The organism is Marinactinospora endophytica, assembly GCF_054780875.1.
Window position 1 is genome coordinate 743,498 of record NZ_BAAGVM010000001.1, and the last position, 57,671, is coordinate 801,168.

At 71.8% G+C, this 57,671-nt stretch carries 40 protein-coding genes and 1 pseudogene (1 of these 41 cut by a window edge); 28 read left to right on the forward strand and 13 right to left on the reverse strand.

Annotation, left to right across the window (positions count from 1 at the left end):
- Positions 1-50 precede the first annotated feature (50 nt).
- The 19 genes from pyrG (at position 51) to map (ending at position 31,544) form a co-directional block, all read left to right on the forward strand.
- On the forward strand, positions 51-1,694 hold the full coding sequence (gene pyrG / locus ACYVHU_RS03300) for a CTP synthase (RefSeq protein ID WP_078759866.1): 1,644 nt from the start codon (positions 51-53) through the stop codon (positions 1,692-1,694).
- Positions 1,691-2,335 carry an NUDIX domain-containing protein gene (locus ACYVHU_RS03305; RefSeq protein WP_235000652.1) on the forward strand — a complete coding sequence of 215 codons (645 nt, stop codon included), beginning with the start codon at positions 1,691-1,693 and terminating at the stop codon, positions 2,333-2,335. The genes pyrG and ACYVHU_RS03305 overlap by 4 nt, the downstream gene beginning before the upstream one ends.
- Positions 2,336-2,501: 166 nt before the next feature.
- Positions 2,502-3,485: a site-specific tyrosine recombinase XerD gene (locus ACYVHU_RS03310; protein WP_498947433.1), complete on the forward strand. Its 984-nt coding sequence runs from the start codon at positions 2,502-2,504 to the stop codon at positions 3,483-3,485.
- 204 nt (positions 3,486-3,689) lie between these two features.
- Positions 3,690-4,655 (forward strand): ParA family protein, encoded by a 966-nt coding sequence (locus tag ACYVHU_RS03315; RefSeq protein ID WP_078759864.1) that lies wholly within the window; start codon positions 3,690-3,692, stop codon positions 4,653-4,655.
- Positions 4,628-5,053 (forward strand): hypothetical protein, encoded by a 426-nt coding sequence (locus ACYVHU_RS03320; RefSeq protein WP_078759863.1) that lies wholly within the window; start codon positions 4,628-4,630, stop codon positions 5,051-5,053. Before ACYVHU_RS03315 ends, ACYVHU_RS03320 begins: the two co-directional genes overlap by 28 nt.
- Before the next feature lie 79 nt (positions 5,054-5,132).
- Positions 5,133-5,963: a segregation and condensation protein A gene (locus tag ACYVHU_RS03325; RefSeq protein ID WP_078759862.1), complete on the forward strand. Its 831-nt coding sequence runs from the start codon at positions 5,133-5,135 to the stop codon at positions 5,961-5,963.
- Positions 5,960-6,562, forward strand: a complete 603-nt coding sequence (gene scpB / locus ACYVHU_RS03330) for an SMC-Scp complex subunit ScpB (RefSeq protein ID WP_078759861.1) — start codon at positions 5,960-5,962, stop codon at positions 6,560-6,562. The genes ACYVHU_RS03325 and scpB overlap by 4 nt, the downstream gene beginning before the upstream one ends.
- Positions 6,546-8,027, forward strand: a complete 1,482-nt coding sequence (locus ACYVHU_RS03335) for a pseudouridine synthase (RefSeq protein ID WP_498947434.1) — start codon at positions 6,546-6,548, stop codon at positions 8,025-8,027. Before scpB ends, ACYVHU_RS03335 begins: the two co-directional genes overlap by 17 nt.
- A gap of 33 nt (positions 8,028-8,060) precedes the next feature.
- Positions 8,061-8,423, forward strand: a complete 363-nt coding sequence (gene aroH / locus ACYVHU_RS03340) for a chorismate mutase (protein ID WP_078759860.1) — start codon at positions 8,061-8,063, stop codon at positions 8,421-8,423.
- Positions 8,424-8,563: 140 nt separating this feature from the next.
- Positions 8,564-9,724, forward strand: coding sequence for a prephenate dehydrogenase (locus ACYVHU_RS03345; RefSeq protein ID WP_498947435.1), 1,161 nt, complete (start codon positions 8,564-8,566; stop codon positions 9,722-9,724).
- A 35-nt stretch (positions 9,725-9,759) separates the two neighbouring features.
- The gene (gene cmk, locus ACYVHU_RS03350) at positions 9,760-10,458 is read left to right on the forward strand and encodes a (d)CMP kinase (protein ID WP_078759858.1); all 699 of its coding nucleotides are present in this window, start codon (positions 9,760-9,762) and stop codon (positions 10,456-10,458) included.
- 102 nt (positions 10,459-10,560) lie between these two features.
- Positions 10,561-11,991 (forward strand): ribosome biogenesis GTPase Der, encoded by a 1,431-nt coding sequence (gene der, locus ACYVHU_RS03355; protein ID WP_078759857.1) that lies wholly within the window; start codon positions 10,561-10,563, stop codon positions 11,989-11,991.
- A gap of 88 nt (positions 11,992-12,079) precedes the next feature.
- Complete coding sequence (locus ACYVHU_RS03360) at positions 12,080-12,583, forward strand: 2-thiouracil desulfurase family protein (protein WP_498947436.1); 504 nt, start codon at positions 12,080-12,082, stop codon at positions 12,581-12,583.
- A gap of 824 nt (positions 12,584-13,407) precedes the next feature.
- Entirely contained in the window at positions 13,408-14,691 is a 1,284-nt protein-coding gene (locus ACYVHU_RS03365) for an MFS transporter (RefSeq protein WP_078759855.1), read from the forward strand.
- Between the two features lie 83 nt (positions 14,692-14,774).
- On the forward strand, positions 14,775-18,683 hold the full coding sequence (locus ACYVHU_RS03370; RefSeq protein ID WP_235000650.1) for an AMP-binding protein: 3,909 nt from the start codon (positions 14,775-14,777) through the stop codon (positions 18,681-18,683).
- Positions 18,680-27,886, forward strand: coding sequence for a MupA/Atu3671 family FMN-dependent luciferase-like monooxygenase (locus ACYVHU_RS03375; RefSeq protein ID WP_498947437.1), 9,207 nt, complete (start codon positions 18,680-18,682; stop codon positions 27,884-27,886). The genes ACYVHU_RS03370 and ACYVHU_RS03375 overlap by 4 nt, the downstream gene beginning before the upstream one ends.
- On the forward strand, positions 27,883-29,373 hold the full coding sequence (locus ACYVHU_RS03380; RefSeq protein ID WP_078759852.1) for a condensation domain-containing protein: 1,491 nt from the start codon (positions 27,883-27,885) through the stop codon (positions 29,371-29,373). The genes ACYVHU_RS03375 and ACYVHU_RS03380 overlap by 4 nt, the downstream gene beginning before the upstream one ends.
- Positions 29,364-30,161, forward strand: a complete 798-nt coding sequence (locus tag ACYVHU_RS03385) for a thioesterase II family protein (RefSeq protein ID WP_159457201.1) — start codon at positions 29,364-29,366, stop codon at positions 30,159-30,161. Before ACYVHU_RS03380 ends, ACYVHU_RS03385 begins: the two co-directional genes overlap by 10 nt.
- A 564-nt stretch (positions 30,162-30,725) precedes the next feature.
- Complete coding sequence (gene map, locus ACYVHU_RS03390) at positions 30,726-31,544, forward strand: type I methionyl aminopeptidase (protein ID WP_078759850.1); 819 nt, start codon at positions 30,726-30,728, stop codon at positions 31,542-31,544.
- A gap of 141 nt (positions 31,545-31,685) precedes the next feature.
- On the opposite strand, the gene alaS is transcribed toward map, so the two are convergent.
- Together alaS and ACYVHU_RS03400 are read right to left on the reverse strand one after the other, a co-directional pair.
- Complete coding sequence (gene alaS / locus ACYVHU_RS03395) at positions 31,686-34,400, reverse strand: alanine--tRNA ligase (protein WP_498947438.1); 2,715 nt, start codon at positions 34,398-34,400, stop codon at positions 31,686-31,688.
- A 692-nt stretch (positions 34,401-35,092) separates the two neighbouring features.
- The gene (locus ACYVHU_RS03400; protein ID WP_498947439.1) at positions 35,093-35,704 is read right to left on the reverse strand and encodes a GrpB family protein; all 612 of its coding nucleotides are present in this window, start codon (positions 35,702-35,704) and stop codon (positions 35,093-35,095) included.
- 108 nt (positions 35,705-35,812) lie between these two features.
- Between ACYVHU_RS03400 and ACYVHU_RS03405 the strand changes: the two genes are divergently transcribed.
- A complete protein-coding gene (locus ACYVHU_RS03405) occupies positions 35,813-37,429 on the forward strand; it encodes a carboxymuconolactone decarboxylase family protein (RefSeq protein WP_498947440.1) in 1,617 nt (538 codons plus the stop codon).
- On the opposite strand, the gene ACYVHU_RS03410 is transcribed toward ACYVHU_RS03405, so the two are convergent.
- Entirely contained in the window at positions 37,368-38,714 is a 1,347-nt protein-coding gene (locus ACYVHU_RS03410; protein ID WP_078759847.1) for a cellulase family glycosylhydrolase, read from the reverse strand. The genes ACYVHU_RS03405 and ACYVHU_RS03410 overlap by 62 nt on opposite strands.
- An 850-nt stretch (positions 38,715-39,564) precedes the next feature.
- Between ACYVHU_RS03410 and ACYVHU_RS03415 the strand changes: the two genes are divergently transcribed.
- Together ACYVHU_RS03415 and ACYVHU_RS03420 are read left to right on the forward strand one after the other, a co-directional pair.
- On the forward strand, positions 39,565-40,131 hold the full coding sequence (locus tag ACYVHU_RS03415; protein ID WP_078759846.1) for a TetR/AcrR family transcriptional regulator: 567 nt from the start codon (positions 39,565-39,567) through the stop codon (positions 40,129-40,131).
- Positions 40,128-41,669: an MFS transporter gene (locus ACYVHU_RS03420; protein WP_498947441.1), complete on the forward strand. Its 1,542-nt coding sequence runs from the start codon at positions 40,128-40,130 to the stop codon at positions 41,667-41,669. Before ACYVHU_RS03415 ends, ACYVHU_RS03420 begins: the two co-directional genes overlap by 4 nt.
- Positions 41,670-41,817: 148 nt before the next feature.
- Here the strand turns inward: ACYVHU_RS03420 and ACYVHU_RS03425 are convergent, their stop codons facing one another.
- Positions 41,818-43,047 carry an MFS transporter gene (locus ACYVHU_RS03425; protein ID WP_159457200.1) on the reverse strand — a complete coding sequence of 410 codons (1,230 nt, stop codon included), beginning with the start codon at positions 43,045-43,047 and terminating at the stop codon, positions 41,818-41,820.
- Positions 43,048-43,529: 482 nt separating this feature from the next.
- On the opposite strand from ACYVHU_RS03425, the gene ACYVHU_RS03430 reads away from it, so the two are divergent.
- A complete protein-coding gene (locus ACYVHU_RS03430) occupies positions 43,530-44,468 on the forward strand; it encodes a GntR family transcriptional regulator (protein ID WP_432935757.1) in 939 nt (312 codons plus the stop codon).
- A gap of 44 nt (positions 44,469-44,512) precedes the next feature.
- On the opposite strand, the gene acnA is transcribed toward ACYVHU_RS03430, so the two are convergent.
- Positions 44,513-47,221, reverse strand: a complete 2,709-nt coding sequence (gene acnA / locus ACYVHU_RS03435) for an aconitate hydratase (RefSeq protein WP_498947442.1) — start codon at positions 47,219-47,221, stop codon at positions 44,513-44,515.
- Between the two features lie 325 nt (positions 47,222-47,546).
- On the opposite strand from acnA, the gene ACYVHU_RS03440 reads away from it, so the two are divergent.
- From ACYVHU_RS03440 to ACYVHU_RS03450, 3 genes are read left to right on the forward strand one after another with little or no spacing between them, the layout of a single operon-like run.
- Positions 47,547-48,542 carry a tripartite tricarboxylate transporter substrate binding protein gene (locus ACYVHU_RS03440; protein ID WP_498947443.1) on the forward strand — a complete coding sequence of 332 codons (996 nt, stop codon included), beginning with the start codon at positions 47,547-47,549 and terminating at the stop codon, positions 48,540-48,542.
- On the forward strand, positions 48,539-49,117 hold the full coding sequence (locus ACYVHU_RS03445; protein ID WP_498947444.1) for a tripartite tricarboxylate transporter TctB family protein: 579 nt from the start codon (positions 48,539-48,541) through the stop codon (positions 49,115-49,117). Before ACYVHU_RS03440 ends, ACYVHU_RS03445 begins: the two co-directional genes overlap by 4 nt.
- 3 nt (positions 49,118-49,120) lie before the next feature.
- Positions 49,121-50,650, forward strand: a complete 1,530-nt coding sequence (locus ACYVHU_RS03450; RefSeq protein WP_498947445.1) for a tripartite tricarboxylate transporter permease — start codon at positions 49,121-49,123, stop codon at positions 50,648-50,650.
- Between the two features lie 523 nt (positions 50,651-51,173).
- On the opposite strand, the pseudogene ACYVHU_RS03455 reads toward ACYVHU_RS03450, so the two are convergent.
- From ACYVHU_RS03455 to ACYVHU_RS03470, 4 genes and pseudogenes are all read right to left on the reverse strand, one after another.
- Positions 51,174-51,437 (reverse strand): annotated as a pseudogene (locus ACYVHU_RS03455) (DUF6188 family protein); the annotation flags it as partial.
- A 347-nt stretch (positions 51,438-51,784) separates the two neighbouring features.
- Positions 51,785-52,516, reverse strand: a complete 732-nt coding sequence (locus tag ACYVHU_RS03460) for an ABC transporter permease (protein ID WP_078759838.1) — start codon at positions 52,514-52,516, stop codon at positions 51,785-51,787.
- Complete coding sequence (locus tag ACYVHU_RS03465; protein WP_078759837.1) at positions 52,513-53,184, reverse strand: ABC transporter ATP-binding protein; 672 nt, start codon at positions 53,182-53,184, stop codon at positions 52,513-52,515. The genes ACYVHU_RS03460 and ACYVHU_RS03465 overlap by 4 nt, the downstream gene beginning before the upstream one ends.
- A complete protein-coding gene (locus ACYVHU_RS03470) occupies positions 53,181-53,345 on the reverse strand; it encodes a histidine kinase (protein WP_078759836.1) in 165 nt (54 codons plus the stop codon). The genes ACYVHU_RS03465 and ACYVHU_RS03470 overlap by 4 nt, the downstream gene beginning before the upstream one ends.
- 268 nt (positions 53,346-53,613) lie before the next feature.
- Between ACYVHU_RS03470 and ACYVHU_RS03475 the strand changes: the two genes are divergently transcribed.
- Both ACYVHU_RS03475 and ACYVHU_RS03480 read left to right on the forward strand, forming a co-directional pair.
- Positions 53,614-54,795, forward strand: a complete 1,182-nt coding sequence (locus tag ACYVHU_RS03475) for a sensor histidine kinase (protein WP_078759835.1) — start codon at positions 53,614-53,616, stop codon at positions 54,793-54,795.
- Positions 54,783-55,463 carry a response regulator gene (locus ACYVHU_RS03480; protein WP_498947446.1) on the forward strand — a complete coding sequence of 227 codons (681 nt, stop codon included), beginning with the start codon at positions 54,783-54,785 and terminating at the stop codon, positions 55,461-55,463. Before ACYVHU_RS03475 ends, ACYVHU_RS03480 begins: the two co-directional genes overlap by 13 nt.
- A 161-nt stretch (positions 55,464-55,624) precedes the next feature.
- On the opposite strand, the gene ACYVHU_RS03485 is transcribed toward ACYVHU_RS03480, so the two are convergent.
- The 4 genes from ACYVHU_RS03485 to ACYVHU_RS03500 form a co-directional block, all read right to left on the reverse strand.
- The gene (locus ACYVHU_RS03485; protein ID WP_498947447.1) at positions 55,625-56,656 is read right to left on the reverse strand and encodes a protein-L-isoaspartate O-methyltransferase family protein; all 1,032 of its coding nucleotides are present in this window, start codon (positions 56,654-56,656) and stop codon (positions 55,625-55,627) included.
- An 8-nt stretch (positions 56,657-56,664) separates the two neighbouring features.
- Complete coding sequence (locus ACYVHU_RS03490) at positions 56,665-56,991, reverse strand: lasso peptide biosynthesis protein (protein WP_498947448.1); 327 nt, start codon at positions 56,989-56,991, stop codon at positions 56,665-56,667.
- Positions 56,992-57,083: 92 nt separating this feature from the next.
- The gene (locus ACYVHU_RS03495; RefSeq protein WP_498947449.1) at positions 57,084-57,659 is read right to left on the reverse strand and encodes a GNAT family N-acetyltransferase; all 576 of its coding nucleotides are present in this window, start codon (positions 57,657-57,659) and stop codon (positions 57,084-57,086) included.
- Positions 57,656-57,671: the final stretch of a transglutaminase-like domain-containing protein gene (locus tag ACYVHU_RS03500; RefSeq protein WP_498947450.1), read on the reverse strand. The gene runs 596 nt beyond the window's last position; 16 of the gene's 612 nt are visible here — the last part of the coding sequence; its start codon lies off the right edge, out of view — the gene reads right to left on this strand; its stop codon occupies positions 57,656-57,658. Before ACYVHU_RS03500 ends, ACYVHU_RS03495 begins: the two co-directional genes overlap by 4 nt.

A 57,671-nucleotide genomic window follows, 5' to 3' on the forward strand; every position in this document is an offset into this window, starting at 1 on the left:
GCCTGGCGCATTCGGGCGATCCGTAGCCATTCGACCACGGGAGCATCACTTTGGCATCCGCCGCGAGCACCAAACACCTCTTCGTCACCGGCGGCGTCGCCTCCAGTCTCGGTAAGGGCCTCACCGCCTCCAGCCTCGGGCGGCTGTTGAAGTCCCGCGGCCTGCGGGTCACCATGCAGAAGCTGGACCCCTACCTCAATGTCGACCCTGGAACGATGAACCCGTTCCAGCACGGAGAGGTGTTCGTCACCGACGACGGCGCCGAGACCGACCTCGACATCGGTCACTACGAGCGTTTCCTCGACACCGAGCTTTCGGGGTCGGCCAACGTCACCACCGGCCAGGTCTACTCCAGCGTGATCGCCAAGGAGCGGCAGGGCGCCTACCTCGGCGACACCGTCCAGGTGATCCCGCACATCACCAACGAGATCAAGGCGCGCATCTACGCGATGGAGGACGCCGACGTCGACCTGGTCATCACCGAGATCGGCGGAACGGTCGGCGACATCGAGTCGCAGCCCTTCCTGGAGGCGGTGCGCCAGATCCGCCACGAGATCGGGCGGGACAACTGCTTCTTCCTGCACGTGTCGCTGCTGCCCTACCTCGGCCCCTCCGGCGAGCTCAAGACCAAGCCGACCCAGCACTCCGTCGCGGCGCTGCGCAGCATCGGTATCCAGCCCGACGCGATCGTGTGCCGTTCGGACCGGCCGATCACGCAGAGCCTGAAGAACAAGATCAGCCTGATGTGCGACGTGGACCAGGGCGGTGTGGTCTCCACGCCCGACGCGCCGTCCATCTACGACATCCCCAAGGTGCTGCACCGCGAGGGCCTGGACGCCTACGTCGTGCGGCGGCTGGGGCTGGCCTTCCGGGACGTCGACTGGACCGAGTGGGACGACCTGCTGCGCCGCGTCCACCAGCCCGAGCACGAGGTCACCATCGCCCTGGTGGGCAAGTACATCGACCTTCCCGACGCCTACCTGTCGGTCACCGAGGCGCTGCGCGCCGGCGGCTTCGCGAAGGACACCCGGGTCAACATCCGCTGGGTGGCCAGCGACAACTGCGCCAGCCCCGAGGGGGCGGCGGCCGAGTTGGCCGACGTCGACGGCGTGCTGATCCCCGGAGGGTTCGGCGTGCGCGGCATCGAGGGCAAGCTCGGCGCGATCCGCTACGCCCGCGAGCACAAGCTCCCGCTCCTGGGCATCTGCCTGGGGCTGCAGTGCATGGTCATCGAGTACGCCCGCAACGTCGTGGGCCTGGAGGGCGCCAACAGCGCCGAGTTCGACGACAAGGCCAAGCACGCGGTGATCGCGACGATGGCCGACCAGACCGACGTCGTCGCGGGCGAGCGCGACATGGGCGGCACCATGCGACTGGGCATGTACCCGGCCCGGCTCCTTGAGGGGTCCCAGGTGCGCGACCTCTACGAGGCCGCCGAGGTGTCGGAGCGCCACCGGCACCGCTACGAGGTCAACAACGCCTACCGGTCCCGGCTGGAGGAGGCCGGCCTGGTCTTCTCGGGGCTGTCGCCCGACGGCCACCTGGTGGAGTACGTCGAACTGCCCCGCGAGGAGCACCCCTTCTTCGTCGCCACCCAGGCCCACCCCGAACTCCGCTCCCGGCCCACCCGCCCGCACCCGCTGTTCGCCGGGCTGATCTCGGCCGCGCTGGAGCGGTCCGGTAGCCAGCGGTGAGCGGGGATCGGGAGGTGGCCGAATGGTCGGAGGAGATCGCCGACAGGCCGCAGACCTGGGAGGTCCGTGACAGCGTCGAGCGGTACCGCGGCGCCAAGGCGGGGATGCGCACCGACTGGGTGGTGATGCCGGGTGAGAACGGTTCCGAGACGGTCGCCCGCGACTACCTGGACCACCCCGGCGCCGTCGTCGTGCTGGCGATGGACGACAAGGGGCGGGTGCTCCTGCTGCGTCAGTACCGTCACCCCGTCGGCCACTACCTGTGGGAGCTTCCCGCGGGCCTGCGCGACATGGACGGCGAGTCCCCGCTGCGCACCGCGCAGCGGGAGCTGCTGGAGGAGACCGGGCACCGGGCCGAGGCGTGGTACGAGCTGGCCGAGGTGTTCCCCTCAACGGGGTTCTCCAACGAGAAGATCGTCGTCTACCTGGCCCGGGAGATCAGCGAGGTCCCCCCGAGCGAGATCGATTTCGTGCGGGTGCACGAAGAGGCGGACATGCCGCTGGCCTGGGTGCCGCTGGAGGAGGCGGTGCGGGCCGTGCTGGAGGGCCGGTTGCACAACGCCGCCACGGTGGTGGGCATCCTCGCCGCGCACGCCGCCGCGCGCGAGGGGTTCGCGGCACTGCGTCCCGCTCGCGACTAGGAGCGACGAAAGGGGCCGGTGGGGACGGGGTCCCGTCCCCACCGGCCCCTTCGGCGTCGAATGCGGTGATTCGGGGCTGGATCGCCGTGTTCGCGGTTGGATCTTCCTGTTATGTGGCATCATCTCCCCGAAACCAGGTGAGGGGGCAGCCACGACGGTCACGCGTGTGGAAGAGGACGGTGCGGAGCCGGCGCCCGCGCTGACCTCGGCCGTGCGCGGTTACCTCGACCACCTCACGGTCGAGCGGGGTCTGGCCTCCAACACGCTCACCTCCTACCGGCGCGACCTACGGCGCTACCTGGCGTTCTTGGACGCTCGCGGTCTCACCGACCTCGCCGAGGTCACCGAGGGGGACGTCACGGCCTTCCTACGGGAACTCCGCGAGGGGGACGGGACCCGCCCCCCGCTGGGGGTCGCCTCGGCGGGACGGGCCGTGGTCGCCGTGCGCGGCCTGCACCGTTTCGCGATGCGCGAGGGGCTCACCCCCGACGATCCGGCGAGCGCCGTACGGCCGCCCGCCCCGGCCCGGCGGCTGCCCAAGGCGATCTCGCTGGACCAGGTCGAGACGCTGCTGGCCGCCGTGGACTCCGCCGAGGACCCGCGGGGAATGCGTGATCACGCCCTGCTGGAGCTGCTCTACGGCACCGGGGCGCGCATCTCCGAGGCGGTGGGGCTCGACGTCGACGACATCGACCGGGTCCCCGCCGGCGATCCCGCGGAGGGGGGCGGCGAGGTCGACGTGGTGCGCTTCCGCGGCAAGGGGGGAAGGGAACGCCTGGTCCCGATCGGCCGGTTCGCCCGCCAGGCCATCGACACCTACCTGGTCCGGGCCCGGCCGGTACTGGCCGCCTCGGGCCGCGGCACGCCCGCCCTGTTCCTCAACGCGCGCGGCGGGCGGCTCACCCGGCAGGGGGCGTGGTCGGTGCTGCGGGCCGCCGCGGAACGCGCGGGGATCGGCGCGGTCTCGCCCCACACGCTCCGCCACTCCTTCGCCACCCATCTGCTCGACGGCGGAGCCGACGTCCGTGTCGTCCAGGAGCTCCTCGGCCACGCTTCGGTCACCACGACCCAGGTCTACACCCTGGTCACCGTCGACCGGTTGCGCGAGGTCTATGCGTCCAGCCATCCTCGATCCGGCGCCAGGGCATAGGCGAATCCGGACGTGACGGCATGAAACGGTCGGCTCGGGGCGTCCGGCACCACAGAGAGTGTCACGTTGATTCGGCCATGACGACGTTCTAGAGTCGCCGCACGACGGTTCGAAGCTGTCGACATATTGAGTTTTTCCGGCGGACGGTCAACCGGTTCGGGTGAATCGGCCGGTCATGGTCGGTCCGTAGGGAGGTCAAGGGTTGTGAGCTGGTCAGGAAACGACGGCGCGGGAGCGGTTGCGACCGCCTCCGGCGCAGAAGGCGTGACGGCCGGACCGGTGGGCAACCCACGGGGGGAAACACGCACCACGGGGGCGGCACTGACCATCAACAGACCGAAACCGGAGTTCCCGGAGCCGGCACCGTTGGACGACCACGGCCCGGCCAGGGTCGTCGCACTCTGTAACCAGAAAGGCGGGGTCGGAAAGACCACCACGACCATCAATCTCGGCGCGGCGCTGGCGGAGTTCGGCCGCCGGGTGCTCCTCGTCGACTTCGATCCCCAGGGCGCGCTGTCGGTCGGCCTTGGCAGACTCGATCCGCGTGAACTCGACCTGACCGTCTACAACCTGCTCATGCAGCGTGACGTCACGGTCGAGGAGGTGCTGCTGAAGACCAACGTCGACGGTCTCGACCTGATCCCGAGCAACATCGACCTGTCGGCGGCCGAGGTCCAGCTCGTCGGCGAGGTGGCCCGCGAACAGATGCTGGCCCGCGCCCTGGCGCCGGTCATGGACGACTACGACGTCGTGCTCATCGACTGCCAGCCGTCGCTCGGCCTGCTCACGGTCAACGCCCTCACCGCCGCGCACGGTGTCATCGTGCCGTTGGAGTGCGAGTTCTTCGCGCTGCGCGGGGTGGCGTTGCTCATGGACACCATCCAAAAGGTCCAGGAACGGCTCAACGACCGGCTGGTCATCGACGGCTTCCTCGGCACCATGTACGACCCGCGCACGTTGCACGCGCGCGAGGTGTTGTCCACGATCGTCGACGGATTCGGCGACAAGGTCTACAGCACCGTCATCAACCGGACCATCCGCTTTCCCGACGCCAGTGTCGCGGGCGAGCCGATCACCCGCTTCGACTCCTCGTCCGCGGGCGCCAACGCCTATCGGGAACTGGCCAAGGAGGTGCTGGCCAGATGGCCTCTCAACGGTCACGGAGGGTAAACCTCCCGGGTGCGGCCGAACTGTTCTTCCGGCCCACCAGCGTGGAGCCCGGGCCGGGGACCCAGCCTCCGGCCGAGGCGCCGCCGGCCGTGCCCGAGCCGGCTCCGGCCGGTGACGCGCGCGCCGAGACACCGGCCAAACGGTCCCGCAAGCCCCGGGCCCAACGGGCCCGCGCTCCACAGCCCAGCGGACGTCAGCGCCACGACGAGAAGATCACGGTCTACATCTCCCGTCCCGAGCTGCTCGCCCTTGAGCAGACCAGACTGACGCTGCGCGCCAACTACGGGATCACGGCCGACCGGGGCCGCATCGTCCGCGAGGCGGTGGCCGTGCTCCTCGCCGACTTCGAGGAACACGGCGAGACCAGCCGGCTGGTCCAGCGACTGACCGACGACTGAGCGAGGACGGAACGGCGGTGGCACCGGTTCACCGGTGCCACCCTAGAGACATGACCGCATCTCGACCGCCCCGTACCGCATGACCGCGGAGGAGGCGAGTAACGGCGGTGGCTTCCAGGTCCACCTCGACAACTTCGAAGGCCCCTTCGACCTGCTCCTGGGGTTGATCTCCAAACACAAGCTGGACATCACCGAAGTCTCGTTGTCGAAGGTCACCGACGAGTTCATCGCCTACATCAAGGCCCACGGGGACAGCTGGGACCTCGACCAGGCGAGCCACTTCCTGCTGGTCGCGGCCACGCTGCTGGACCTCAAGGCGGCGCGGCTGCTGCCCCGTGGGGAGATCGAGGACGAGGGCGACCTCGCGCTGCTGGAGGCCCGTGACCTGCTCTTCGCGCGGTTGCTCCAGTACCGCGCCTACAAGGAGGTGGCGGCGATCTTCGCCGGCCGTCTCACCACCCAGGGACGCCGTTTCCCCCGCGCGGTCCCCCTGGAGCCGCGCTTCGCGCAATCGCGTCCCGACGTGTTCATCAAGCTGGGGCCACAGGAGTTCGCCGCGCTGGCCGCGCGCGCCCTCACCCCGAAGGAACCGCCGAGCGTTCCCGTCACCCACATCCACCAGACCAAGACGTCGGTCCGTGAGCAGGGTGTGCTGGTGGTCGAGGCGCTGCGCGCGGCCGGCACGCTGACCTTCGCCGAGCTCACGGCGGACTGCGTCGGGACCTTCGAGGTCGTCGCGCGCTTCCTGGCCCTGCTGGAGCTGTACCGGGCCGCCAACGTCGGTTTCGACCAGCCCGAACCGCTCGGGGAGTTGCGGGTCACCTGGACCGGTGACGCCGAAGGCGACGTGACGGTCGCCGACGAATACGGGCGCACCGCCCCGTCGGAGCGAGACGAGAAGGAGGAGTGAACGTGGGGGAGGCCACGGCCACGGTCCCACCGGCAGGTGAGGAGGGCCGGGCGCGCCTACGGCGCGACCTGGAGGCGGTCTTGATGGTGGTGGACCAGCCGGTCGCCGTCTATGACCTGGCCCGCGCCTTCGACCTTCCGGTCGAGGAGGTCGAGGCGACGTTGGAGGAGTTGTCGAGGGAATACACCGCGCAGGGGCGTGGTTTCGACCTGAGGCAGGTCGCGGAGGGATGGCGCTTCTACACCCGGCCCGAGTGCGCCGACGTGGTCGAGCACTTCCTGAGGGACGGCCACGAGGTCCGGCTCACCCAGGCGGCGCTCGAGACGCTGGCCGTGGTCGCCTACCGGCAACCGGTGTCGCGTGGCCGTGTTTCGGCCGTGCGCGGTGTGAACTGTGACGGTGTTATGCGTACCCTCGTACTGAGAGGGTTGATCGAAGAAGCCGGACACGACCCGGAATCGGGTGCGCTGCTCTACCGCACCACGACCTACTTCCTGGAGCGCCTGGGCCTACGCGGCCTTGACGAACTCCCCGATCTCGCCCCATTCCTGCCCGACGACATCGAAGGTCTCGACGACACCGGTGAATACACCACGTAATGACAGGTCCCGCGACGCGCGGGACGCCCGAGGTCCGCGCGGTGAGCGCGACCGTTCCACCCCGCGCGGTGAGCGCGGCGACTCCAGTTTCGACGCCCGCCGCCGCGACGGCGACCGTCGTGGTTCTTATGGCCGGGATCGCGATGAGCGTGGTTCCTTCCGGGACCGTGATGATCGTCGTGGTTCGTTCGGTCGTGGCCGCGATGAGCGTGGTTCGTTCCGGGACCGTGATGATCGTCGTGGTTCTTATGGCCGGGATCGCGATGAGCGTGGTTCCTTCCGGGACCGTGATGATCGTCGTGGTTCGTTCGGTCGTGGCCGCGATGAGCGTGGTTCGTTCCGGGACCGTGATGACCGTCGTGGTTCTTATGGCCGGGATCGTGACGAGCGTGGTTCCTTCCGGGATCGCGATGATCGTCGTGGTCCGCAGGGGCGTGACCGTGATGGGTATCGTTCGCAGCGGCGTGATGATGATCGTCGTGGTTCGTTCGGTCGTGGCCGCGATGAGCGTGGTTCGTTCCGGGACCGTGATGACCGTCGTGGCGCCCCGCACCGCGGCCGTGACGAACGACGCTCCGCCCCCGAGCATGGACGGGCCGACCGGCCGGCGCGTGCCGCCCGCTCCGCCGAGCGGGACCTCTCCGCCGCGGCCCGGGCACGGCTGCGCATCCTGCGTGAGGAGTTCGACCCCCAGGACGAGGACCGTCCCGACGAGGCCCGCGACACCTACGCCGACGTTCCCGGTGGCATCCGGCTGCAAAAGGCGCTCGCCCAGGCCGGCGTCGCCAGCCGGCGCGCCTGTGAGGAGCTGATCGCGGACGGCCGTGTGTCGGTCGACGGTCAGGTCGTGCGCCGCTTCGGCGCCCGCGTGGACCCGGAGAAGTCCGAGATCCGCGTTGACGGGATGCGGGTGGCCACCGCCCCCGACCTGCTCTACTACGCGCTGAACAAGCCTCGTGGCGTCGTCAGCACCATGTCGGACCCCGAGGGGCGGCCCACCCTCGCCGACTACGCCGGCCAGACCGAGGAGCGGCTCTTCCACGTCGGTCGGCTCGACACCGAGACCGAGGGGCTGATCCTGCTCACCAACGACGGTGAACTCGCCAACCGGCTCACCCACCCGCGCTACAAGGTCATCAAGACCTACATCGCGAAGGTTCCCGGCCCGGTGCCCAGGGAGGTCATCCGGCAGGTGCGGGCCGGGGTCGAGCTGGAGGACGGTTTCGTCGAGGTGGACTCCTTCCGCGTCGTCGACGACGCCGAGCCCAAGGCGCTGGTCGAGATCAGGCTGCACGAGGGGCGCAAGCACATCGTGCGGCGCCTGCTCGACGCGGTGGGACACCCGGTTTCCGACCTCGCCCGTACCCAGGTCGGGCCGGTGGGACTCAACACCCTGAAGCCGGGGACAATGAGGGCGCTGACCCCCAAGGAGATCAGCGAGCTCTACACTGCCGCAGGGATGTAAGGGCCGGTCAACCGGCGGAAGCGGAGGACGACAGTGGCGGTAAGAGCGATTCGGGGAGCGGTCCAGGTGGAGTCCGACGAGCGCGAGCTCGTCTTGGAGGCCACCGCGGAACTGGTCACGGAGGTCATGCAACGGAACGGGCTGACCACCGATGACGTGATCAGCGTGCTGTTCACCGCGACTCCGGACCTGACCTCGGAGTTCCCCGCGCTGGCCGCGCGCAAGCTCGGCTTCTCCGACGTTCCCTTGATGTGCGCCTCGGAGATCGCGGTGCCCGGCGCCCTGCCGCGCGTCGTGCGCCTGATGGCCCACGTCGAGACCGAGCGGCCACGCGCCGAGCTCCAGCACGTCTACCTGCGGGGTGCCCAGGTCCTGCGCTTGGACATCGCCCAGTAGCCGGCGGCGTGGAGGGGCGCGGTGGTGACACCGCGCCCCTCCTTCGTGTTTTCTGAAGTTCCCGGGATCCACCTCTTTTCCCCTGCTCTACGCTGGGAGAACTCCACATCGGCCGGAATACGAACGGGGGACGGGCGACGATGATCGAGCGTGCGGTGGTGGTGGGTGCCGGATTGATCGGCACGTCCATCGCGCTGGCGCTGCGCGAGCGCGGGGTCGAGGTGGCCCTGGCCGACCGTGATCCCGCGACGGTGCGGTTGGCCTGCGAGCTCGGCGCGGGGGTCCCCCTCGAAGAGGGGAAGGACGAACGGCCCGCCGACATCGCCGTCGTCGCCGCGCCGCCGGCGGTGATCCCGGCGCTGCTGCGCGACGTCCAAAGCCGCGGCCTCGCCCGCTTCTACACCGACGTGGCCAGCGTCAAGCAGGCCGTCGTGACCGAGGCCGTCCGGCTCGGCTGCGATCTCACCACCTTCGTCCCCTCACACCCCATGGGGGGAAGCGAGCGGAACGGGCCCAGCGCGGCCCGGGCCGACCTCTTCCTCGGCCGCTCCTGGGCGCTGTGCCCGACCGGCAAGGCCACCCCCGAGGCGGTGGCGGCCGTGGCCGAGCTGGCCCGATCCTGCGGGGCCGATCCGCTGGAGATCGACGCGCAGGAGCACGACCGCGCCGTGGCCCTGGTCTCCCACGCCCCCCACGTCGCCTCCTCGGCGGTCGCCGCGCGACTCGTCGAGGGGGGTGGAGCCGCCCTCGCGTTGGCCGGGCAGGGCGTCCGTGACGTGACCCGGGTCGCCGGCGGCGACCCGGGGTTGTGGCTGGAGATCCTCAGCCACAACCCGGGACCGGTCGCCGAGGTGCTCGCCGGGATCGCCGCCGACCTCGACGCGGTGGCCCGGGCGCTGCGCTCGGGGAGGACGGCCGAGGCGACAGTGCTCGACCTGCTCGAACGCGGACGGGACGGACACGCGCGCATCCCGGGCAAGCACGGTGCCGGACGCACGCCCGGCTACGCGGTGCTGCCCGTGGTCATCCCCGACGAACCCGGCGCGCTGGGCCGGCTGTTCGCCGCCGCGGGCACGGCCGGTGTCAACATCGAGGACATCCGCATCGACCACTCGCCGGGTCTCCCGGTGGGCGTGGCGCAGCTGTCGGTACTGCCGGAGCGCGTCGCCACCCTGGCGCGGGCGCTGGCCGACCAGGGGTGGTCGGTCCACCCCAACCGGCTGGACCGGCCTTCGCGTGAGGAGAGCGCGCTCCTCTCCGGTCCCGACCACACCGCGCCACCGGCTAACCTGGGTCGTTGAGATGAGATGGAACTCCACCCGGGGAGAGAGCTGACGTGAGCGCGCAGGGTCACGACGAGGGCATCGTCATCGCCATCGACGGTCCCTCGGGGTCGGGCAAGTCCAGCACGGCCAAGGGCGTGGCTCGAGCGCGCGATCTGCGGTATCTCGACACCGGGGCGATGTACCGGGCCATGACCTGGTGGATGTTGGAACACCAGGTCGATGTCGACGACGCGGCAGCCGTCGCGGAGGCGTCATCGCGTCCGGTCATCACCATGGGCACCGATCCGTCGGCCCCCACCGTCCACGTGGACGGCCACGACGTGGCCCAGGCGATTCGGACCCACGAGGTCACCGGCAACGTCAGCGCCGTCAGCGCCGTACCCGCGGTGCGTGAGCGGCTCGTCGCCCAGCAACGCGAGATCATCGCCGAGGCGCGCCGCGAGGCCGCCGGCATCGTCGTCGAGGGACGCGACATCACCACCGTCGTCGCCCCCGACGCCCCAGTGAAGATCTTCCTGACCGCCAGCGCCGACGCGCGGGCGCACCGGCGCAGCAGGGAGGTCAGGTCGAGCGACGTCGCGGCGACCCGGGAGGCCCTGGCCCGCCGCGACCGGCTCGACTCCAACCGCGCGGTCTCGCCCCTGACGCGGACCGCCGACGCGATGGAGCTCGACTCCACGGGACTGTCCCTGGACGAGGTCGTCGCGCTCGTCGTCAAACTCGCCGACGAGGCGGGCGCCGCCGTCTGAGACGGTCCTTCGCCGAACACACGTGCCCGAGGGCATGCGACAACATTCCCCACGGCACGCATCCTGGGCGCGTGGGGACCCTGCGACCGGGAGTCATACCTGATGAGTGAGAACACCGACCTCTCCACCGCCTCCGGGCCCCACGAGGGCGAGGGCGGCGAGGAAGTCGCGACCAAGCCCGTGGTGGCCGTCGTCGGCCGTCCCAACGTGGGCAAGTCCTCCCTGGTGAACAGGATCATCGGCCGCCGCGAGGCGGTCGTCGAGGACGTCCCCGGTGTCACCCGCGACCGGGTCGCCTACGACGCCAGCTGGCAGGGCCGCGAGTTCACCCTCGTGGACACCGGCGGGTGGGAGACCAGTGTCAGCGGTCTCGCCGCGATGGTCGCCCGACAGGCCGAGTACGCGGCGCAGGCCGCCGACGTCATCCTGTTCGTCGTCGACGCCACCGTCGGTGTCACCGACACCGACGAGGCGGTCATCCGCGTGCTGCGCTCGACGAAGAGACCCGTCGTGCTGGCCGCGAACAAGGTCGACGGCCCCCTCCAGGACGCCGACGCGCTCGAACTGTGGAACCTCGGCGTCGGTGAGCCCCACCCTGTCAGCGCCCTGCACGGGCGCGGTTCCGGCGACCTGCTCGACGCGGTCCTCGCGGCGCTGCCCGAAGAGGCTCCGCGCGAAGAGGAGGAGACCGACGAGGGCGGGCCGCGCCGCGTGGCCCTCATCGGGCGGCCCAACGTCGGCAAGTCCAGCCTCCTCAACCGCCTGGCGGGCGAGGACCGCGTGGTGGTCGACTCGGTCGCCGGCACCACCCGCGACGCGGTGGACGAGCTCATCGAGCTCGGCGGCCAGACCTGGAAGTTCATCGACACCGCGGGGATCCGCCGTCGTTTCCGCGCGCTCCAGGGCGCCGACTACTACGCGACGATGCGCACCGGCACCGCCCTGGAACGGGCCGAGGTCGCCGTCGTGCTGCTCGACGTGAGCGAGTCGCTGGCCGACCAGGACATCCGCGTCATCGAGCAGGTCGTGGAGTCGGGCCGGGCCCTGGTCCTCGCCTTCAACAAGTGGGACCTGCTCGACGAGGAGCGCCGCTACTACCTGGAGAAGGAGATCGACCGCCAGCTCGGTCGGGTCTCCTGGGCGCCGAGGGTCAACATCTCCGCGCGCACCGGACGCCACGTCGAAAAGCTCGTTCCGGCTCTGGAGACCAGCCTCGGCAGCTGGGACACGCGCATCTCCACCGGGCGGCTCAACAGCTGGCTCAAGGAGCTCGTCGCGGCCACGCCCCCGCCGGTGCGCGGCGGCCGTCAGCCCAAGATCCTGTTCGCGACCCAGGCCGACGTGCGACCGCCGCACTTCATCCTGTTCACAACCGGGTTCCTGGAGGAGAACTACCGCCGCTTCATCGAGCGCCGGCTCCGTGAGGACTTCGGTTTCGAGGGAAGCCCCATCAAGCTGAGCATGCGGATCCGGGAGAAGAAGGGGAGCCTCAAGGCCTCCAAGGGCAGCGTCCGTTCCGACTGGAAGCGCTGATCCGCTCCGTCGCGCGCACGTGGCCCGCACCGGTGACCCGGGGCGGGCCACGGCTGTTCTCGCCCACGAACCCCGGTTGGAGGGTGTCATGGAGAAGATCCTGGTGAGCGCCTGCCTCATGGGCCAGGAGGTGCGCTACGACGGCAAGGCCAAGACGGCCGAGCACGAGATCTTCGCGCGGTGGCGCGCGGAGGGACGCCTCGTCTCCTACTGTCCGGAGGTCGCCGGCGGCCTGCCGGTGCCGCGCCCACCCGCCGAGATCGAACCGGGGGCCGACGCCGCGACGGTCCTTCGGGGAGGTGCCCGTATCCTCACCTCGGACGGCGCCGATGTCTCACGGCCCTTCCTGAACGGGGCCGCGGGGGCCTTGGCGGCGGCGCGCAGGCACGGGGTCCGCATGGCGGTGCTCAAGGAGGGCAGTCCCTCCTGCGGTTCGGGGCGCGTCTACGACGGCACCTTCACCGGTGCCACGCTGCCGGGACGCGGCGTCACCACCGAGGTGCTGCGCGACCACGGCATCGCCGTGTTCAGCGAGGAGGATCTTCCCGCGGCCGACGCCCACCTGCGCGCCCTGGAGGCGGGGGAGGGCTGACGCCGCCCGTCCGGGGGGCGGCCCCGGACCGCGCCAGACCGATCCGCGTCGACGCCGTTCCCGCCTCGGCCGAACGGCGTGCAGGCGATCTGGAATTCCCGGCTTGCCGGGAGCCGCCCATGACGATGGCCGCCCGCCGGCCGGTACGGCCCGACCTCTCGCCGAAGGCCAGGGGCGCCGGCTCCCCGCGTGCCCGGCGGCCGTGGCGTCGGGGCCGGTGCGATCGATGGGGCCGTGAAGACCGGGCGGCCTGGGCGCGCGTCGGCCCGGGCCGCACCCTGGTCCGCGGCGTCCCGCCTGTCGTGCGACGGCTCCCTTCCCTACGGGACCGCGTCCCGCTTCCCGGGATCACCGGGCGGGGCGGGGCCGTCTCGACCCTCGGCTCCCCCGGTCCGTTTCGCCTCGTTTCCTGGGTCCCACGGTCCGGGGTGGATGTCCGGGGACGGTCTTCGGCCGGCGCGCGGGGGAGGGGAGCGGGACCGGGCCGGGGAGCGGTCAGCCTGGCGGCCGACGTCCCCGCCGGAGACGGCGGGAATCCTGCTGGCCGGCCCTTCTGCTCTGATTCGGGATAGGGCGCCACCTCGGTTTAGCGGATATAACGCCCAGGTCGGAAGAGAAGGGTTCGAAAGTGGACGTAGTTTCGGCATGGGGACGGACAAACACGAAGTTCGCTCATATGTGTAGTGGCGCGCATCGTGGAGAAAACAGGCCCTTGACAGTCGCTCCATGCCGTTACTAGCATCTCAATGTCTTATTGTGTTTATTCGTACAATACATAATAAAGTATGGCAAGCGTGATTCGGCGATAAAGCGAAAAGGCGAGAATGGAAAACCGGCCGAGATTCGCGTATTTCATTTGGCTTACGGTCGGATATTCGGCCTCGTCGTTCGGCACCTACCTCAACATGGTGGCGCTCGGGCTGTACGTTTTCCATCTCACCGGGCGGGCGCTGGACACCGGGCTGTTCATGGCGCTCCGCCTGATCGTCAGCGTCGTCGCGGGTCCGGCTGTCGGCGGACTCGCCAACCGGGTGAACCGGCGCGCCGCCATGGTGGGGGCCGACCTGGCCCAGGCGGCGGCCCTGGTCGCCCTCTTCCTGGCGCCGACCGCCGCGCGGGAGACGCTGGTCTACGTCCTGGCGGTCGTCCTCGGACTCGGCGGGACGGTCTCCAACGTGCTGCTGCGCAGCAGCATCCCCGCCATGGTCGGGGAGGAACAGCGCGTCCGCGCCAACGGCTACCTCGTCACCGGCCGCTCGACCGCGATGACCCTGGGGTTCGCCTCGGCCGGTGTCGTCGTGGCGTTCATCGGTTATGACGCCGCCTTCCTCATCACCGCGTCGACCTTCGCGGTCTCGGCCCTGGTGCTGCTCACCGTCCCCCTGCGGTTCCGCGCTCCCGGGGGCGGGGGAGACGGCGCGCCGGCGCGGTCGTCGCGCTCCGGTTTCTGGACCGATCAACGGCTGGCCCTGGCCGCGGTGTCGGCCTTTCCCGCACTGCTGTTCATGCTCGCGGTCCGTGGCCTGGATGCCTTCGGATCCGCGTCGCACAACATCGGCATCCCGATCTTCGCCTCGCTGGAGTATCCCGAGAACCCGGCCTGGTTCGTCAGCGGATTCTGGACGGCGTGGGCGGTCGGCAGTCTGAGTTCCTACCGCCTGTTCGGAAAGAGGATCGACTCGTCGGGGGCATCCGGTGGGGAAAAGGGATTCGTCGTCGGCACCTGCCTGATGTCGTTGTTCTTCATCCTCTCCTTCACCGGGGTTCCCCTCTACCTGCTCGTCCTGATCGCGGCCTGCGCCGGACTCGCCGACGGTTACACGGAGATCGCCTATAACACACGCCTGCAGGCGGTGGCCGAGGAGCAGCGGGGAGCGGTGTTCGGTTTCTCCTCCCTCCTCGAAATGGGCGGGCTGGGCGTCGGGATGATCATCAGTTCCCTCCTTCTGGAAATCTGGGCGCCGCCCCTCGTGGTCGGTTCCCTGCATGGTCTCGCGATCGCCGCCGCGCTCGCGTTCATCGGTTTCTCCCTGTTCGCGGCCAGGGGGAGAAGGCAGACGAAGACGGCTGAGAAAAGAGCCGGGATCGAGTCGGGTCCCCAGGAGTAAGAGGTGGTACCCCCATGGTCGTCATCAGACCTGAGCTTACGGAAAAGATCCTGTCATCCGATGTAGTGGCCGATGGTGTGGTGGTGGACCGCCGATCCGGTGGCACCGGTCCACTGGTGGCCTACGCGGTGCCGAGCCTTGGGGCCGATCCCGCGAAGGTCCGCAGAAGAGTGAGCGCCGCCTTGCTCCGGGCCGGGACGACAGCGGTCGTCCTGGTGAGACGGATTCCGAGGACGGCCGAGGGCGATCCCGACCTGAAGGCGCTGGAATCCGTTCCGGTGCTCACCCCCGGCCTCCTCCGTTCCTATGAGAGGGAGCTCACGACCGCCTTCCCCGCGGTCGCCCCCGAGGTCGAACTGCGTCCGGTCGACACGGAGCCGGGCCGCTTCACCCCCGCGGACCTGGACGCCCCGAAACCAGATCCCCGACCCGACGCGGGGCCCTCCCTCCCGGCCGGGAGGGAGCAGACCCTTCGGCCGGCGCTCATCGCGGGCGCGGAACTCCGTCCGGCCGAGGACGACCCCCGCACCGTCACCGAGGCGTTGCTCTCCCTTCCCACCTCACACCCCGCGACGGGGGTGCGGGTCATCGGCCGCGACCGGGACGAACTCCTGCCCTCCGCCGTCCTGCTCGACCGCGCCAAACGCGTTCTGGGGGGGCTGCGCAGCCGCGGACTGACCCCCGGCAGCCACGCCATCCTCCAGATCGACGACCTGGCGGAGTACTTTCCCGTGCTGTGGGGCTGCCTCCTGGGCGGCATCCGCTCCGTGACGATCACCCCACCCTCCTCCTACGCCGAGGACAGCCCCGAACTGGAGAAGCTGGCGGGCGTCTGGCGCAGGCTCCAGGCGCCCATCATCACCGGCGCGGCCGGGGCCACCGCCCTCGCCGGGGCCTTTCCCGGCTCCTCCGGTCCCAGCGCCGACGACATCCTCACCGTCGCGGAGCTGAGCGAGGACGAACCGAGTGAGGACGTCCATGGGGCGGCGCCGGACGATGTGGCGGTCCTCCAGCTCTCCTCGGGGAGCACCGGCCAGCCGAAGATCATCCAGATCACCCACCGCGCGGTGATCGAGATGGCGATCGGCTGCCGGGAACGCAACCGTGTGTCGGCGGGGGACGTCACCTTCAACTGGCTCCCCTTGGACCATGTCGTCCCCCTGGTCATGTTCCACCTGCGTGACGTGGTCCTCGGCTGCACCGGGATCCACGCCCCCACCGCCTACATCGCCGAGGACCCGCTGCGCTGGCTGGACGCGCTGGACAGGTACGGGGTGCACCACTCCTGGTCGCCGAACTTCGGCTACAAGATGCTGGAAGACGCCCTCGCGGCGGCGCCCGGCCGGAGCTGGGACCTCTCCTCGGTGAACACCCTGCTCAACGGCGGCGAGCAGTGCACGATGCCGGTGGTCCGCAAGTTCCTGGGGGCGACCTCCGGTTTCGGGCTCAGGCCCGACGCGATGGTGTTCTCGTGGGGGATGGCCGAGACCGCGACCGGGATCGTCTTCAAGTTCGTCTCCGAGGAGCGCAGCTCGCTGCTCGTGGCCACGGACTCCCTGGGCGGTGTCCTGCGGTTGGTGGACGCGGACTTCGACGGTGACACCGTGGAGTTCACCAACATGGGGTCGCCCGCGCCGGGGGCGCGGTTCCGGATCGTCGACGACGACGGGCGCGTCACGACCGAGAGGGTGATCGGCAGGCTCCAGGCACGGTCGGGCCGGGTCACCCCCGGCTACCTGAACGCCCCCGAGGTGAACGCGGCCGTCTTCACCGAAGACGGCTGGTTCGAGACCGGGGACCTGGCGTTCGTCCTCGACGGGGAACTCGTCATCGCCGGACGCGCCAAGGAACAGATCGTCATCAACGGCGCCAACTTCTACTGCCACGACATCGAGGACGCCTGTGGCGAGGTGGACGGCGTCTCCAACGGGCTCGTCGCGGCCTGCGGGGTCCCCGACGAGACCACCGGCAGCGAGTCCCTCGCGGTCCTCTACGTCCCCGACCCGTCCGCCGCCACCACCGGGGAGGAGACGCGCCGCCGGATCGTCGAGGTCGTCGCGTCCCGGTTCCGGGTCCTGGCCGCCCGCGTCATCCCCCTGGCCGAGGCCGAGCTTCCACGCACCTCCAGCGGCAAGATCCAACGCTCCGAACTGGTCGCCCGTATCCTCCGGGGCGACTACGGCGACGCGGGCACGGCCCCGGTGACCGTCCCCGACTGCCTCCACCGTCCCCGCTGGCTTCCGCTTCCCGCCATCCCCCGGACGCCGGCACCGGGACCGCGCGTCATCCTCGCCGACGACATGGGGGTGGCCGAGCGGCTGGACCGCTCCGACGGGGACGTCCTGGTCTGGGCGGGCGCAGGGTTCGAGGAGCGCCCGGACGGCTACGTCGTCAACCCCGACTCCGACGCCGACTGGTCGCTCCTGCGCGCCCGGCTGTCCGACGCCGGTCTGCGCTGGACGACGCTGGTCCACCTGTGGGGCTACCTTCCCGTCCCCGATCTGGACGGCGCCGAGGAGGCCGTCGAGGAGGCCCTGCGACGCTGCGGCTGGTTCCTGCTGTCCGCGGCCCGCGCCCTGTCACCGTTGGCGGAGGAACGGGGAGCCAGGCTCGTCACGGTCAGCCGGCAGTTGCACCGGATCACCGGCGCGGAACAGGTGTGCTTCCCCGCGGGTCTCACCCCGGTCGTGGCGGCCGTGCTCGCCGCGGAGACCCCCCACCTGCGCGCCCTCCACGTCGACCTGCCCGGAGACGACCCCGACGCCGACGCCGCCGCGCTGCGTTCCGCGATGGGATTGCGCGCCGACGCGGCCGAGATCGCCTGGCGTGACGGCCGGCCCCACGGCCTGGCCCTGTCCCCGGTCAAAGAGCGCACGGAGCCGCGCGACGCGCTGCGGCGAGGCGGACGCTACCTGGTCGCCGGGGGAGCCGGCGGGATCGGGACGGTGCTGCTGGACGATCTGGCCCGGCGCTACGACGCGCGCTTCCTGGTGGTCGGCCGCAGCGTCACCGCCCACGAGGAGGGGCGCCTGCGCCACCGCCCCGTCGACGTCTGCGACATGGCCGGGCTGCGCAAGGCGGTCGAGGACGCCGAGACGGAGTGGGGCGGCCCGTTGACGGGCGTCCTCCACCTGGCGGAACAGGGGTACCGGTTCCGGCTCCTCGACGAGGAGACCGCCGCCTCCTGGTGGGAGGCCCTGAGCGTGAAGGCGTGGGGGACCTGGAACCTGGCGATGATCGCCAGGGAGCGCGCGGACTGCCACCTCGTCGTCTTCTCCTCGCTGCTGGGCCGCTTCCCCTCCCTCGGCTACGGCGGCTACAGCGCCGCCAGCGGCCTCGCCGACGCCCTGTGCGGCCATCTGGCGGCGCACACCGACGTCCCCGTGCACAGCGTGCTGTGGGGGTCGTGGGACGACACCGGTCTGAACAGGGGCAACCCCTACGCGGTGGCGGCCCGGCAGAAGGGGCTGGTGACCCTCACCGCCGAGGAGGGGCGTCTGCTCACCCGGATGGTGCTACGCCACCCCGGCGGCACCTACCTGGCCGGGGTCAACCCGGCGGCCGAGGCGATGCGCCACCTGGTGGACGGCGACGAGCGGCTGGCGCTGGAACGGCCGGTGGTGGTGGCCGACCGGGCCGACCTCGACCTCCCCGCCCTCACCGACGCCTTCGGCGTCCGCGCCGATGTGACACCGAGTCCCCGCGGCCGGGAGGTCCGGCCGGACACCGACCCCGCGCCCACCGCCGACGAGGAGACCGTCCGCCTCGTCGAGGAGGTGTTCGCCGGCGTGGTGGCGGGTCCGCTGGAACGGGACCGGCGGTTCTACGAGCTCGGCATCGGCTCCCTCCAGATCCTGCAGGTGCACGCGCGGCTGGAGACCGCCCTGGGGCGGGAGATCCCCCGCACCACCATCTTCGAGTACCCCACCATCAACGCGCTGGCCGGCCACCTCGCGGCCGGGGCCGCCACCAACGGGCGAGGTGGGAGATGAGCGAGGACAAGAACCCCGTCGCCCCCCTGGCCATCATCGGGATGGCGGGCCGCTTCCCCGGCGCCGAGGACCTCTCCCGCTACTGGGACAACCTGTGCCGGGGCGTCAGCGCGATCACCGACGTCGAACCCGCCGAGCCCACGCCCGACCACGTGGGGGCCGGCGGCCGGCTCGAAGGCATCGACGAGTTCGACGCCGCGTTCTTCGGCATGACCCCGATGGAGGCCCGGCTCACCGACCCGCAACACCGGCTCTTCCTGCAGACCTGCTACCACGCCCTGGAGGACGCCGGATACCCCACCGAGCCCGCGGGAACGCGGATCGGGGTGTTCGCCGGCAGCGGGATGAACCTCTACCCGCAGCGCTCCTATCTGCTCACCCAGCTCCCGGCCGGCGCCGACGACGACCCCGTGTCCGGGCTGCGCACGGCCATCGGCAACCAGCCGGACTTCCTGAGCACACGTGTCTCCTTCCGCCTCGGGCTGACCGGCCCGGCCGTCGGGGTGCAGACCGCGTGCTCGACCTCCCTGGTCGCCCTCCACCTGGCGGCGCAGGCGATCGCGCAGGGCGACGCCGACATGGCGGTGGTCGGGGCCGCGGCGATCTCCATCCCCCAAGACGGCGGATACCGCTACACGGAGGGGTCCATTCTCTCCCGCACCGGTGTGTGCCGCCCCTTCAGCGCTGCCGCCGACGGGACGGTCGGCGGCAGCGGGGTCGCCGCCATCGTGGTCAAACCCTTGGACGCGGCGGTCGCCGACCGCGACCCGATCCACGCCGTCGTGCTGGGGACCGCGGTCAACAACGACGGGTCCGCGAAGGTCGGCTACACCGCGCCCAGCGTCACCGGCCAGGCCAGGGTGGTCCACGACGCCCTGGCCAGGGCGGGGGTCCACCCCGACGACATCGGCTACGTCGAGGCCCACGGTACGGGGACCGCGTTGGGCGACCCCATCGAGGTCCAGGGCCTCACCCAGGCCTACCGGTCGGCCACCGACCGCACCGGGTACTGCTACCTGGGGTCGGTCAAAGCCAACATCGGCCACCTGGACAGCTGCGCCGGGATGGCGGGGTTGATCAAGGCGGCCCTCGCGGTCAGACACGGGAGGATCCCCGGCCAGATCAACCTCGGCGAGGTCAACCCCGACCTGCGCCTGGAGCAGACCCCGTTCCGCATCAGCGAGCAGACCATCGCCTGGCCCGAATCCGCCCGCCCGCGCCGCGCCGGCGTGTGCTCCCTGGGGGTCGGCGGAACCAACGCCCACGTGGTGCTCCAAGAGCCCCCGGCCAACACGTCACCCCGGTGGGCCGGGCCGGGGGTCCTGCCGTTGTCGGCCCACACCCCGGACGCGCTGGCCCGGCTCGCCGGAGGGTACCGCGACCGGCTGCGCGACGGCGCCGACCCCGGGGCGCTGTTCGCCGCCGCGGTGACCAACGCCAGGCCCATGCGCCACCGGCTGGCGGTCACCGGGTCCTCGCCCGCCGAGCTCGCCGCCGCCCTGGACGGGTACGCCTCGGGGGAGCACCGCGAAGGAGCGCGCTCCGGTCGCGCCATGACCGGTGATGGGACAACGCCGGGAGCCGACGCGCCCGTCTTCCTCTACTCGGGGCAGGGGCCGCACGCGCCCGGTATGGCGCGCGCCCTCTACCACGGCCACCCCGGATTCCGCGCGGTGCTGGACGAGTGCGACGCGACGTACCGCGAGACGTGGGGCGAGGGACTGCGCTCGGTTCTGGTCGACGGCGAGGGGCCCGACCAGTGGACGACCGACCTCCTCCAGCCCGCGCTCTTCGCCTACCAGGCGGCCCTCACCCGGCTCTGGGACGACCTGGGGGTCCGCCCCTCCCACGTGGTCGGCCACAGCGCCGGGGAGTACGCCGCGCTGTGGGCCGCGGGGGCGTTCTCCCTGGAGGACGGGCTCCACCTGGCGGCCGTCCGCGGCCGACTCATGCAGGAGGTCGCCGAGGAGGGCGGCATGCTCGCCGTCTTCGCGGACCCGACCGTGGTCGAGGAGGCGCTGACCCGCCACCCCGGCCTGGAGGTCTGCGTGGTCAACGGGGCCGGCCAGCACGTCGTGGGAGGGGCCGCCGGCGGGGTCGACGCGCTCGCCGAGGACCTGGCCCGACGCGGGGTGCACGCGCGCAGGCTCGCCGCCGGCCGGGCCTTTCACACCGCGTCGATGGACCCGGTGGTGGACCTGTTCGCCGAGCACGCCCAGGACGTGCGCCTGTCCCCCCTGCGCCGCCGCTTCTCCAGCAACCTCGGCGGGCGCAGGCTGGAGGCCGGTGACGTCATCGACGCCGACTACCTGTGCCGCCAGATCCGGGAGACGGCGCGTTTCGACCTGGCCCTGCGTGACGCCGGCCCCACCGGGGCGGGCGTGTTCCTGGAGATCGGCCCGGGGGCGGTCCTGACCGGGATCGGCCGCGGGGAGAGACCGGGGTCCGTCTTCGTCTCCTCGCACGGGCCCGAGGTCTCTCCGGCACAAGACATCCGCGCCGCCCTCGCGCGGTTGCACGCCGCCGGGGTGCCCGTGCGCTGGGGAAACCTCGTGCCCCCCGGCGTCGTGCGCGGGCGGGTCCCCGCCTACCCCTTCCAACGTGAAAGCCACTGGATCGGACCGATGGCGGGGGGACGACCCGCCGGGCCCGCCCCGGACGCTTCGGCGACGACCAGCGAACCGACGGCCACAGGGATGGACATGACGAGCAACGACCACGCCGCCGCGGACCGTCTCCACGAGCACGTCCTCGGGGTGGTGCGCGAACGCGCCGCCCACCACTTCGGCATGGAGACGGACCAGGTGGCGGCGGAGGACGCCTTCATCGACCTGGGGGCCGACTCGCTCGGCATGGTCAACATGCTGCGCGACGTCGAGCAGGCGTTCTCCGTCCGTGTCTCCATGCGCGAGCTGTTCGAGTCCGCGGACAGCGCCCAACGGCTCGCCGAGGCCGTGATCGACCGGCTCTCTCCCGACGAGGCGGAGCGGTTGATCGCCCGGAACGATCCCCGCCCCGAACCCGTCGAGACCGCGGCCCCCGCGCCGACGCAGCCGAGCCGAGACACCGCCCCGCCGGCCCCAGCCGGACCCGTTCCCCCGCCCGCGCCGGTCCTCCCCGCCCCGGCCCCCGCCGCGCCGGCGCCCGTGGCGGGCGCGCCCGGCAGCATCGCCCACGATCCGCCCGCCCCGCCCGCGGACGCGGACGGCGGAATCGAACGCATCATCAGCCAGCAGTTGAGCGTGATGCGTCAGCTCTCGGGGGTGATGGCCGACCAGCTCGCGCTGGCCAGGGCAGGGGGGAGCCAGCCGAGCGCGGCCCAGGAGGCGCGGACGGAACGGCCCGCCGACACCGCCCACAGCGCCGCCGAAACGGCCGCGACGCCCCCGCCAGGGCAACAGCCCCGCGCCCACGGCCCCAGGGTGGCGGTCGGCCGCGGCTCGGGCATGGTGACCGGGCGCTCCTCCCCCGAGCAGCGGCGCCACCTCGACGACCTCGTCCACAGGTACGAGACGGCGACACGCACGTCGAAGGACATCGCCCAACGTCACCGGGGCGCCCTGGCCGACAGCCGGTCGGTCGTGGGCTTCCGCAGCGCCACCAAGGAGATGCTCTACCCGCTGGCGGCCAGGAGGGCGCGGGGATCCTGGATCGAGGACGTCGACGGCAACCGCTACGTCGACATCACCATGGGGTTCGGCATCCTGCTGTTCGGCCACGAACCGGATTTCGTCAACGAGGCCATCCGCAGGCACCTGGACGGCGGTCTGCGGATCGGGCCGAGGAACGTGGAGACCGGCGAGGCCGCCGAACTCCTGACCCGGCTCACCGGGACGGACCGCGCCGCGTTCGCCACCTCGGGGACCGAGGCCAACTCCGCGGCCATCCGCCTGGCCCGGGCCTACACCGGCCGGCACAAGATCGTGATGTTCGAGGGCTCCTACCACGGCCACATCGACTCTCTATTGGCGCGCAGCGTCCGCGACGGGGACGGCCTGCGGAGCGTCCCGGTCTCCAGCGGGATCCCCGACAGCGCGGTCAGCGAGGTGATCGTGCTGGAGTACGGCGCCGCGGAGAGCCTGCGCGTCATCGACCAGCTGGGGCCGCAGATCGCCGCCGTCATGGTCGAACCGGTCCAGAGCCGCAACCCCTCCCTCCAGCCCGAGACCTTCGTCCGCGAGCTGCGCGAGGTGACCCGCAGGCACGGCAGCGTGCTCCTCTTCGACGAGATGCTCACCGGTTTCCGCCCCCACCTCCAGGGCGCCCGGGGCTTCTTCGGGGTCGAACCGGACCTGGCCACCTATGGCAAGGCCCTCGGCGGCGGCTTCCCGATCGGGGCCATCGCCGGCCGGGCCGCCATCATGGACGGCGTCGACGGCGGATACTGGCGCTACGGCGACGACAGCTTCCCGCCGGCGGAGACCACCTTCTTCGGCGGCACCTACACCCAGCATCCGTTGGCGATGAGCGTGGCCCGCGCCGTGCTCAGCCATCTGGAGACGCACAGCCCGCAGTTGCAGGAGCGGCTCAACGCCCGCACCCAGGGGCTCGCCACGACGTTGAACGCCTTCTTCGAGGAGGAGGAGTACCCCGTCCGCGTGGCGCACTTCGGCTCCCAGTTCCGGTTCGAGTACCGGGGGAACATGGAGCTGTTCTTCCACCACCTCCTGCTCAACGGCGTGTACGTGTGGGAGTGGCGCAATTTCTTCCTGTCCACCGCGCACACCGACGAGGACGTCGACCACATCGTCCGAGCGGTGCAGACGTCGCTGCGCGAGATGCGCCGGGGCGGCCTGTTCCCGTCCCAACGACCCGTCCTGGCCGCCGGGGCGCGGCCCGCCGCCGCGCAGGCCACCGCGCCGAGCGCGTCACGGCCCGCCCCCTCCGCCCCCGCGGCGCGGGTCGAGCCCAGGCGCACCGCCGCCCCCGACTTCAGCATCTACTTCTTCGGCGACTACCCCGAGGAGGTGTCCCGCGAGGCCGCCTACCAGTTGATCCAGGACTGCGCCAAGTTCGGTGACGACCACGGCTTCCACGCGGTCTGGCTGCCGGAACGGCACTTCCACTCCTTCGGCGGCATCTTCCCCAACCCCTCGGTCCTGGCGGCGTCACTGGCCACGCAGACCACGCGCATCCGCCTGAACTCGGGCAGCGTGGTGCTGCCCCTGCACAACCCGATCCGGGTGGCCGAGGAGTGGTCCCTCGTCGACAACCTGTCCAAGGGCCGTGTCGGACTGGGCTGCGCCAGCGGCTGGCACGCCAACGACTTCGTCTTCTTCCCCGAGCGCTACGGCCGCCACAAGGAGGTGATGTACGAGCAGATCGAGACGGTCAGGCGGCTGTGGCGGGGCGAGAAGGTCACCGGCCGGTCGGGGACGGGCGAACGCGTCGACGTCGGCCTCCACCCCCGTCCGGTCCAGCCGGAGCTGCCGATGTCCGTGGCCATCGTCGGCAACCCCGACAGCTACCGCATGGCGGCCGAACACGGGCTCGACGTCGTGACCAACCTGATGGGGCAGTCGATCGAGCAGCTCGCCGACAACGTCGCCCGGTACCGGTCGGCGCGGGCCGAGCACGGGCACGACCCCCACACGGGCCGGGTCACCGTGCTGGTGCACACCTACCTCGGTCACGACGTCGAGCAGGCCAGGGCCGCCGCCCGCGACCCGTTCTGCCGTTACCTGCGCTCCTCCCTGTCGCTGTTCGGGCAGACGACGAACAGCCTCGGGTTCTCCATCGATCTGGAGAACACACCGGAGGAGGACGTCGACTTCATGCTCGGCATGGCCTTCGAACGCTACTGCGAGAGCCGGGCCCTCATCGGCACCGCGGACAGCTGCGCCCCCGTGGTGGAGGCGCTGCTGGACGCGGGCGTCGACGAGATCGCGGCCTTCGTCGACTTCGGCCTGCCCCCGCACGAGGTGCTGCGCGGACTGCCCGAACTGGACAGGGTGCGCAGGCGCTACCAGGAGGGCGGCGCGGCCACCTCCGCCAGGCCCCTGGCGGAGGTGGCGCGGGGCGGGCCGAAGGTGACGGACGTGGCCCCGCTGTCGTTCGCCCAGCAGCGGATCTGGTTCCTCGACCGGCTCCTGCCCGGGCGCCCCACCTACACCGAGGCCAAGGCGATCGACCTGCGCGGCCGGCTCGACGTGCCCGGGCTGCGTTCCGCGCTGCGCTACGTGGTCGAACGCCACCCGGCGCTGCGGACGGTGTTCCGGGAGGTGGACGGCGAACCCCGCCAGGTCGTCCTGGGCCACGTGGACCTGGAATGCCAGCTGCGCGACCTCGCCGACGCCGACGTGGACGGGGCCGTGGCGGAGGCGGTCGCGGAGGAGGGGCGCCGCCCCTTCGACCTGGAGGAGGGGCCGCTGCTGCGGGCGCGGATCCTGCGGTTCGCGGACGACCACCACGTCCTGGTCCTGGCGATGCACCACATCATCGTCGACACCGTCTCGGCCCTGGTCTTGACCCGGGAGATCACCGAGGCCTACCGGGCCGGGGCCGAGGGACGCGCGGTGGACCTTCCCGACCCGCGCATGACCTACGTCCGCTTCGCCCGGGAGCAGCGCGAGGCCGTGGCGCAGGGAACGGCGGAGGCGAGCCTGCGCTACTGGGCGGAGCGGCTCGCGGGCCCCCTCCCCGAGCTGCGGCTTCCCCTCGACCGTCCCCGCCCCCCGCTCCCGGTATCGCCGGGCCGGTCCCTGTTCCGCGTGCTGCCCGAGGAGCTGTCGCAGCGGCTGCGGGCGCTGTCCCGCTCACAGAGGGCCACCCTGTTCATGACGCTCGTGGCGGGTCTGGGGGCCGTCCTGCACCGCTTCAGCGGCCAGGACGACATCCTGGTGGGCACCCCGATCGCGGGCCGCCCGGAGGGCACGGAGGACGTCGTCGGCTTCTTCGCCAACACCCTCGCGCTGCGGCTCGACCTGTCGGGGGACCTGTCCTTCCGCGAACTGCTCGGCCGGGTGAAGGACACCCTGCTGGACGCCTACGAGCACGACGACGCGCCGTTCGAGGAGGTGGTCAGGCGGGTCAACCCCGAACGGGACCCCGGCCGCAGCCCGATCTTCCAGGTCATGGTCGAATTCGAAAACGAGGCGATCTTCGAGTTCGACCTCCCCGGGGTCCAGGCGCGGCTGCTCGACGTGGGCGTGGACCGGGCGCCGTTCGACCTCACCCTGTACCTGGCCAACCTGCCCGAGGGCATCCACTGCCAGATCGAGTACAACGCGGACGTCTTCGACGAGCCCACCATCGGACGGATCGCCGACTACCTCCACGACGTCCTGGCCGCCGCGGTCCAGGACCCCGACGAGCGGCTGTCCCACCTGGGCGGGGTGAGCCGGCAGGACCGGAGGCTGCTGCTGGAGTGGGGCGCGGGCGAACCCCGGCCCGAGCCGCCGTGCCCGCACCTGCTCGTCGAACGCCGGGCCGCCGAGCACCCCGACCGCACCGCCGTCGTCGGCGTGGCCGGCGACCTCACCTACCGCGAGCTCAACGCGGCCGCCAACCGGCTGGCCCGACGGCTGCGCGCCGCGGGGGTCGCCCCCGACGACCGGGTGGGCGTGCGGCTCGCCCGCTCCCCCCGGCTCATCGCCGCGCTCCTGGCCGTGGCCAAGGCCGGCGGCGCCTACCTGCCGCTGGACCCCCTCCAGGGGGAGGAACGGCTGGCGTTCATGCTCGCCGACAGCGGCGCCCGGGTGCTCCTCACCGAGGGGGAGACGGCGGCGACGGCCCCCGAGGGGGTCACCGTCCTGCGCGTCGACGAGCCGGCCGGGGCCGAGGCGGAGGGGATCGACGACGGCGACCTCGACTGCGTGACCACCCCCGACAACCTGCTGTACTGCCTGTACACCTCAGGTTCGACGGGACGCCCCAAGGGCGTGGAGATGCCCCATCGGGGCCTGGCCAACCTGGTGGACTGGTACCTGCGCGCCCATGCGCCCGCCCGGACGCTCCAGTTCGCCTCCTGCGGCTTCGACGTGGCCAGCCAGGAGATCTTCACGACGCTGGCCTCCGGCGGAACCCTCGTCCTCGTCACCGAGGAACAGCGCTTCGACCCGCCCGCGCTGGCGCGCGTGGTGCGGGCCCACGGGGTCGAACGGGTCATCATGCCCTTCACCCCGCTCCAGTACCTGCTGGAGGCCCTGCTCGCGGACGGGCCCGCCCCCGCCCTGCGCGAGGTGATCAACACGGCGGAGCGGCTGACCCTCACCGAGACGGTGCGGCGCTTCCTCGCGGCCAACCCCGACTGCGCCCTGTACAACGAGTACGGGCCGACCGAGACCCACGTCGTCACCTCGCACCGGGTGGACGATCTCGACGACCGGGTGCCACCGGTCGGGCGCCCGATCTCGGGCACCACCATCCACCTCCTCGACCAGGCGCGGCGGCCGGTGCCGGTCGGCGCGGTCGGCACGATCCATGTCTGCGGGGCCGGGGTGGCGCGCGGCTACCGCGACCGTCCCGAGGAGACCGGGCGGGCGTTCGGCGAGGACCCCTTCGCGCCCGGAGCGGGACGGCGCATGTACCGGACCGGCGACCTGGGGCGGTGGCGCGCCGATGGGACGCTCGAATACCTGGGCCGAGACGACGGTCAGGTGAAGATCCGCGGCTGGCGGGTGGAACCCGGAGAGGTCGAACACGCGCTCAACGGCCTGGACGCGGTCCGCCAGGCCGTGGTCCTGGCCCACGAGGACGCAGACGGCGGGACCTATCTCGCCGCCCACGTCGTCCTCGCCGAGGACGCCGGCCTCGACCCGCAGACCGCGGGGGAGCGGGTGGCCGCGCTGCTGCGCGAGCGGCTTCCGCACTACATGATCCCGCGCGCCTGGGCGTTCCCCGACGCGTTGCCGACGAACGTCAACGGGAAGGTCGACCGCGGGGCGCTGCCCGCGCCCGCACCCGCGGAGGACGAGGGCGTCGCCTCCGAGGGGGAGCGCATCGGACGGCTCAGGAAGATCTGGGAGAGCCACCTGGGAGTGTCGGGGATCGGGCCGGACCGCTCGTTCTTCGAGGTCGGCGGGCACTCGTTGCAGGCGGTCGGCCTGCTCAACAGGGTCCGCGACGAACTGGGCGTGCAGGTCACCCTCACCGAGTTCTTCCAGCGGCCGACCATCCGCGACATGGCGGCGCTCGCGGACCAGGGCCGCGAGCGGACCGACGGGGACCTCCGCCCGGCCACGCGGGTCCAGGGGGTGCTGTGAACCTCGACGAACTCCTGCTGTACCTGCGGGAAGAGGACGTCCGCCTCGCCGAGCGGGACGGACGGCTGGCCTTCGACGCCCCCGAGGGGGCGCTCACCGACACCGTGATGACCGCGCTGCGCCGGCACCGGGACGCCCTGCTCGAGTGGGTCGCCCGGGAGGAGACGGCCCCGTGGTCGAGCGGCCCGGCGACCTGGATGCAACGCCACCTCGCCGACCGGCACGCCCTCACCGAGAATCCGGCGACCTGGAACGTCTCCTACCGCCTGAACCTGTCGGGCGGGCTCGACGTCACAGCCCTGGAACGGGCGGCCGAACTCCTGGCCGAACGCCACGACGTGCTGCGCACCCGCTTCCGCAGGTACGCCGGCGGCCTCGTCCAGGAGGTCCTTGCCACAACCCCGATCCGCCCCGTCCTCGTCGACCTGCGGCCCGCGAACGGCCGGGAGGCCGCGCCGCAGCGCGTCGAGGAGTGGTGCCAGGCCACCGCGCAGGAACCGTTCGAGATCGACGCCGGACCGCTCGTCCGCCTCCCCCTGGCCCGGGTGGGGGAGCGGGAGTGGGTGCTCATGCTGGTCCAGCACCACATGATCACCGACGCCGTCTCGGTCGCCGTCGTGCTGAACGACCTCGCCCGGTTGTACACCGCCACGGTCCGTGGACGCGCGCCCTCCCTGCCCCCGCCGCGGACCCGGCTCGTCGACTACGCCAGATGGCAGCGGCGCCAGCTCCAGGGGGCTGAGGGGGAGCGGCTGGCGGACTACTGGCGGCGCCAGCTCGCCGGCGCCGACCTCTCCCTGCCCCTGCCCGGCGACCGGCCCAGACCCGACCGGCTCTCCGGGGCGGGCGCGGTGGTCACGATGGCGATCGAGCCGTCGCTGACCGACCGCCTGGAGGAGTACGCCAGGTCGCGGCGGGTGACGCTCTACACGGTGCTGTTGACCGCCTTCGGGCGGCTGCTCGCCGACCTGACCGGCCGCCACGAGGTCGTGCTCAACGGCAACTCGGCCAACCGCGACCGCGGCGAGCTGGAGGGCCTGGTCGGCATGCTCGTGACCTCCTTTCCTCTCCGGCTCGGCTTCGACCCCGCGCGCACGGCCGACGAGACCGTGCGCGCGGTGGGCCGGACCGTCGCGGGCGCTCTCGACCACCAGGCGCTGCCCCTGCCGCTCATGCGCGAACTGCTCCGGTTCCAGGACCGGCCCGGCGGGGACCGCTACGCCCAGTCCTGGTTCGTCCTCAACCCCGCCGATCCCGGTGGCCTGGAACTGCCCGACCTGCGCGTCGAGGTGGAGGAGGTGCCCATTCCCGGGGCCCGGTCGGATCTGGGGGCGCTGGTCGTCCCCGACAACGGGCTGCGAGTCCTGTGGGAGCTGTCCACCGACTTCCTGTCCACCGCGACGGTCGAGTCGTGGGTGGGGCGCTACCGCGCCCTGCTGGAAGGGCTCCTCAAGGATCCGGACAGGAAGGTGACGGAGTGGCGCTGACACACGACCCCTGGCACTCGGCGGGTGACGCCTCCGACCCGCGTCTGCACCTCGTCTGCCTGCCCTACGCGGGAAGCCTCGCGCCGCCCTTCCTGGACTGGGCCGCGCTGCTCCCCTCGGGCGTGGAGCTGCTGTCCGCCCGCCCGCCCGGCCGGGGCGCGCTGCGGGGCGGGCCGGCGCCGGCGACGATCCCGGACGTGGCCGAAGCCCTGGTGGACCCGCTCCTGGAGCGCCTGCGCGGACCCTTCGTGCTCTTCGGCCACAGCATGGGAGCGCTGATCGCCTTCGAGCTGGCCCGGGTCTTCGAGGACCTGGACGCCGGGCCGCGGCACCTGTTCGTCTCCAGCTACCGCGCTCCGCAGCTGCCGATGGGGCGACGGCAGTTCCACCTCGCCCCCGACGCCGAGCTGGCGGCCCATCTCGACGTCCTCTCCGACGGGGCGCTCGGCGCCTGCCCGGACTCCTCTCTGGTGCCGATCCTGCGCGGGGACCTGCGGTCGTGCGAGACCTACGAGTTCGCCGGCGATCCCCTCCTGCGGACCCCCGTCACGGCCTTCCACGGTGCCGCCGACCCGCTGTTCTTTGCCGCCGAGGTCCGCGGGTGGCGGGAGGTGACGCGAGCGGCGTTCGAGTTCGTCGAGCTCCCCGGCGGCCATTTCCACCTGCACGCGACGAGACGGGAGGTGCTGGCGCGGATCCTCCGCGCGGGGGACGCGCCGTCCGGGCCGCCCGCCGGCCGGCGGGCGACCCCGAGGGTGGGAGAGGCGATGGCGCCGGACCGGGAATGACCTTCTTCCATGCCTCGCGCGCGCCGGCCGGTCCGGACCGTGGACGGGCGGGCCGAGGGCGCCGAGGCCCGCACGGCGGGCCGTCCCCCGCCCACCGGCCTCCCGCTCCACGAACGGGCGAGACCGTTCCCGAGGCCGGCACGTCCGCCGATCCCCGAGCCAGGCCGACATCCATGGTGTCGGTTCCCCGCCCGCCGTGGTCCGGTGCCGGGACCGGTGCACAACGTGGTCGACTACCGTGGGGAGGTGTGCGACGACACCCGGCCCCGCCCGAACGGGCGTCCCGTCGGTCAGGTCACCGCCGTCCGCGACCAGCGGGCTGCTGCCGGCGCGTTCACCGCGCCGCGTGGTACCGCCCGTTCCCCGCGTGGACCTCCCCCACCGTCGAGGATCGCCGTCGACACCTCCGAGGGCGGCCCGCAGGGCCGCACGGCCCCTTCGCCGGGCGAGCGGGCCGCCGGACGGGACGGAGCCTCGCGGCCTTCCCAGCGGCCGGCCGCAATGGCCCGACGTGGGTGTTGACGTCTCCGTTCCGTTGGAACCCGACCGAGAAGAGGATCGTCCGTGATCGAGTTGAAGTCCGCGCGGGAAATCGAGCGCATGCGTGTCACCGGGGAGTTCGTCGCCCAGGTTCTGACCGAACTCGGCGAGCGGGCGGACGTCGGCGTCAACCTCCTCGACCTGGAGCGGCACGCCCGTGACATGATCCGCCGGCGCGGCGCGGAGTCCTGCTACTGGGACTACGCCCCCTCCTTCGGAAAGGGACCGTTCCGCAACGTCGTGTGCCTGTCCGTCAACGACGCGGTCCTGCACGGGCTGCCGCACGACTACACGCTCCGCGACGGAGACGTCCTCAGCATGGACATCGCCGTCGGGATCGACGGCTGGGTGGCCGACTCGGCCCGGACCGTCATCGTCGGGGCGGCGGCGGAGGAGGACCTGAAGCTCGTCGAGGCCACCGAGGTGGCCCTGGAGGCCGCCATCGAGGCCGCGCGTCCGGGGAACCGCCTCGGGGACATCTCGGCCGCCATCGGCGCGGTCGCGGCGGGATACGGCTACCCCGTCAACACCGAGTTCGGCGGTCACGGGCTGGGGCGCACCATGCACGAGGAGCCCCACGTGCCCAACAAGGGCCGCGCGGGCAAGGGGCTCAAGCTGAAGGCGGGCATGACCCTGGCCCTGGAGCCCTGGTTCGCCCGGACGACGGACCGGATCGTGTTCGACCCCGACGGCTGGACGATCCGCTCGGCCGACGGTTCCCGGGGCGCGCACTCCGAGCACACGGTCGCCATCACCGAGGACGGTCCCCTCGTCCTCACCCGGCGCGAGGAGACCCCGCGGGAGCGGGGGGAGGAAAACGCCCGGTCCGTCTCGGCCCGGTAGCGGATACGGGCGAAGACCCGGTTGCCCGCGCCCCCTGCGACTTCGCCGCTTTGGAAGCCCGATCCCCGGGGAGGCCCCCCTCGCGTGCCGCGGTGGGGGCGCCCGGACCCCCGACGAGGGTCCGGGCGCCCTGTTACCGGCTCACAGGGACCCGAGACGCGCTTCGGCCTCCTCCCGCGCGGCGCGGAGGGCCGCGTCGAGGTGCTCGACCTGACGCCCGCCGGCGCTGGCCGTGGTACCGCGTCCCCCGGCGCCTCCGCCGATCATCGCGGCGGCCCTGGTCAGCAGATCGCGCGCGTTCGTCCCGTTCTCGGCCAGCCGGTTACCAATGGCGACGCTCAACGCGGCCTTGCCCTCGGCCTCGGTGGCGAGGACGACCACACCCGTTGCGGACCCGCGGCGCTGGAGCACCGACGCGGCGACCGTGCGCAGCTCGTCCCGTTCCACCTCGTCGACGCGGGAGACCACCAGCCAGCCGCCACCGGACGCGCGCGCCCGCCCGGCCAGCCGCTCGGCGATGCCCTCCAGTTCCCGCCTGCGCAGCTCGGCGAACTTCTTCTCGGCGTCGGCCAGCGCGCTCAGGCGTTTGGTCAGCGTGTCGACCGCCGCGTCACGGCCGACCCCCAACAGGCCGGTCAGCTCGTTGAGCAGCATCCGTTCCCGGTCGAAGTGGCGCAGGGCGTCTTGGCCCGTCAGCGCCTCGATCCGACGCAGGCTCGAACCGATCGAGGACTCGCTGAGGATGTGGACGGGCCCGATGGCCGCCGCGTTGTCGACGTGGGTTCCCCCGCACAGTTCGCGGGAGAAGTCGCCGATGTCGACGACGCGCACCACGTCCCCGTACTTCTCGCCGAAGAGCGCCATGGCCCCGGCCGCCTCGGCCTCGGCCCGGCTCGTGTGCCAGACGCGGACCTTGGGCTCGTCCAGGATCGCCTCGTTGATGAGGGTGGAGATGTCGTCGATCCGGTCCTGGTCGAGCGCGGAGAAGTGGGCGAAGTCGAACCGGAGGCGGCCGGGGGCGACCAGGGACCCCTGCTGGCGAGCGTGGTCTCCCAGGGTCCTGCGCAGCATGGCGTGCAGGACGTGCGTGGCCGAGTGCGACCGCGCCACGGCCGCGCGGCGGTCGGGATCGACCTCGGCGCGCACCTCCTCTCCGATCCGCACCGAACCCGACGCGACGCGGCCCTTGTGCACGGTCAGTCCCACGACGCCGGCACGGGTGTCGCGGACCTCGACGAGCGCGCCGTCGCGGCCGCGGATGACTCCCGCGTCACCGACCTGCCCGCCGGACTCGGCGTAGAAGGGCGTCTGGCGGAGCACCACCTCGACCTCCTGGCCCTCGTCGGCGTGCTCGACCAGGTCGCCGCCGACGATGAGGGCCGCGATCGTGCTCTCGGCGGTGGTGGCGTCGTAACCGACGAACTCGCTTGCCCCGAACCGGGCGGCGACGTGTCGGTAGGCCTCCAGCCGCGCCAGCGCCGCCCCGGTGCGCTCCTTGCCGCTCTGTTTGGCGCGGCGCTGCTGTTCCTCCAGGAGGGCGGTGAAGCGCTCCCGGTCCACCTCCAGGCCGGCCGCGCCGGCCGCCTCCGTCGTGAGGTCGACCGGGAAACCGTAGGTGTCGTGCAGCTCGAAGGCGGTGTCCCCGGACAGGGACGAGGAGCCGGTGTCACGCGCGCGCTCGATCGCCGCCTCCAGCAGCCGCGTCCCCTGGCGCAGGGTGCGGTTGAAGGTCTCCTCCTCGGCGGAGACGACCTGTTCGATCAGGGAGGACTGGGTGGTCAGCTCCGGCCAGTCCTCGCCCAGATTGCCCACCACCGAGGCCGTCACCTCCGCCAGCACGGGCCGGTCGATGCCGAGCAGACGGGCGTGGCGCACGACACGGCGCATCAGCCGGCGCAGGATGTAGCCGCGCCCTTCGTTGGAGGGCAGGACACCGTCGGCGATCAGGAAGGCGATCGACCGGGCGTGCTCGGTGACGACCTGGAAGGACACCGACTCGGGTGAGCCGTCGTGTCCGGGGAAGCGCCGGCCGGCCAGCTCCTGCGTGGCCTCCAGGGTGGGGGCGAGCAGATCGGTCTGGCAGACCGTGTCGACCCCCTGCAGGATCGCGGCGAGCCGGTCCAGACCAAGGCCCGTGTCGATGTTCTTCTTCTGCAGGTCGCCGAGGACGGCGTAGTCCTTCTTCGCGGGACCCTCGCCACGCAGCTTCTCCATGAACACGAGGTTCCACAGCTCGACGTAACGTTCGTCGTTCACGGCGGGGCCGCCTTCGGCGCCGAAGGCGGGGCCGCGGTCGTAGCACAGCTCGGAGGAGGGGCCGCACGGGCCCGGAACCCCCATCGACCAGTAGTTGTCCTCCACGCCGAGCCTGTGGATGCGTTCGGCCGGCACGCCGATCGAGCGCCATATCCGCGCGCTCTCGTCGTCGTCGAGGTAGACGGTGATCCACAGCCGTTCGGGGTCCAGGCCGTAGCCCTCGGTGAACAGTTCCCAGGCCCACGCGATCGCCTCGGCCTTGAAGTAGTCGCCGAAGGAGAAGTTCCCCAGCATCTCGAAGAAGGTCGCGTGACGGGTGGTGCGGCCGACGTTGTCGATGTCGGAGGTGCGCGCGCACTTTTGCACCGTCATCGCCCGGGGGGAGTCGGGCACCGCCTCACCGAGGAAGTAGGGCTTGAACTGGTTCATCCCCGCGTTGGCCAACAGAAGGGTCGGGTCGGAGGGGATGAGGGGACTCGACGGAACACGGATATGGCCGCGTTCACCGAAAAAAGCGAAGAAGGTGTCGCGGATTTCCCTGGAAAGCACGGAGGACCTTTCGGAGTCCGGTACGGACGCCAACCGGACCGCACCGCACACGATGGCGGGCGGGTCCTCGCCAAGAGGATCTTGCCCAGGCGGAGTCCGTGGGGAACGACGTCGAAAGAAGAACTCGCCGAGCCGGCCGAGGGAATCAGGCGAGGAGGCTGTCCTCGGATTCCGGCTCGGCGCAGATAGCTCGCCGTCGTGCCAGCAGACCCATGGTGACTTTCCATATCGATGAGCTCGGGAGCGCGTGGAAGCGCACCGTCGCGTTTCGCTCGATCGACTTTAACACGGCCGTCCCTTCACCCGAAGGGGCGGAAAAGCACGGCGACGGAAACGGACTTCGGCGGCTTCGCGATCCCCGCGAGGGGAGGCGGGGCGATCGGTCCCGGCTCCCCGTCGGGAAACGCCCCGGGAACAGGGGGCGTGGCCCGAAGCCTCCTGCGCGTCGGCGGCCACACGCCTGCTGCGCCGCGCCCGCCGCCGGTGTGCGCCGGTGTCCGTCCCGGGGGTGGCGCCGTCACCGCGATCCGGGCCGGCCCCCGGGCGACGCCGAGGTGCCGGTGTGGTCGAGGCGGCGGCGACGGTCGCGCCCGCCAACCCGGTGACCGTTCGTGCCGATGCGGTGGTGAGCCCCACGGGATCGTCTACACCCTGGTCGGCCTCGTACACGTCGCGTCACAGACGAGGTGCGGGCCGGCCCGCCCGGGGCCCGTCCGCCATGGGCGGGGCCGTCGCGGCGGGGCTCACCCCTCCAGGCCGGCGCGGCGCAGGATGCGCGTGACCACATCGGTCTTGTCGGCGTAGTTCTGCACGTACTGCCAGGTCCGCGTGGCAAGGGAGCGCTTGGTCTCGGCGTAGAGCCGCCGGTCGGCGGCGTCGGCGCGCAACCGGTCGCGAAAGAGCAGCATCCGGTCGATCTCGGGACAGCCGTGGGACAGCACGTGCAGGTTGGCCGAATCGGCGCTCGGGTCGAGACCCTCCTTGCGGAGCAGGCGATGCTCGTACCAGGACGGTTCGCGGATGACGAGCGCGAAGCCCACCTCCGCAAGGCGAGGGACATAGGCCGCCTCGTCGGCCGAGTCGGGGACGATCAGCAGCATGTCGATGACGGGTTTGGCGGGCAGTCCCGGCACGGAGGTGGAACCCACGTGCTCGACCCGGTGGTCGAGACCGTCCAGACGCTCGGCGATGGGGGCGGCCTCCCGCGCGAAGACCTCGGGCCAGCGCGGATCGTACTCGGCGAGGCTGATCCGGCCGTTCAACCTGGGGGCCGCTCCGACGTTCGCGGCCTCGATCTCCTCCGGGGTCATCGGCCGGTGGGGGGCGTCTCGTTCCTGGTCGCCCGGAGCGGACATGAGGGGCTCCTGTCCTCGACGGTACGGGTCGGCCCCCAGTATCCCCCGGGACCGAGGGGCCATCCGCGCCTGCCGCGCGCCGGTGGAGGGCGGCGTAGGCTCCGGGGCATGCACGGCACCCTGACGGAACACGCCCGCTGCCTCTACGGAGACGAGTACCGGCCCGTACCGGAGTGCGACCTCGACCACCGGGAGCATGCCTTCGTCGAGGAGTTGACCTTCGCCGACGCGGATTCGATCCTGACCATGCTACGCGAGCTCTGCCCCCACCTGGTCGACGGGTACCTACCGGTCTGGATCCGCAACCTCTCCTACCGGCTGGTGCTCCTGCAACGGCCACAGGACCCCGCGCTGCTGCGGGAGGCCGCCGAGAGCCTGTGGCTGCACGGGCCGGACTGGGACGACATCGCGATGGATCTGAGAAGGGGGGGCGCAGGCGCTGGAGTCGCGGTGACCACGGCCCGAACGGGGCCGGGGCGACGGAGCCGAAGGGGGCGGGACGAGGGCCGGTTCCGGCAACCGCGGGATGTGCCGACCCAGGTTCATCGGACCGAGGCCGATGGCGACGCCCGGGTTTCCAGGCGGTCGCCCCGAATCCACGGGTTTTCCGCGGTGTCGAGTATGGAGAGGACCGACCCCATGGGCTCCCAGCGCGTCCAGGTGGCACAGCAGCTTCCCGAGGCCTACGCCGAGCCGGCCGAGATCGGCGAGATCGTGGGCGGGGTCGTCGGCACCGACCTGCTCACGTTGATCCGGCTGCGCGCCTCCTGGCTGAACGGGTGCGCCTTCTGCGCGGACCTGCACGCCCACGAGGCGCTCAAGGCCGGTCAGTCCCCACAGCGGCTTGTGCTCATCGGCGTCCGGCGCGAGGCGGCGGGCCACCTCACCGAGGCCGAACGCGCCCTCCTGGAGCTGGTGGACGCCACCACCAGGCTCGGCGGGCAGGGGTCCCCGACGGGGGTCTACCGACGCGTGGCCGACCACTTCTCCGAACGGCAGGTCGCCGCGTTCCTCATGGCCATCGGGCTGATCAACCTCTACAACCGGTTGGGGTCGCCACCGCCATGGCACCGCCCCGGCGCTGAGGACGCCGTCCCCGGCCGAAGGCGGGCGCGGCGACGGCGTCCCTCACGGCACGCCGGAGGCGTCGGGGCCGGGACGGACCCGGACAGGTCACCGGGGGCGCCGGCCCTGCACCGAGTAGATGACGCAGGAACAGGCCCGAAACCCCGGGTCGGCCAGCAGGGTCCGGACCTCGGCGAGCCGCTGGTCGGTCAGCCCTTCGCGCAGGAACGCCTCACACAGGTGGCGGGTGTGGTGGGAGATCAGGTGGACACCAGGGGAGTCGGCGTCCCACATCTCCACGTGAGGCCGCGGATCGACGTCGACCAGCCCGGCCCGGAGCATCGCCTCGGCGCTGTGCCCCACGCGGGGTCGGCCCCGGCCCGGAGCATCAGGCGGATCTCGGCCTCCAGGAACTCCTCGAACAGATCGCGGGCTTCGGCGAGAGCGGGGCCGTGGGCTTTAGGCACGGGGAGACGTCCGGGGTGGCGGTCCGGCGGCCGGACGCGGATCGGGAGCGCTCCCGATCCGCGTGGTCGGCTCCGCCGGACCTTCACGCCCACCGATCACGCGGAGGCGGCGGACGATGGCGCGGGTCGGTTCAGCCGCGCGGGGTGCAGGTGGGGACGGGGACCTGGTTGGTGCCGTTGTGGGAGGCGGTGAAGCCGAACGACGCGGACTGCCCCGCCGGGAGGTGACCGTTGTAGCTCTTGTTCACGGCGGTGACCACGCCGCCGTCGACGGTGACGTCGGCGTTCCACGCCTGGGTGATCTGCTGGCCGTTGGCGAAGGTCCAGGAGACCTGCCAGCCGGTGACGTCCTCGACCGCCGTGACCTCGACCTCGCCCTGGAAGCCGCCGCTCCACTGGTTGACGACCTCGTAGACGGCGGTGCAGCCGCCCTCGGGCTCAGGGGAGGGATCGGGCGAGGGGTCCGGAGAGGGCTCGGGGGAGGGGCCGGGCCCGTCGTAGACACTGGCGATCTCGGCGGTCTCGACGATCCCGTTGGGGCCGTTGAACAGCCGCTCACCCCACGCGGTCAGACTGTCGGGGTTGAAGTCGTCCACCAGGTCGAGGTACTCCACCCCGCCGCCGTTGCCGCTGTAGGACCAGCCCAGATAGCCGATCTGCAGCTCCTCGGCGGTGGCCAGGATGGCGTCCTCGTCGGGGTTGCCGTCACTGTGGTTGTGGCCGAACTCGCCGACCATGATCGGCAGGCCGGCGTCGACGTAGGAGGTCAGGTAGCTCTCGATCTCGGCGGCGGTGTCGTAGACGCCGTACATGTGCACGTCGAAGACGAGGTTGGCCGCGGGGTCGCTCTGGAAGATCTGCTGGGCGTTGTCGCGCATGGTGAACGACCAGTCCTGTCCCCAGTTGGGGGCGTCGACCACGATGGTGTGGTCGAACCCGGCGTCGCGCAGCCTGTCGATCGCCTGCGTGGTGGCGCCGGTCCACTGTTGGTAGTCGGTGTTGCCCCACGGCTCGTTGCCGATGTTGAGCAGCACGTAGGCTTCCTGGCCGGTCAGGACGTCTTGGATGTCGATCCAGTAGTCCACCGCCTGGTCGAGGCTGGCCGCGGCCCCCTCCTCGCCGTAGCCGGTGGTGTCGTGGACCTCCAGCACGCAGATCAGCTTGTTGGCCTTGCACTCGGAGATCACGTTGGCGACGTCGGCGGCCTCGCTGCGGGTCCAGCGGTGCCCGCTGCTCAAGACCACGCGCACCGAGTTGGCCCCGAGGTCGGCGATCTCGGCGAAGGATTCCGTCTCGTGGGTGAACCAGGCGTGGGGGTGGTTGACCCCGCGGAAGACGAAGTCGTTGCCGTTGGCGTCGACCAGGCGGCCGTCGCGGATCTCGAAGCCGGTCTCGGCGTGGGCCGGCTGGACGACGAGGAGGAAGGAGAGTAAGAGGGTGGCCACCGCCGAGGCGATGATGGCGAGGCGGGTACGCATGGATGGGCTCCTAGGCGAGGATGTCGTCACGGGCGTTGAGCCGGAACGTGAACAGACGTACTGGCCGGCCGGCTCCGTTCGGGTTCAGGGGACGGGCGCACCATCAGGCGGGCGGGCCGCATGGTCGCGGGAGGCATCGCGTGGCCGACACGTCGGCGGTGCCCTGGGCATCCGGTTTCGGGAGCGCTCCCAAAAGCGCGTCGTCGCCGCCTGTTCCGCGCGCGAGGCGGCCGGTACGTCATGGGGGCGCGGCGGCCTTCCGCGCGAGCGGACCCGCCCGGCGAACGCCGAGCCGTCGTGCTCGCCGAGGATGAGCGCGAGGGTCCGTTCGGCCCGCATGAACTTCCTCCTGCGGTCTCGCCGCCGTTACACCGCCTTAATGTAACCAGAATCGGCGCCCGCGGACAGAGGGGAAAGTGATCTGGATCACCGTAGTGAATCTACAAGGTAAAGGAGGCGGGAAGAGGGAGGTGAAACGTCAAGGATGTGATGGGCCCTCCGGGGGAGAGGTGAAAATTCCGCCGAAAATTATCTGAGAAGGCGCGACGCGTCGCGGGTGGGCCCTCGCCGAGGTGTCGAGGGGTGGCTCCGAGGGCGCTGACGGAGTGGTGCGACCTCCCCGTGGACCAGGGGAGCGAGTCCCGTCGGGTCGTGGAGGTCTTGGGGAGCGGCTTTGGGGCCCGGGTGTCCGTCGCCGTTCCCGGGCGAGGGGGCCGGCCCGTCCGGGTGGCACGGCGCCGAGAGTGGTCGGCCGGCGCGCGCCGGGGCGGGGCGTTGGACGGGTTTCGAAGTGGGCCGTTCCCCGCCGTCTTTTGAGACACTTATGTCGCAAAAGAGCTAGGATTGTTTCATGACATCGGATCGTGACCAACTTCTCCGCGCCGCGGCGGACCATCTCGCCCGCCGCCCCAACGCGACTCAGGACGAGATCGCCAAGGCGATCGGGATCAGCCGGGCCACCCTGCACCGGCACTTCGCCGGGCGCCGCGAGCTGCTGGCGGCGGTGGAGGAGTCCGCCGTCACCCGGATGGACGAGGCCCTGCGCGCGGCCCGCCTGGAGGAGGGGACGGCCACGCAGGCGCTGCACCGCCTGACCACGGCCTGCGAACCGGTCGCCCCCTTCCTGGCGCTGCTGTACACCCAGGGCCAGGACATACCCGAACAGACCCATCCGGGCTGGGAGGACATCGACGAACGGATTCTCGAACTGTTCCGGCGCGGCCAGCGCAGCGGGGAGTTCACCCCCGACCTGTCCGCGGCCTGGCTCACCGAGGCCTTCTACAGCCTCGTGGCCGGCGCGGCGTGGTCCGTCCAGAGCGGGCGCGTCGCCGCCCGCGACTTCCAGCACATGATCACCGACCTGCTGCTGCACGGCGTCGCCTCGGCCGGCAGACCCTCCAGGGAGACGGACCGATGACCACCGCCCCGAGCTCTTCCGACATCCGGCAGCGCCGAGGACGCTGGTGGGCCTTCAGCACCCTGGTCCTCGCCGTCCTGCTGATCGCCGTCGACGGCACCGTGCTGGGCATGGCCACCCCCTTCATCAGCGAGGACCTCGCCCCCACCGGCACCCAGCTGCTGTGGATCGGCGACATCTACTCCTTCGTCCTGGCCGGCCTGCTGGTGACCATGGGCAGCCTCGGCGACCGCATCGGCCGCAAGAAGCTCCTGCTGACCGGCGCCACCGCCTTCGGCCTGTTCTCGGCGCTGACCGCCTACGCTCCCACGGCCGAGGCCCTGATCCTGGGCCGGGCCCTGCTCGGCGTCGCCGGCGCCACGTTGATGCCCTCCACCCTGGCGCTGATCCGCAGCCTCTTCCCCGACCCGGCGGAGCGCAGCACCGCGATCGGCATCTGGGCGGCGGCGACCTCCGGCGGAGCCGCCTTCGGCCCCGTCCTGGGCGGCCTCCTGCTGGAGAACTTCTGGTGGGGGTCGGTCTTCCTGATCAACGTCCCGGTCATGGCGCTGCTGCTGCCCGTCGGCATCAAGCTGCTGCCCGAGTCGAAGAACCCCGACCCCGGTCCGTGGGACCTGCCCAGCGTCGGGCTGTCCATGGTCGGCATGATCGGCGTCGTCTACGCGATCAAGGAGACGGCGGCGCACGGCCTGAGCGCGGGCACCGCGGCCGCGGCCCTGGTCGGCGTTTTCGCCCTGGTCCTGTTCGTCCGGCGGCAGGTCCGGCTCCCGTCACCGCTCATCGACGTGCGGCTGTTCGCCAACCGCGCCTTCTCCGGGGTGATCGGCGCCAACCTGCTGTCGGTTCTCGGCATGTCCGGACTGGTCTACTTCCTGTCCCAGTTCTTCCAGCTCGTCCAGGGTTACAGCCCCTTCGTCGCGGGACTGGCCGAACTGCCCGCCGTCCTCGCGTCGATGGGAAGCGGGCTGGTGGCCGGGTGGTTGGTGCGCCGCTCCTCCGTCCGGATCGTCCTGAGCGGGGGGATGGCGACGATGGGGGGCGCGTTGGCCCTGCTCGTCCTCCTCACCCCCGACAGCGGCTACGCGCTGATGGCCGTGTCGCTGTTCCTCGTCGGCGTCGGCATGGGCCTGGCCTTCGCGGTCGCCAACGACGTCATCCTGTCCAGCGTTCCCAAGAACCAGGCGGGGGCGGCCTCGGCGGTCTCCGAGACCGCCTACGAACTGGGGATGGCCCTGGGGATCGCGGTCCTGGGGTCGATCATCACCGGCGTCTACCAGCGTTTCGAGGTGCCGCCCGGTATGCCCGCGGCGGCCGTCTCCGACGCCCGTGGTTCCCTGGGTGGCGCCGCCGAAGCGGCCGCGGCCCTGCCGGCCGAACAGGCCCAGGCGCTGCTCGACGCCGCGCGGGCCGCCTTCGCCACCGGCCTGGCCTCGGCCGCGGCCATCGGCGCCCTGCTCCTGCTGGCCGCCGCGGCGGCCTCCTGGGTCATGCTCAAGAACCACCGTCCGGGAGAGGGGGCGCCGTCCGGCCACGGGTGACGGCCACGCCCGTACCGGCGTTCCGCCTGCTCCCGGACCTCGACGGTGCTGCCCTGGGCGGCGTCGCACCGACGCCGCCCGGCCTCCCCATGGGGGTGTGTCTCCGGGGAGGAGGGGTGGGCGGGCGCGGCGGCGCCGTGGGCCGGCCTCATCCGGGTGCGGGGGACCGTCCCTCGCCCGCGGCGGCCCGCATCCACCGTGGTCCCACGACCAGCCAGAGCAGTCCCGCCGCCATGCACCCCGCGCCGCAGGCGTAGAACGCGGTCGCCGGAGGGCCGTGCTCCAGCAGGAGGGCGACCAAGGGCGCGCTGACCACGTTGCTGCCGGCGAAGAACACCGCCGACCGCGCGAAGAGGTCGTCCCTGGCCTCCTGGCGCGACGACGCCAGGACGGGGATCACCGAGGAGGTGGTGAGGGCGGCTCCCCGCGCGGCGCCGACCACGACCAGGAGGGACAGCGCGAGCCACAGCGTGTCCGGTAGGGGGAGCAGCAGGGTGAGGGCTCCCAGGGCCAGGCCCGCACCGCCGAAGAGGGCGCTCGTGCCCAGCCGGACCCTTCCCGACAGGTAGCTTCCCAGGATCGCCCCCAGGGTGTGGGAGGCCATCAGGATTCCCGCGTAGCCGGCGTCCAGCCCGAGGACGCCGGTGGCCAGGACCGGCGCGAACAACTGGATGTTGAACCCGAAGACGCAGATCAGGGCGAAGGGGAGCAGGAAGGGCCAGCGGGCCGGGCGCGGGACCGGGGCCGCGTCGGCCGCGCTTCGTTCCGTGCGCTCACCCGGGGCGGTCCTGACGGCCCGACGCACTCGGGCGACCACGACGGCGGCCACGACGCACAACAGCGCGTCCGCGGCGAACCAGATCCACCCTCCCCCCAGGGAGAGGGCGGCCCCGGCCAGCGCGGGGGAGACCAGGCGGAACACGTTGTTCAGCGAGGAGATCCCGGCGTAACGCTCGCGGAAGTCCTCCCGGGGGATGAGGTCGGAGAACAGCGACTTCCAGCCGGGGCCCTGGGCGGCGATGGCGACGGCCAGGAGCAGCCCGGTCAGGGCCGCGGCCGGCAGGTGGTAGCCGAAGGTGAGGTAGCCGGCGACGAAGGCGGCGTCAACGGCGGCCTGGGCGGCCAGCATGGGAACGACCAGGGCCGGCAGGCCGGCCCTTCCGGCCACCGCGCGGAACACGAACACCAGGGCGAGGGCCGGCAGGGCCTGCGAGAACGCCTGCACCCCCAGGCCCACGTAGCCGTCGCCCTCGGCCACCGACAGCGTGGTCAGCAGGAAGAGGCAGCCGAACGAGCTCCCCTGGACCGAGGCGAACGCCAGCGTGAGCCGCCGTGGCGCTCCCTGCCGCCGGCCGGTCGTGGGATGACCAGTGTTCAACGGGTGTCCTTCCGCTCCTCGGAGATGCGGTCGCCCGACCGCGCCGTGTGGGGCCGGGGGCGACCCGCGCTCGTGCGCCGGGGCTCTCCCGGTGGACGCCCCGCCGCTGGACGCCCCGCGCACACCCGTCCCCTCCCAACCGCGCCGCCCGTCCGGGCGGCGGGTGGGGCCGGGCCGCCGCCGGAGCGCACCATGGTGCCCGCGTCGGCCGGGAGGTACGGACGAGGGGCCGCCGGCGCCTCTTGGCATCATGGCAGCGCACCCGTCCGCCGCGGTGGCCGTTGCGCAGGGTGACCGGCAGCGGACACCGACAGGCAGACCGCCGCGGGCGGCGGCGCGTCGACAAGCCCGCGCCTTCGCCGCCGGGGCGACGGACCGGGTTCTCCTCCCCCTAAGCTGTGGTCGGTGAGTCGGCCCGGCGAGCGTGGGGTTCCCGGAGCGGTGAGGTGGCCGGGGCGGGGCGCGCCCGGTCTGGAGGGCGGGTGCAGGTGGTCGAAGGAACCGCTCGGGGACGTGAGACGTCGCGTCCCTCCTCCGCGACGTCGCTCGCCATGCGGATCGTCGACCTGGTCATCCGGCAGGGTCTGGACGAGGGCGCCCACATCACCGAACAGTGGGTGGCCGGCGAACTCGGGCTGTCGCGCTCTCCGGTGCGCAAGGCCCTGGCCTTCCTGGCCGAACTGGGGATCGTGGAGCGGATCCCCAACCGCGGATTCTTCCTGACCCGCTCGGCGTCCTCCCTCGAACAGGTCGACCTGGACGCGGCGTCGGAGGCCGAGGAGGCCGGCTACTTCCAGCTCGTCGACGACCATCTGCGCGGCCGTCTCGCCAGCGAGTTCACCGCGGCCGAGGTCACCCGCCGCTACGGGCTCTCCCCGCGGCAGGCGCAGCGGCTGTTGGCCCGCTTGGAGGGCGAGGACCTGGTGCGGCGCCGTCCGGGACGCGGCTGGGAGTTCCACAAGGTGCTGTCCACGGTCGAGGGACACGACCAGAGCTACCGGTTCCGGATGATCGTGGAGCCGGCGGCCCTGCTGGAGCCGGGTTTCGCCGTGGACGCCGACGCCTTCGCCGAGCATCGCGCCCGTCAGGAGGCCCTGTTGCGCGGGCGGATCCTGACCCTGCCGCGCAGGGAGCTGTTCCGGACCGGGGCGGAGTTCCACGAGATGGTCGTGGGCTGCTCCGGCAACGTCTTCCTGCTGGACGCCCTGCGGCGGCAGAACCGGGTGCGCAGGTTGATCGAATACCGTCACCAGTTCGACCGGTCGCGGCTGGTCGGGCAGGCCAGGGAGCACCTGCGGCTGCTGGAGCTGATGGAGCGGGGGGAGCTCCAGGCGGCCGCCGAACTGCTGCGCGCGCACCTGGACCGGGTGCGCTGGCTCAAGACCGGGATCGGGCCGGAGCCGCCTCCCCCGGTCCTGTAGCCGCGACGGGGGCCGGGGTCCCACGGGGAGGCGGCGCGCGGGGATCACGGCCGGGCGGCGCTCGCCTCCCCTGCCGGCAGGCGCCGATCGGGAGCGGGGGACGTCCCGGGCAGGAAACGGCGTACCACATAGGGCATGGTCCCGCCGTGCCGCAGGTAGGCGACCTCGTGGCGGGAGTCGAGGCGTAGGCGCAGCGGCATCTCCGCCACCGTGGCGCCGCGGCGCCGGACACGCAGCACGACCGTGTTGTGGCCCGCAACCACGTCGTCCAGCCCGTCGATCGACAGGGACTCGTCTCCCCGCAGGTCCAGTTCGGCGGCGCCGCGGCCGGGTGGGAACTCCAGGGGGAACACCCCCATGCCGATGAGGTTGGCGCGGTGGATGCGCTCGAAGCTCTCGGCGATCACGGCGCGGACGCCCAGCAGGGCCTGGGCCTTGGCCGCCCAGTCGCGGCTGGAACCCGCACCGTAGTTGCGGCCGGCGACCACCACGAGGTCCAGTCCGGCTTCGCGGTAGGTGCGGGCGGCGGTGTGGACCGGCTCCACCCGGGAGCGGTCGGCGGTGTAGGCGCGTCCGCCGCCTCCCCGGGACTCCGGTGGCAGCAGGAGGTTGGCCACCGCCGGGTTGGTGAAGGCGCCGCGCAGCATCACCTCGTGGTTGCTGCGCCGGGTGGAGTACTGGTTGAGGTGGCGGGGCGGGGTTCCGGCGGCCTGGAGGTGGCGGCCCGCCGGGCTGTCGGGGGGGATGGCGCCGGCCGGGGAGATGTGGTCGGTGGTGATGTCGTCGCCCAGCCACAGCAGCACGCGGGCGTCGTCGACGCGCAGGCTCCGCGGCGGGTGCGGCTCGACCGCGCTGAGGTAGGGCGGACGCCTGATGTAGGTGGACTCCGGATCCCACGGGAAGAGCGTCGATCCCTCCGAGGTGAGCTCGTCCCAGTGCGCGCCGCCCTCGCGGATGGTGGTGTTGTTCTCCTGGAACATCTCCGGTGTCACCGCCGCGGCGACGAGGGCGGCGACCTCGCTGTCGGCGGGCCACAGGTCACGCAGGAAGACCGGGCGGCCCTCGCGGTCGTGGCCGAGCGGTTGGCCGGCGAGGTCGTGCAGGATCGTCCCCGCCAGCGCGTAGGCCACGACCAGGGGAGGCGAGGCGAGGTAGGCCAGGGAGAGGCTCGGGTTGACCCGGCCGGGGAAGTTCCGGTTGCCCGACAGCACCGCGACGGCCTCGGCTCCGGCCTCGACGAGTTCGGCCAGGCGGGGCTGGAGCGGACCGGAGTTGCCGATGCAGGTCATGCAGCCGAAGCCGACGGTGTGGAAACCGGTCTGCGCCAGCGGCTCCAGCAGGCCGGCGGCCTCCAGGTAGCGGGTGACGACCCGTGAACCGGGCGAGAGCGACGCCTTCACCCAGGGCTTGGCCCTCAGCCCGCGTTCCCGGGCGGCCCGGGCGAGCAGTCCCGCCTGGACCATCAGGGCCGGGTTGGCGGTGTTGGTGCAACTGGTGATGGCGGCGATGGCGACGGCCCCCTCGGGGACCGCCTCCCCGAAGACCGGGTCGGTCTCGCGAGGGCGTCCGGTCGGCGGGACCTCGGCGCGGAAGGAGTCGGGGACCTGGGACAGGCGCAGGCGCTGATCGGGCCGGCGCGGCCCGGCCAGGCACGGCTCCACCGAGGCGAGGTCGAGTTCGACGGTCCGGTCGTAGTCGGGGACCGGGCTGTGCGGGGTGCGCTTGAGGCCCTGGGCGTCGAGGTAGGCGTCGACCACCGCGCGGTGTTCCCGGCTCCGCCCGGTCAGGCGCAGATAGGAGCGCACCTCCTCGTCGTAGGGGAAGAAGGTGCAGGTGGCGCCGTACTCGGGGGCCATGTTCGCGACGGCCGCGCGGTCGGCCAGCGACAGGTTCGCGATCCCCGGGCCGAAGAACTCGACGAACGACTCCACGACGCCGTGGGTCCGCAGGATCTCGGTCAGGGTCAGCGCCAGGTCGGTCGCGGTGACCCCTTCGCGCAGCCGGCCGGAGATGTGGACGCCCACGACCTCGGGGAAGCCGAACAGGACCGGTTCGCCCAGGAGGGCGGCCTGCGCCTGGAGGCCGCCGACCCCCCATCCGAGGACCCCGATGGCGTTGATCATCGGGGTGTGGCTGTCGGTGGCGACGAGCGTGTCGGGGTGCAGCAGCGGGGGGTGGCCGCCGCGGTCCTGCCAGACCACGCGGGCCAGCGTCTCCATGTTGACCTGGTGGATGATCCCCTTGCCCGGGGGGACGACCCGAAAGCCCCGCAGGCTCTGCTCGGCCCATTTGATGAACCGGTAGCGTTCGCCGTTGCGGTGGAAGTCGACGCGGAGGTTGTGTTCCAGGGCCGCGGGCGAGCCGTGTGCCTCGGCGATCACCGAATGGTCCACGGTGAGGTCGGCGTCGATCACCGGGTTGACGGCGGCGGGGTCGCCCCCCAGTTCGGCGACCATGTCGCGCAGGGCGGCGAAGTCGGCCAGCGTCGGCAGGCAGGTCGTGTCGTGCAGCATGATCCGGTTGGGGCGGAACGGCACCTCGCAGGTGCCCGCGCCCGTGTGGACGCGGTCCAGGACCGCGGGCAGTTCCCCGGGGGCCGTGCGGGCGACGTTTTCCAGCAGGATCCGGATCGCGTAGGGGACCGTCTGTAGCTCCCGCCGCGTCATCAACCCCTCAAGCGGGACGTAGCGGTAGTCGCGTCCGGCGATGTCCAGCGTTGCCGTCCCTGGTCGCGCTTCCTCGGTTTCGATCATCGTCGCCTCGCTTCTCCTTCACGCCGACATCGATTGTTCTAAATCGCTGCTAAGTACAATCCATGCTACGCCTCCCGCTGGATCCACCTCGGAGGTGATCGGCTTCTTTCCTGCTCGGCGCTTTTCATTCCGGACGACTCGGGTGGTTGCGGGGTCGTCCGGGTCGCTGGCCGACCACGTGTGTCGCCCGAAGATTGCACTTAAGAGCGAATTCGTACAATATGGCTCCCGTCACAGTGCAGCGAGCCGTGGGTCACGTGTACACGCCCCCGGAGCGGAGCCCGAGAACCCAGCGACACCTGCTCGCACGACAACCGGGAGAGCGATGAAGAGGTCGACCCTGAACCGCCGCGAGATGCTCGCCGGGGTGGCCGGCGTGGCCGCACTCGGCGGCGGCGTACTGGAGGTCCGCAACAGCGAGACGACACGGGAGCGCGCCGGCTCCCGCATCGAAATGGTCGTTCCCGCGGCCGCGGGCGGCGGCTTCGACAGCGTGGCCCGCCAGGCCCAGCACGCGCTGGGGGAGAACGGCCTGGTGCGCACGGTCGAAGTCGTCAACCTGCCCGGCGGCGGGGGGACGGTCGGGTTGTCCCACATGTCCCGCCAGCACGGACGCTCCGACGTGCTGATGATCATGGGCACGTCGATCCTGGGGGGAATCCGGATCACCGGTTCCCCGACCACCCTGGCCGACATCACGCCCCTGGCGAAGCTGGCCGAGGACTACGTCGTCGTGGCCGTGCGCGCCGACTCCCCGGTCCGCTCGTTCCACCAGCTCGCCGACCGCTGGCGGTCCGACCCCCGCCGGATCACCGTCGCCGGGGGCGCCGTGGGGACCGCCGACCACCTGACGGCCGCGCTGGCGCTCCAACGCCTGGGCGCCGATCCCGCGGACCTGAACTACATCGTCTACTCCGGCGACGGGGAGGTGCTGACCGCGCTGCTCTCCCACACCGCCGACGTCGCCGTCTCCAGCCTCAACGGGTTCGCGGCCCAGATCGAGGTCGGCGAGGTCCGCGCGCTGGCCGTCTCCTCGGCGCACCGCCTGCCCGGCGTCGACGTTCCCACCATCCGCGAGTCGGGCCTGGATCTCGACCTGGCCAACTGGCGCGGTCTCGCCGCGGCCCCCGGACTCACCGACGGGCAGCGGCGAACACTCGAGGACCTGGTGCGCGACCTCGTGGAGACCCCGGAGTGGGGTCACAGCCTTCAGCGGTTCGGCTGGAAGGACACCTTCTCGACCGGCGCGGAGTTCGCGGACTTCCTCGCCGGGGAGGACCGGCGGCTCGCCGGGATCATCAAGGGATTGGGGCTGTCATGACCACGGCGGAACCCCTGCGAAGGGAACAGGCCCCGGGAGAACGGGCGCCGTCGGACCCCACCGGGCCCGGCCCGCGCCGGATCCGCTCCGCGCTGGCCGTCCCCGCTGTGACGGCCGTCGTCGCCCTGCTCCTCCTCTCGGGCGGCGCGCTGATGCGGGTCCCCAAGGCGTCGGGGTTCCTCGGCCCGCAGTTCTTCCCCCTGACCGTCGGCGCGCTGCTGATGCTCACCGCGCTGGTCTCGGCCGCGTGGGCCCTGCGACGGGGCTCGGCGCGGATTGGCCGAGGAGGGACGGGCGGCGGGCGGGACACCGCCGAGCCCCCCTCGCCGCGCGGCGACTGGCGCACCCTGACGACGATGGCCGCGACCCTCCTGGCGCACCTCGCCTTGCTGCAGCCCTTGGGCTGGCTCCTCTCGGGAACGCTGCTGTTCTGGGGGATCAGTCACGCCCTCGACCGGCGGCACCCCCTGTTCGACCTGTGCGTCGCCGCGGCCCTGGCCGGGGTGGTGCAGCTCGTCTTCTCCGGCCTGCTGGAGGTCGCACTGCCCGCGGGACTTCTCGGAAAGGTCCTCTAGCCCATGGACTCGCTCTCCCTGCTGCTGTCGGGGTTCGCCGACGCCCTCACCCCCGCCAACCTCATGTGGTGCCTGGCCGGTGTCGTGCTCGGCACGGCCGTGGGCGTCCTGCCCGGGCTCGGCTCCTCCATGGCGGTCGCCCTGCTGCTGCCGCTCACCTTCCTGCTGGAGCCCACCGCGGCCTTCATCATGTTCGCCGGCATCTACTACGGCGGACAGTTCGGCGGTGCCACGACGTCGATCCTGCTCAACACGCCGGGGCAGAGCTCGTCGATCGTCACCGCCTTCGAGGGGCACGCCATGGCGCGCAGCGGACGCGCCTCGCAGGCCCTGGCCGCCGCCGTGGTCGGCTCGTTCGTCGGCGGGATCGTCGCCACCACCGTCGTCGCCTTCTTCGCCCAGCGCATGGTGGCCTTCGCGCTCGGCTTCGGCCCCGCGGAGTACTTCGCGCTGGCGATGCTCGCCTTCGTCTCGACGGCGGCCGTGGTCACCGCCTCCCCTCTGCGCGGGATCGTGGCCCTGGGCATCGGCATCGCCATCAGCGTCGTCGGCATCGACGACCAGAGCGGCGCGGTGCGCATGACCCTGGGGGTCTCCCACCTCCTCGACGGCATCGGCATCGTCGTGGTGACCGTCGGCCTGTTGGCGGTCGGCGAGGTGCTGTACCAGGGGTTCCGTCCCGACGGTGGCGCCCCCGTCCAGGCGATCGCCACCGGGACGCCCTGGCTCAGCCGCGGCGACCTGCGCCGGTCCTGGCTGCCGTGGATGCGCGGCACCGCCCTGGGACTTCCGTTCGGCGTCATCCCGGCCGGCGGGGCCGAGATCCCCACCTTCCTGTCCTACGGCGTCGAGAAGGCGCTGGCCCGCCGACGCGGCAACAGCGAGTTCGGCCGCGGCGCGATCGAGGGGGTCGCCGGCCCCGAGGCGGCGAACAACGCCACGACGGCGACCGCGATGATCCCGCTCCTGGGACTCGGCCTGCCCACGTCGGCCACCGCGGCCGTCATGCTCGCGGCGTTCCAGCAGTACGGGATGCAGCCCGGTCCCCTGTTGTTCGAGAACGAGGGCGACCTCGTCTGGGCGCTGCTGGCGAGCATGTTCCTGGGCACCGTCCTGCTGCTGCTGATCAACCTTCCCTTCGCGCCGCTGTGGGCGCGCCTGCTGCGCCTGCCCCGCAGGCACCTCTACGCCGGCCTCCTGGTCTTCGCCACGGTCGGCGTCTACTCGACCAAGGGGTCGATCTTCGACGTGGGGCTGCTCTACGCGGTCGGAGCCCTGGGACTGTTCATGCGCCGCTACGACATCCCCGTCGCGCCGGTGCTGATCGGCGTCATCCTGGGGCCGCTCGCCGAAGGCGAGCTTCGCCGCGCGATGGCCGCCGGCCAGGGGGACCTCACGGTCCTCGTCGACAGCGGTATCGCGGTCGGCATCTACGCCATCCTGGCCGTTGTCGCCGCGGCGTTCGCGGTCAAGAGGATCCGGGAGCGCGCCGAGCGGTCACCGTCGCGCAAGGCGGAGGTGGGATCGGGGTGACCGGGGCGGCGGGGCCGGTCCACCGCAGGAGCGGGCCGGGGACCTGTTCGGCGTGGGCGCATGGGACGGGGAGCCCCCGTCACCGGCGGTCGCGGCTTGAAAGCGGGGGCTGACACCGCGCCATCGCGCGGACGGCGGCCCCGCGAGGGGCGGTGCCGGCGGGGTCCGCACGTGAAGTGGTGACCCCGTCCGCCGTCTCGTGGTCGCTGGAGGAGTTCCGCCGTGAGGCGGTCGCCTAGCCACGGGAAGGCGCTGTGCCGGCGTGGAGGGCCGGACTCCTCGGCCGGTCCGCCCACGCCGTACCGGTAGACCTGGCGGAGACGGGACTTTGAGGCTCCGCTGTTGGCGATGTCGGCGATGGCCTGTCGGTGCCCCGCGACGGGCCGTCGCGGACGAAGCCGTGGCTCGCCTCCGACGCTGCCGTACCGGGGTTCCGCTCCTGCGTAGGCGCCGAGGCGGCGGTGGACCCCTCCGACGTCGTCGATCTCGGACCTTCCCGGGCTTCCCGGCCCCGGGGAACGGGTCAGGGGACCGGCCCGGCAGCGGACTCGCCTCCTTCCCCGCAACGCCGTCCCCAGCTTCCCAGCCCGCCACCCGGAAAGCACACGAGCAGTTCGCCCCGGGGACCGACGAGACTCCACGCCTCGTATCCGGGGCCGGGCGGCACCATGAGCCGGACGCCGTTGTCGAAGACCAGCCTCAACGATCCGGCCTTGGCGGCCGTGGCCTGGACGATCCTCCTGCCGAAGAGACCCACCAGCCGCACGGCGGCGGCACCGGGTTCCTCCGGGGAAGAAGACGATCCCCTCCGCGAAGTCCAGACGCGCCCGCGTCTCCACGCGCAGCCCCTGCCCGTCCTCGATCAACCGGCAGAACACGGCGTCGAAACAGACCCGGATGACGGTCAGCCCTTCGATACCCGATCTCATTGCCGCCGGCCCTGTGGTCGTGGGAACGCGCCGTCGGGGTTGAGGGGGATGGAGGTGTCGGCCGTCGACCCCGGCTTCCCGCTCAGGTCCACGGGTTGGCCGTGAGCGGTGTGGAACCGGACGTGACCGTTGGGGGACCTCGGAGTGGGATCCATGATGCGGACACTATGGGCATTGCCTGTGGCTCCAGGCGCCTGCCGTCCGGTCAGCGCAGGTAGCGGCGGCGGGTGATGACGAGGAGGTTGGCCAGGAGCGGCAGCAGCAGGAACAGCGCCGTGACCGACCAGCCCACCGCGAGCGCGAGCCCGAGATCCGGATAGGCCGCGTCGGGGACGATCATGCCCACGCTGAGCCGGTAGGCGAAGCAGGTGGGGATCAGGTACGAGAAGTCGGCGGCCATGAACACGAGCGTGGCCACGGTCAGGCCGATCCCGAAGACGTTCACGATGACGACGTTGCGGGTCAGCAGCGTCAGCAGGGCGCACAAGAGCGCGACGGAGGCGATCGACACGCCGACGAGGAGCCAGTAGGCGGCGCTCATCCGCAGGAGCCCCGCATCGGGGTTCTCGGCCAGGAAGAACAGCACGAGACCGACGTGGTTGACCGCGGCCAGCACCACCACCAGGCAGCAGGCGACGGTCAGCTTCGCCGCCCACAGCGCCGGCCTGGACCGGCCGCAGGTGAGCCACTCGAAGTAGGTCCCGTTCCGGAACTCGGTGTGGAAGCAGGCCGCGACGGTCGCGCACACCACCAGGGGCAGGACCATCGTGTACTGGTTGTGGAAGGTGAAGTAGAACCCCTCCAGGGTGGGATCCCCTCCGTTCACCACGTGGTTGACGACCACCATCGCGAAGGGGACCACGTTCAGCACGAGGACGGCCCAGACGAACCGCTCCCGCCGGATCTTGCGAAGCTCGTTGGCGATCAGCGTCCTCATGCCCCGTCCCCCAGGATCGTCGCGTACAGGTCCTCCAGATCGCCGTGGACCTCGCGGGCGGCCATGCGCCGGATGATCCGGCCGGCCTTCATGAACAGCAGGTGGTCGGCGAGGGAGGCGATCTCGGTCAGGTTGTGGCTGGAGACGATCATGCTCGTCCCCCGCTCGCGCTGGACGGCGCGGATCAGCTCCCTGATGTCGCGGATGCCGATGGGGTCGAGGCCGTTCGTCGGCTCGTCCAGCAGCACCAGTCCGGGCTCGCCGAGGAGCGCCCGGGCGATGCCGAGCCGTTGGCGCATCCCCAGGGAGGTGCGTGAGAAGCGCAGGTCCGCCCGATCGCCCAGACCGACCTCCGCCAGCAGGCCGGGGATCTCCCCCAAGGGGGTCCGCAGGTAGCGGGCGTGCAGCTCCAGGTTCTCCCGGAGGGTCAGGCCGCCGTAGAACGCGGGGTACTCGATCAGGCGGCCGACCCGCAGGCCCGGCGCGCGCTCGATGACACCGGTGTGGTCGTTGGCCCCGAGGATCGACTTGAGCAGGGTCGTCTTCCCCGAGCCATTGGGGCCGAGCAGTCCGTAGACGTGTCCCGGTTCGATCCGCAGGTCGATGTTGCGGAGCACCCGGGTGCGGCCGTGCGCCATGGAGACGTCGCGGATGTCGAGCAGGCTCACGCGACCACGATCCACAGGCCGAAGAGGACGGCGTAGGCGAGGAGGAGGACACCGGGAAGGACGTAACCCCTCTCCTCGCGCGGTGAGAGGAAACGGAGCGCCCCGATGGTGATCGCACCCGCGAACGCGACCATCGACGCGACCAAGAGCGCCGCTGACATGGAACTCCTTGCTGTCGGAAACGGTTCCCCGGAGGTGTGCCGGGGCGGTGCCGACCACGCTAGGAGGGCACCCGCGCCGGCGGCAGTGTCCCCGGTGCCGGGAGCGCCGTCGCGCGGCCCCGGGGCGTTGTCCGGCGGCCGGCGAGCCTGGACCCGGGTACCGGCGGGATGGCCGCGGGTACCGTGCCCGCTGGACCGGGGTGCCCGTTCGGTGCCGTGGACCCCTGTCGGGGGAGAGCGCGGTGAGCAGCGGCTATACGGTGGGGCCGTGAGGATCACCGGCCGTCTCGTCCCCTGGTCAACCGTGGTGTTCGTCGTCCTCGCGGTCATCGACTCCTACCTCGGCAACAGGATCACCGTCCCCTGGCCCCTCCTGGCTGCCGACGCGGCCCTGGGGGCCGGGCTCGTCGTGGGGGGCCGCGGGTTCGGGTCCCGCCCCTGGGCCCGGTGGGTCGTCGCCGCGGCGCCGGCCGTCTCGACCGCCTCCATCGGTCTGGCCGGGCTCGTGGTCGCGCGGTCCGCCTCGGGGCGGCGGTGGCGGCAGGCGCTTCCCCTGTGCGGCCTCTTCGCCGTGGCCCTGGCCCTCGGCCTGCACGCCCCCTGGACCCCGCTGGAGCCGATCGAACCGCTGTGGGTGGAACTGCTCCTCGTGGCCGTGGCCGTCGCGGCGCTGGCCGCGGCCTCGGCCTACCGGGGTGCCCGCGCCGACCTGGTCCGCGTGCTGCGGGAACGGGCGCTGGACGCCGAACGGGAGCAGCGCTTCCGCGTGGAGAACGCCAGGATGGAGGAGCGCAACCGCATCGCCCGGGAGATGCACGACGTCCTCGCGCACCGGCTCACGCTCATCTCGCTGAACGCCTCCGCGCTCACCTACCGTCCCGACCTCGACGCCGCCGACCGTGACGCCCTGGCCGAGGAGATCCTCACCAACACCCGCCAGTCGCTCGCGGAGGTGCGCGGCATCCTCTCCGACCTGCGTTCGCGCGAGGGGGAGGCCGAGGAGGCCGATCGTCCGCAGCCGACCTTCGACGAACTGGGCCGGCTCTTCGAGGAGAACCGCAGGGCGGGCGTCCGGCTGGAGGTGCGTGACGAGGTGAGCGGACGGCTCCCGGCGCCCGCGAACACCGGCCGCCACGCCTACCGCATCGTCCAGGAGGCCCTCACCAACGCCCGCAAGCACGGTGCCCCCGGCCGGGTGGAGGTGCGCATCACGCCCGACGGGGCGGAGGCGGTCCTCATCGAGGTGCGCAACCCCGTCCGCAACCGTTCCGGCGCCGGGGGAGCGGATGCGGCGGGCGGGGGCCGCGAGGGCGCGCACACCGGGGCATCGGACTCCGGTGTGGGACTCGTGGGCCTGGCCGAACGCGCCGCCATCTGCGGCGGGTCCCTGTCCTGGTCCGACAGCGCGGACCACTTTGAACTGCGGGTGCGCCTACCATGGTCGCCGTGAACGAGCCGGTGCGAGTGGTGGTCGTCGACGACGACCCGATGGTCCGGCGTGGCCTGCGCCTGCTCATCGGAGGCGGGGCGATCGAGGTGGTCGCCGAGGCCGGTGACGGGGAGGAGGCGGTGCGGGTCGTCGCCGAGCACGCGCCTGATGTGGTCCTCATGGACCTGCGGATGCCCGGAACCGACGGGGTGACCGCGACCGAGCGCATCCGAAGCGCCCCCGGGGCGCCGCCCGTGCTCGTCCTCACCACCCTGGACTCGGACCGCGCGCTGGTCCGCGCCCTGCGCGCCGGCGCGAGCGGGTTCCTCCTCAAGGACGCGCCCCCGGACGAACTCGTCGAGGGCATCCTCGCGGTCCACCGGAGGCGCACGCACCTGGCCGATTCGGTCACGCGCCGGCTCATCGGCCTGGCCGTCGGCGGCGGGGACGACGACACGCGGCGCCGCGCCCGCGAGCGCGTCGCCACGCTCTCCGATCGCGAGCGCGAGGTGGCCCTCGCCGTCAGCCGGGGCCTGTCCAACACCGAGATCGCCGACAGCCTCTTCATGAGCGTCAGCAACGTCAAGGCGGTCGTCGGCCGGGTGATGGCGAAGCTGGACGCGCCGAACCGGGTGCTCGTCGCCAACACGGTGCGCGACGCCCGGCTGGGGGACGACGGGCGCGTCTAGCCGCCGCCCCGTACCGCTACCTAGCGCCGCTGGGGGTGCGGCGGCTTACCGAGCGGTGTCCGCAGTGCCACACGAAGGACCTCACCCGGATCACCGAGCGAGGCCCTGTCATGTGTGACTACTGCGGCCTGAGCATGCAGGAGGCCAACCAGTGAGTGAGGTCAAGAATGGGCGGGTTCGCTTCGCTCTGCACGCACCTGCCACCCACTGCCCTCCCGGCGGAGCACAGGGCGCACCTGCGCCCATCCCGGGCAGCCGGCGGTTCGCCACTCCTGGACCCACCCACGCGCCGTGGACTCAGCGGGGGTGCCGATGGTGAGAGCGTCTAGCCCGACCGGTCGGAACAGGAAGGCCCCGGCTGCGTCGGCCACGCCAATACCGAACCCCTGCGGCCCTCCGAGGACGACCAGCTCGCTCGGATGTGTGGCGTACAGCCAGGCCCGGAACGCTGCGGGGTCGTCGCCGTCCTCGAATACCCGGACTGTCCGTACTCCGTCAGCGAACCGAGCCAACAGGCTCTCGGCGTCGGCCGGGTGCTCCTTCGCCCACGCCCCTGCGATCCACCACGTCGCGCCCTGGTCGTCCTGCGCGTGAGCGTCAACGCCTCGGGGTGGAACCGTCCATTGGTCGAGGTCGGCCCCGTGCATCTCGACGTACCCGCCCTGAGTCAACGCCAGGCCCTTCAGCCCGTGGCCCTCGCCGACCTTTGCGGTCACCACGGCGTGCGTCTTGACCAGCCCTGCCAACTCGACCGGGGCAACGATCAACCCACCGGGACGAGTCTGTTCGACCCAGGTGTGCGGAATCACTTCCGGGGTCGTCCAGGCGACCACGCGGTCGAACGGAGCACCCTCGGGAGCACCCTCGTGACCGTCCGCAGCCAGCAGCACGACGTTGTTTCGGCCTCCTTGGACGTGGAGCCTTCGCGCTCGCTCGATCAGCTCGGGGACGATGTCCACGGTCACCACCGTCCCTGAGGGGCCGACGAGTTCGCTCAGCAGAGCGCTGCTGTAGCCCGAACCCGTTCCGATCTCCAGCACCTTCATGCCGGGCTGGAGATCAAGCCCGTCTAGGGTGGCGGCGATGCGCTCTCGGGCCGTGGTCTGCGTGACGAGAGATCCGTCCGCGTTGAGCGTGTAGACGTCTTCGGGTACCGCCGCCAGGGCAGCAGACACGCGGGGGTTGTACTCCATGACGCCTTTCAGGTTCGGGTGATCACGATGAACGGGCGGTCGGGCTCTTCCTGCTCCCCAACAGGGGTCCCCTCTGCTTCGACCCAGGCATGAGCGGCGTAGGGCATCAGGCGTACCCCGATGCACCAGTCCACAGCCCTGCGCATCAGTATCCCGGTCAGGGCTGCGGCCAGGCTGAGTTCCAGGCATGCGGCCCGTCCGGGGAACCGCCGGGCAGCAGCTCGTGCTGCGGCGACCGCGTCGGCAGCCTCGGAAACGGAGGCAGGTCGGGTGCGGCGCTTGAGTACCGCCAGGGTTTTCACGCTGTACTTGAGCGGGAAGCACAGCAGTACCACCGCCGCCCGCCTGGCCCTGGTGCCGCTGCTGGGGGTGCGGCGGCTTACCGAGCGAGGCCCTGCCGTATGCGGCTACCGCAGTGTGGAGGCCGTCATTGGAACTTCTGCTTGACCAGCGAAGGCCCCGGGAAGTCGGCGGGGACCGCGTCCATGTGGACCTCGTTCACTCGCTGCCCGAGCCACATGTTCGAGTCGCGGCGGATGCCCTGCCGCTTGAACCCCGCCTTCTCATAGGCCCGGATCGCTCCAACGTTGGGTTCGAGCACGGTCAGCCAGACGCACGCCATGTTCGCGACGTGGAAGGCCCAGTCCAGGACGAGGCGGGTGGCCTCGGTGCCGATGCCCCGGCCGTGGTGATCGGGGTCCATGGTCACGATGTACTCGGCGTTGCCGCGGGCGGTGTCCATGGCGAGCTTGGCCAGTCCCACCGGGACCGCGGGGTCCTTGGTGACGTCGTAGAGGGTGAAGCGGATCTCGTCGCCGCTCCCGCCGTCGATGAGAATCGCCCGGGTGGTGCGCAAGGGCTGGGGGCTCTGGCGGTTATAGCCCACGATCGTGCTGATCTGCTGGTCCAGTCGCCAGTAGGTTTCGAGCAGGTCTTCCCGGATCGGCCCCAGGCCCGCGACCTCGCCGCGAAGCCACAACCAGGGAGCGGTCTCGTCGTTCATACATGTTCCTTG

Bases quoted from the DNA above. Each gene is read 5' to 3' on its own strand.
- acnA (WP_498947442.1), bottom strand. From the start codon at position 47,221: ATGATCGAAACCGAGGAAGCGCGACCAGGGACGGCAACGCTGGACATC.
- ACYVHU_RS03365 (WP_078759855.1), top strand. From the start codon at position 13,408: ATGGAAAACCGGCCGAGATTCGCGTATTTCATTTGGCTTACGGTCGGA.
- ACYVHU_RS03405 (WP_498947440.1), top strand. From the start codon at position 35,813: ATGCACGGCACCCTGACGGAACACGCCCGCTGCCTCTACGGAGACGAG.
- ACYVHU_RS03460 (WP_078759838.1), bottom strand. From the start codon at position 52,516: ATGAGGACGCTGATCGCCAACGAGCTTCGCAAGATCCGGCGGGAGCGG.
- ACYVHU_RS03445 (WP_498947444.1), top strand. From the start codon at position 48,539: ATGACCACGGCGGAACCCCTGCGAAGGGAACAGGCCCCGGGAGAACGG.
- ACYVHU_RS03495 (WP_498947449.1), bottom strand. From the start codon at position 57,659: ATGAACGACGAGACCGCTCCCTGGTTGTGGCTTCGCGGCGAGGTCGCG.
- der (WP_078759857.1), top strand. From the start codon at position 10,561: ATGAGTGAGAACACCGACCTCTCCACCGCCTCCGGGCCCCACGAGGGC.
- ACYVHU_RS03410 (WP_078759847.1), bottom strand. From the start codon at position 38,714: ATGCGTACCCGCCTCGCCATCATCGCCTCGGCGGTGGCCACCCTCTTA.
- ACYVHU_RS03450 (WP_498947445.1), top strand. From the start codon at position 49,121: ATGGACTCGCTCTCCCTGCTGCTGTCGGGGTTCGCCGACGCCCTCACC.
- ACYVHU_RS03345 (WP_498947435.1), top strand. From the start codon at position 8,564: ATGATCGAGCGTGCGGTGGTGGTGGGTGCCGGATTGATCGGCACGTCC.
- ACYVHU_RS03360 (WP_498947436.1), top strand. From the start codon at position 12,080: ATGGAGAAGATCCTGGTGAGCGCCTGCCTCATGGGCCAGGAGGTGCGC.
- ACYVHU_RS03470 (WP_078759836.1), bottom strand. From the start codon at position 53,345: ATGTCAGCGGCGCTCTTGGTCGCGTCGATGGTCGCGTTCGCGGGTGCG.
- ACYVHU_RS03320 (WP_078759863.1), top strand. From the start codon at position 4,628: ATGGCCTCTCAACGGTCACGGAGGGTAAACCTCCCGGGTGCGGCCGAA.
- ACYVHU_RS03400 (WP_498947439.1), bottom strand. From the start codon at position 35,704: ATGTCCGCTCCGGGCGACCAGGAACGAGACGCCCCCCACCGGCCGATG.
- ACYVHU_RS03420 (WP_498947441.1), top strand. From the start codon at position 40,128: ATGACCACCGCCCCGAGCTCTTCCGACATCCGGCAGCGCCGAGGACGC.
- ACYVHU_RS03440 (WP_498947443.1), top strand. From the start codon at position 47,547: ATGAAGAGGTCGACCCTGAACCGCCGCGAGATGCTCGCCGGGGTGGCC.
- ACYVHU_RS03485 (WP_498947447.1), bottom strand. From the start codon at position 56,656: ATGGAGTACAACCCCCGCGTGTCTGCTGCCCTGGCGGCGGTACCCGAA.
- ACYVHU_RS03375 (WP_498947437.1), top strand. From the start codon at position 18,680: ATGAGCGAGGACAAGAACCCCGTCGCCCCCCTGGCCATCATCGGGATG.
- ACYVHU_RS03480 (WP_498947446.1), top strand. From the start codon at position 54,783: ATGGTCGCCGTGAACGAGCCGGTGCGAGTGGTGGTCGTCGACGACGAC.
- ACYVHU_RS03325 (WP_078759862.1), top strand. From the start codon at position 5,133: ATGACCGCGGAGGAGGCGAGTAACGGCGGTGGCTTCCAGGTCCACCTC.
- ACYVHU_RS03415 (WP_078759846.1), top strand. From the start codon at position 39,565: ATGACATCGGATCGTGACCAACTTCTCCGCGCCGCGGCGGACCATCTC.